Origin of the sequence: Cupriavidus sp. KB_39, assembly GCF_052114485.1 — a bacterium.
Classification (GTDB): domain Bacteria; phylum Pseudomonadota; class Gammaproteobacteria; order Burkholderiales; family Burkholderiaceae; genus Cupriavidus.
The window spans coordinates 1-57,671 of sequence record NZ_JBFREV010000035.1 but is presented as its reverse complement, the minus strand read 5'-3'; the positions used below and the strand labels follow the sequence as shown (position 1 = coordinate 57,671).

The window sequence follows — 57,671 nt, the reverse complement described above, 5'->3', positions numbered from 1 at the left end:
GACGGCCCTCGCTCGAGTCGCTGTACACGGACCAGGCCGGCTATGTGGCCGCGGTGACGGCGGCAGCCAACGACCTCGTGACGCAGCGGTTCCTGTTGCAACGCGATGCGGACGCGATCATCGCGCGGGCGGTGGCCCAGCCAGTGCTGCCCTGACGTCCACAAAAGAAAAGGCGCCGTGCGAGAGGCACGGCGCCTTTTTCTCCAACAATCGGGCATCAACCATCAGCCGCGGGCGCCATCCAGGAACGGATCGAAGCTGCGGGCGCCATCGGTGAAGGTGTCGTGCGTGCGGAAGCCATATCCATATTGGTCTGCCGGCACGCCGGTGCGGAACTGGTAGCCATACTGATCGGCGGGCACGGTGCCAGCCTGGGCGGCGCCGACGGTGGCCAGCGAAACGATCAGGGAAGCGGCGATCTTGAGGGCGGTGGTCTTGGTCATGATTTCTCTCCGGTATGTCATTAAGTGAATTTGAATGTCTTTTGGGCGGTGACTTCGTTTGCTTTGGCTCGTGTTCGCCGTCCATGGGTTGAATATTAGACCTTCGATGTGACCGATACGGGGATGAAGTTCCAATCAGTCATTCAGTTTTTTTGAATTTCCGTCGATCCCGTCCGGCCGGCCCGATAGCGCATCGGCGCGGGCGATGCGCTACAGTGGCGCGATCCTGTCTTTTCGCCCCCCATGCGGCCGAAGGCTCTTGCCGCTGCGCCCCTTTCATGCCCCGTATCCCGCATCGTCCTGACTGGCTGGCCTGGCTTTGCTTCGTGCTTGTTGCGTGCATGCTGCCGCTGGCTGCCCATGCCGTCGGCGGCCCGCTGGCCGCGCTCGCGCTGAGTCAGAAGAAGGCGGCCCCGCCGCCGGCCTCGGCACCCGCAGCCGCGCCCGCCAGCGCGGCGCTCGCCCAGTCGCTGGATCAAGTCATTTCCACGCTGCAGAACGACGTCGAGCGCCAGAATCTGGTTAGCCAGTTGCAGGCACTGCGGCGCGGCGTGGCGGCGGGCGGCGCCTCGGCCCCCGCTGCGGCCTCGGACGTGGCGGCAACGGCCGCATCCGCGCCTTCGCCCTCGCCCGGGCTGATCGGCGCCGTTGCCAAGGCCCTCGAGGAAATCGACAAGGCCCCGCGCAAGGACCACGGCGCGTGGCACTACTGGGGCTGGCGCATCCAGTTCGCCGGGGAGGAATGGCGCGAGGCGCTGACGGTCCGCGACACCCGCCCGGCGTTCATGTCCGTGCGCGAGTTCGCCACCATCCTCGCCGGCTGGGCGCTGACCGGCTGGCTGCTTTGGGAGCTGTCGCGGCGCATCCACCGGAAYCGCCTGCGGCCCGCGCAGCCGGCCCACCTGCCCTCCGTGCCGTCGTGGATGGATGTCGGCATCTATTTTCTGCGCCGGATCGGGCCGTGGGTCGTGGCATTCGCGATGACCGTGCTGCTCGCGTACAAGGTCTACGGCCGTACGCCGGCCAGCATGGGCGGCGTGATGGTGGCGTATGCGATCGTGGCCGGCGCGATCATGTCTGCCACGTGCCAGGTGATCTTCGCGCTGTTCCACTCCGCGCACCGATCAAACGCCATACGAGACCTGCTCAAGCACTCGCCATGGTTGCTCTTCGTGACCGGCGCGCTCGCCGCGCTGGGCGAGGCCAGTACCGACCCCCGCATCGTGACCGCGCTGGGCGTCAATCTCGCCGCGCTCGTCGGCACCCTCGCCAACATCCTCGCCGCCATCCTGATTGCCGTCTTTGCGGTGCGTTTCCGCCGCCCCGTCGGCCAGTTGATCTCGCTGCGCCCGCTGGCATTCCGGCAGGCCCACCCGGCCATCGTGGACCTGCTGCGCCTGGCCGGGCATGCCTGGTATCTGCCGATGCTGGCCGTGGTGCTGTCCTCCGTGGTCGGCACCATCATGGCTACCGGGCATGCCGACGAGTTCCTGCGCCGCGCCGTGGTCACGGTGGCGCTGTTCGTGGCGGCGCTGCTGCTGACGCTCGTGGCGGGCCGCTCGCCCAAGGCCACGGTCCGCGCGCCGCGCCTGCGGGACCGCCGGCGCTCGGCCTATATCCAGCGTTTTGCCCGCTTCGGCATCGCGCTGGTGCGCGTCATCATCTGGATGGCGTTCGTCGAACTGGTGGCGCGCGTCTGGAATTCGTCGATCATCCGCCTGGCCGACTCGACCACGCTGGGCCGGCACATCACCGAATCGATCCTCAGCGTGGTCGGCGTGGTGCTGCTGGCGTGGCTGGTCTGGCTGCTGATCGACACCGCCATTACCCAGACGCTGACGCCGGGCCACGGGCGCGGCCAGCAGCCGAGCCTGCGCGCCAAGACCATCCTGCCGCTGGTGCGCAACGCGTCGTTCGTGGGGCTGCTGGTCATTGCGATGATCGCGGTGCTGGCCAATCTCGGCGTCAATGTCACGCCGCTGCTGGCGGGCGCGGGGGTGGTCGGCCTGGCCATCGGCTTCGGCGCCCAGAGCCTGGTGCAGGACCTGATTACCGGCCTGTTCATCGTGATCGAGGATTCGATTGCCATTGGCGATTCGATCGAACTACCCGACCACGCCGGCGTGGTGGAAGGCATGACCATCCGCACGGTGAAGCTGCGCGACGGCAAGGGCGCCCTGCACACGCTGCCGTACAGCCAGATCAAGGCGGTGAAGAACCTGTCGCGCGGCTATGCGTTCGCCGTGTTCAGCATCGCGGTGGGCTATGAGAGCGACATCGACCGCGCCACCGAGGTGATCCGGGCGACCGGCGCCGAACTGGCCCGCGACCACCGCTACAGCCGCAACCTGCTCTCGGGGCTGGATATCCTGGGGCTCGACCGCTTCGACCCCAACGGCATCGTCGTGCTGGCGCAGTTCAAGACCAGGCCGCTGATGCAGGCCGAGATCACGCGGGGCTTCAACATGCGGCTGAAGCGAAATTTCGACGAAGCCGGCATCCGCATGGCCGCGCCACAACTGACCGTGCGCGTGGATGGCGGGGGGATCAGCCTGGACAGCGCCGGCGGCAAGCCTGGCGCGGAGGCCACCCCGCCGGGCGTCGGACTCGTCACGCGGACTGCCGGGAAATCGGCCTAATGCCCCCCGGTTGTGCAGCATTGTCCCCAGCCGTCACAAAGTTGTCGCTTTTGTGCAATGCAAAGCCGGAACATTCGCCAGGAATGCTTCAAATAACAGGGGCCGCGCATTACTATCACGCGAGCCCGCGCCAGATTGGCCGGGACCGCGCCCTTGCCGGCTCCCTCCCAAGGCGGGATGGCCCGATACAAGGCTTGTGCGGGATCATCGTCGTGACGGCCGGCCAACCCCCGGCCGGCAGTATCCAAACATAAAACAGGGGACCACGCCTCGCCGCAGTGGTCCTGAGGAAAAGGCGTTTGCCACCGGGGGAAATGAAAATGGGCGAACACCCGTCTGCCGACGATGTCTTCCATCGTCTGGTCGATAGCATCTATGAATCCGCCATGGACGTGGCGGCCATGCCAGAGGCGCTCGACCTCTTTTCCCGCTACACCTGCACCGGCAGCCCGCGCTACCTGATCTGGGACAAGCTCGCAGGCCAGGCACGCCTGGGCGTGACGCCGAACGGCTGCTACACCAGCGTCGGCACCATGCCGGACAGCATGCGCGCCCTCCCGGGACACTTCGCCAGCGCAGACGCCGTACCGGCATCGGTCGCCATGGCATCCGGTGCCGACACCCARCTGCTGACAAAACCCGTGGCGGCCGGCGGCGGCTATGACTGCATGGGCCTCGCCCGGGGCGTGCGGCTCTTCGACACCTCCGAAGTCTGCGTGCTGATGAGCGCCACACCCGGCGGCTGCGATGACTTCATGCCCGCCGACCACCGCGAGCGCCGCCTGGCGCAGGTAATGCCCCACTGGGCTCGCGCCGCCCGCATGCAGCACCGCAATTTCGAGCTGAGCGGCCTGGCTTCGCTGGGACTGGCCGGCCTCGATACCCTCGACTTCGGCGTGATGGTGCTCCAGGCGGACATGCGCGTGCGCTACGCCAACAGCTGGGCCGAATCGCTGGTACAGGCCGACGCCAACCTGGCGCTCGACAACGGCCTGCTGCGCGCGCGGCCGGAATCCCTGCAAGGCGTGCTGCGCGACCTGCTCCAGGCCGCCGTCCATGGCGGCCGCAACGGCGGCGCCGCGGCGGGATCCTGGATGCACATCACGTCGGGCGGCCAGCCCGTGCCGATCATCGTCATGCCGCTGGTCTCGCGCCAGCCGGTCGAAGGCCCGTGGCAACTGCCGGCGGCCATGATGCTGCTGGGCAATTCCGAGTCCCGCTCGGTGCTGGACGCCGCCGTGCTGACGTCGCTGTTCGGCCTGTCGAAGAAGGAAAGCATCATCGCCATCCGCCTCGCCGCCGGCGAGACGCTGAACGAGATCGCCGAGCGCGAGTTCCTGTCGCCCCACACCGTGCGCGTGCATATCCGCGACACGCTGCGCAAGACCGGCACGCACCGCCAGTCGGAACTGGTGCGGCTGCTGCACCTGCTGCCGGGCGTGGATCTGGACCGGGCCGGGGCGTCGTCGACAGCCCGGCCGAGGGCGGCCAAGCTGCGATAACCCCCTCGCACATCAGACCTCGGCGGTGTCTTCCCGCAGCCGTGGCGCAAGCCACGGCGTCAGCACCAGCAGCGCCACCGATGCGGCAACCAGCACGCCGTAGGATGCCTGGAAAGCCCCCGTCACGTCGCGCAGGAAGCCAAAGACAAACGGTCCAAGCGCGGCAACAAGGTAGCCCACGAACAGCATGAAGGCGGTCCATTGGCTCGCTTCATGATGGGACGTGGTGTTGTCCAGGGGCAGCGTCATGGCCAAGGCGAAGCAGACGCCCTGGCCCAGGGCGAGCGCCACCACCGGCATCACCCCGAACATGCCCGGCGACCACCAAAGCACGCCGGCGCCCCCTATCGAGAGCAGAGCCGCCCAGGCCAGCCAGCCGCGACGGTCCAATGACTTGCCGGTGACATAGCCCGACAGGAAGCTGCTGATCGCGATCATTGCGGCGAACAAGCCCAGATTGACACCCGCGCTCAGCGCGTTGATCTGCAATTCCCGGCTGCTCTCCCCTACCCAGGCGAAGCAGGCGTAGCAGATGAACTGACCGATCCCGAAATACATGGCAATCAGCCAGGCCCGCCCCGAGCGCCATGGCGCACGGCTGACCGCRGCTTCCACACGGGCAGCGTGCGACTTYGACGGAAATGCCGATGTCAGGCGGCGCCAGCTCACAATGGCGAGGACGCAGACCACGGCCCAGATGCCGGCGCCCAGCCGCCAGCCGCCACCGGCGTGGGCGATGACCTCGCTACCCACCGCCGCCAACGTTGCCCCGATACCGAGCCCGGCGGCATAGATGCCCATGAAGAACGCGGCCTCGCCGGAGAAATGGCTCTTGATCCAGCCGCCGAGGAGCGGCCCGGAAATCGCGACCCCAATCCCAACCAGCAGCGTGGCGAACAACAGGCTGCCGGGCGATCCGGCGAATGCCCGCAGGGCCAACGCCACGCCCAACAACGCAAGCGAGAACAGCACCACCCGGTCGCCGCCGAAGCGGCGGCCGATTGCCGGCACGAAGATCGCGCAGATACCCATGCACAGGTCAGGAATGGCGGTCAGCAGCGCCGCCTCCGCGTGTTTCATGCCGAATTCCGACTGAATGGCATGCACCAGCGGCCCCATCGACACAATGCCCGGTCTCAGCGACAGCGCCATGATGAACAGGCCAAGTCCAGCAAACAGCCTGAGCGATCGGTCTTCCTGCGTGGTAGCAACCAACACTGGCTTCTCCTGGTTCTAAAAGGGGGGATCCGGCGTCAGGCGCCGTCGGTGAACGGGCTGCGCTGGTCTTGCACCGAGCGGGCGCCGTCGAGATACGGGTCCGCCGAGCGGGCGCCTTCGGTGTACGGGTCGCGGGCCGCCGTCGCCGAGCGGGCACCTTCGCTGAACACATCCCGCGCGCTCTGCACGGCGCGGGCGCCATCGCTGTACGGGTCGCGGGCGCCAAGGACGGAAGCTTGTGCGCCGACAGCGGCGGCAGCGAGGGCAACGGCGAGAACGAGGCGGGAGGTGAAGGTCTTGGACATGATCGATTTCCTTGGTGGATGCGTGAGCGGGTTGCAGTCGTGTGTGATGCCAAGGCAGCGATCCGCTGTGTCGTTGTCGCGTTGCGCTGCCATGGATGCTATTTAAGCCCGCTCACGTATCGCGCTCGTGGCGTATTTGCCCCCTTAGTGTCGCGTCCCGTATCGCGCGTGCGGCCAGATACAAAGGCGTACAAAAGGACGGGGCGACGTGCCGGATCGGCAGTTCGCCCCGTACGGCCTACGCCGACAGCCGCGCCGCSACAGYCACYTCCAGCATGTGCAGCCGGTCCTGGCCCCAGAACAACTCCCCGTCGAAGACATACGACGGCGAACCGAATACCCCGGCGGCCACGGCTTCGTCGGTATTGCGCCGGTATRTCTCCTGGGTGTCTGCCGAGCGCGCCCGCACAAGCGTCGCGTCCGCGTTGAACCCCTGCGCGGCGAGGATCTCGCGCAGCGTGGCCTCCGACGAGATATCGCGCTCCTCGCACCATTGCGCGCGGAGGATGGCCTTGTACAGCTCCAGCACCGGCAGCCCCTGCGCATCCACGGCGATGACGATGCCCGACGCGAGGTCCGCGTTCGGGCACATGGTTTTCGGCAGCGGATTGACCTGGATGTTCAGGTGGCGGCACCACCGCGCCAGTTCCGTGATGCGGTATTGCTGCCGCTCGGGCGAGCGCTGCCCCAGCAGTACGCCCCCTGTTCGCGCATACACCTCGGGCAGGTTCACGGGCTTGTGCCGGATCTCGACGCCCTGGCGCCGCGCCAGCGCATCGAGCCGATCCGCGCCCAGATACGCCCAGTCCGAATTCAGCCAGAAGTAATAGTCGATGACAGGTCGGTTCGCGCGGGTCATACGTGTCGGCTCCCGTTGACCGCCGCTACCGGCAAGCCGACCAGTGCTGTTTCCCGCATGCAGGCCGCGCTCACGAATGCGATGACACTCAGCGCACCGAGGTACCAGACGATATAGGTCGGGCTGCCGCCGCCGTACTTCAGCAGCGACGTGGCGACGATCGGCGCCAGCCCGCCTCCGATGGCGCCCGAGACCTGCACGGCAATCGAGATGCCGCTGTAGCGCACCTCGGCGGGGAACTGCGCGGCAAAGAGGCTGCCTTCCGGTGCATAGAGACAGGCGTAGACCAGCCCGATGGCAATGGAGAGCGCGATGGTGATGTTGCGTGGATCCAGCGACTGCAACAGGTCGAAGAACTGCGACGAGAACAACAGGATGCCGACCGTACCGGCCATGAACACCCACTTGAAGCCGATGCGATCCGCCAGCATGCCGCACAGGGGCATGGTGAACAGCGCGATGGCAGCGCCCCAAACCGTGGCGTCGAGCATCACTGTCTTGGGGATGCCCAACGTGCCGGTGGCATAGGCCAGCGCGAACGTGACCACCGTGTAGAACCAAGTCACCTCGGCCAGCCGGCCGCCCACCACGGTCAGGACCTGGCGCGGATACTGGCGCAGCACGACCATTGCCGGCATTTCCACCTTCTCGCCCTGCTTCTTCATCTGCTCGAAGTCCGGCGACTCGGCCACCTTGGCGCGAATGAACCAGCCTACCGCCAGCAGGACGACGCTCGCCAGGAACGGCACGCGCCAGCCCCAMGTCAGCATGTCCTGCTCCGGCAGCGTCGCCACCATCCCCATCGCCAGCGACGACAGCACCAGCCCCGGCGCGACCCCAGCCTGCGGCAGGCTGCCGAAGAAGCCCTTCTTGCCTTCGGGCGCATGCTCCACGGCCATCAGCACCGCGCCGCCCCACTCGCCGCCGACCGCAATCCCTTGTAGCAACCGCAGCAGCACCAGCGCCACGGCAGCCCAGTAGCCGATGCTGTCGTACGACGGAATCAGGCCAATCAGGATCGTGGGAATACCCATCATGAACAGCGTGATCAGCAGCATCGACTTGCGGCCCATCCGATCGCCAAAATGGCCGAAGACGATGCCGCCGAGCGGCCGGGCGAAGAACCCYACCGAGTAGGTGGCGAAGGCCGCCAGCGTACCCGTCAGGGGATCGAATGACGGAAAGAAGATCTTGTTGAAGATCAGCGCGGCGGCCGTGCCGTACAGGAAGAAGTCATACCATTCGATCGTCGTGCCCATCATGCTCGCCAGGCCCGCGGTGATATACGCGCGGCGTGAGCGCGCGGCAGGAATCTTGTTCATCGTAACGCTCCTTGGATTCGGATAAGCCGTCGGCCATGCGCCGGCGGCAGGCACTCAGGCGGGTGGCAGCGGCGCGATGCCGTGCGTCTGGCGCGCCCAGTACGCGAAGGTGGCGTTGACGATGGAAGGCTTGAGCAGGTAGTCGTGGGCCTCGCGGGCGAGCGCATCGTCCACGGGCGTCAGCGGGCCGAAAGCCTGCGCACGGATCTGCATCCGCGCGGCGCGTTCGAGGTAGACCGAGAGATAGGTGGCTTCCTCGCAGGTCTTGCCTGCGGTCAGGTAGCCGTGGTGCGCCAGGATGATCGACCGTTTGTCGCCCAGCGCTGCGGAGATGATCACGCCCTCCTGGTCCGCGATCGGCACGCCGGGCCATTCGCCCAGGAATGCACAATCGTCGTGCAACGGCGTCATGTCCATCTGCGCGATGACCAGTGGCTGGCGCGCGGCGGCCAGTGCCGAGGCCCAGGGCGAATGCGTATGGATGATCGAATTGACGTCCGGGCGCGCGTCGTACACCCACAGATGGAAACGCGTGGCGGGGTTGGGCATGCCATCGCCCGTCAGCGTGTTGAGGTCACGATCCACCTCGATGAAGTCGTCCGGCGTCGCCTCGTCGAAACCGAGGCCGAAGCGCAGCGTCCAGTAGGCGCCGGGGCGCTCCGACCGCACGCTGATCTGGCCGGCCAGACCGGCTTCCTGCTCGGTCATCGCCAGGATGCGGCAGGCGTAGGCCATGGTCTCCTGCATGGTGCGCGGCCTGTTGCGCAGGTGCCTCGCCATCTCGTTGGTGGCGCGCGTGTCGAAGTACGACTTGTCTCTGAGGGGGGCGTTCATGTCTTCTCTTCTCCGTGGAATGCCATCCGGCAACCGGTGCGGGGCATGAAGGGAAGTATGAAAACCAGGCGCCTGCCGTGCTATGTAGCCACGCGCATAGCTGCTATCTCACTGCGTCACGGCTTGAGGGTGCGGGCCACCTGCAAGGCCGAGGCGAGCAGGACGTCCGCCAGCGGCAGCGCGTGGCGGGCGGCGTGAGTGACGGCCACCATACGGCGGCGCAGCAACGGGCTGCGGATCTTGAGCTTGTGCAGGCCGTACTCGCGGAGCAGCTTGTCGGGTAGCCGGCACGGCAGGATGCAATCGCCCACGCCAGCAGAGACCAGCTTCAGGATGGCATCGACAGTCTCGGCCTCGGCCACATACGTGGGCTGCAAGCCGGCGCTCTCCACCATCCGGCGTAGCGCGTAGCCGTGCGGAAAGCCGACCAGGCGCAGCGGCTGGCCGCGCAAGTCGAGCCCGTCCTGGGACGCGGACTGCAGCCCATCTGAACGCTGCAGCGTGACCAGGCACATCTCGTCCTCGAACAGCGGATGCGTGGTCAGGGTGGCCGTATCGACCGCGGTGTCGTAGACCACGCCAAGATCGGCCTTGCCGCTTTCCACCAGCGCCACCACATCGGCCGAACTGCGTCCCATCAGCGAAAGATTGACGTTGGGATGGGCGCTGACAAAGCTGGCCACCACGTCGGCGATGAAGTAATAGCTGACCGTGTGGACGATTGCCAGCCGGACGGTTCCCTGCGTGGTGCCGTGGGCATCGCGGATCGCATCCACAGCCTGGTCGATCGCGCGGTACGGCCCTTCGAGGGCCTCCTGCAGCTTCTGCCCGGCCTCGGTCAAGGCCACGCCACGGCCAGTTCGCACGAACAGGGGCTTGCCGAACTGCGCCTCCAGCGTGGCGAGTTGCCGGCTGACGCCCGACTGGGTCTGATCGAGATCCTCCGCCGCCCTGGACAGCGACTTGAGTTCGGCAATACGAAGGAAAATGCGGAGAAGACGGTCAGGCGTATCCATGGGGGAGCGGCTGGCTTCCCTGGAAGGGCCAGTTTAGTGATGTGTCGACACGGTACAGCAGCCGCGTGCGGCCGCAATGCGCAGATACCCGGCCCAGCCATGGGGCATGGCCGAGTGCGGGTATCTGTACAGCAACGTTCGTGCCAGTTTTTTAAGCCGCCTTCCGATGCTGGTGCTTCCGCTCCGGCTTGCACTCGTACTTGAGTTCGCGACGGCCGTCCTCGTAGGCCACCTCGAGCCGCACGGTGAAGCCCCAGAGTCGCGTCACGTGGCGCACCACTTCGTCGAAGCTGTGTGCCAGCGGGCGGCGGTCGCTCTGCAGGTGGCGCAGCGTCAGGGAGCGGTCTCCGCCCACATCCACGTTCGTCACCTGGATATTGGGCTCCATGTTGGAGAGGTCGTACTGGTTCGCCAGCAGCTGGCGAATCGCGCGATAGCCTTCGTCGTCATGGATGGCCGTCACGCGCAGCTTGCCTTCGCGATCGTCGTCGAGGACCGAAAACAGCTTCAGCTCGCGGATCACGCGCGGCGACAGGAACTGGAGCAGGAAGCTTTCGTCCTTGAAGTTGCGCATCGCGAAGTCCAGCGTCTGGCGCCAGTCGCTGCCCGCGATCTCGGGCGCCCAGCGGCGGTCCTCCTCGGTCGGGTTCTCGCACATGCGGCGCAGGTCCTGGAACATCAGGAAACCCAGCGTGTAGGGGTTCAGGCCGCTGTAGTAGGGGCTGTGGTACGGCGGCTGGTAGATGACGTTGGTGTGGGCCTGCAGCAGTTCGAGCATGAAGGCGTCGTTGACCAGCTTCTCCTCGTAGAGCTGGTGCAGGATCGTGTAGTGCCAGAACGTGGCCCAGCCTTCGTTCATCACCTTGGTCTGGCGCTGCGGATAGAAGTACTGCGCGATCTTGCGCACGATGCGCACGATCTCCCGCTGCCACGGCTGCAGCTTGGGCGCGTTCTTCTCGATGAAATACAGCAGGTTCTCCTGCGGCTCCGGCGGGAAGGCGATTTCCGGTTCCATCGCCTCCTCTTCCTCCTTGAGCAGATGCGACCGGTGCTTGGGCAAGGTGCGCCAGAGATCGTTCACCTGCATCTGGAGGTAGCTCTCGCGCTCGGTCTGGCGTGCCTGCTCCTCGGTGATCGACAGCTTCTTGGGCCGCTTGTAGCGGTCCACGCCGTAGTTCTGCAAGGCATGGCACGAGTCCAGCAGCAACTCCACTTCCTGCTCGCCATAGCGCTGCTCGCACTCGGCCACGTAGTTCTTGGCGAAGAGCAGGTAGTCGATGATCGCGTCGGCGTTGGTCCAGGTGCGGAACAGGTAGTTGCCCTTGAAGAACGAGTTGTGCCCGTAGCAGGCGTGCGCGATGGTCAGCGCCTGCATCGGCATCGTGTTCTCCTCCATCAGGTACGCGATGCACGGATTGGAGTTGATCACGATCTCGTAGGCCAGCCCCATGTGGCCGCGCTGGTAGCTGCGCTCCGAGGAGAGGAAATGCTTGCCGTACGACCAATGGTTGTATCCCACCGGCAGCCCGGCCGATGCATACGCGTCGAGCATCTGCTCGGCGGTGATGATCTCGATCTGGTTCGGATACGAGTCGAGCCCGAACTCGCCGGCAATGCGGGCGATCTCGCGGTCATAGCGCTGGATCAGCTCGAAGGTCCACTCCGAGCCTGTGGATAGGTAAGCCATGAACTTCCTCCCTTATCCCATGAACGTACGCGGATGCGCCGCCGTGCCGGCGCGCCGCTACCTGCCGGGCCAGGCGGCCCGCTTCTGGAAGAGATCGTGCAGCACCGGGTAGATCTCGTCGGCACCGATGATGCGCTGCATCGCGAAGTGCTCGAACTGGTTCTTCACCGTGAGATATTCCTCCCACAGGTTCTGCGGCTCCTCGGATGCCACTTCCACATAGGCGTAGTACTGCACCAGCGGCAGGATCGACTCGCGCAGCAGCCGGCCGCACAGTTCGGAGTCCCCCGCCCAGTTGTCGCCATCGGACGCCTGCGCGCAGTAGATGTTCCACTGGCTCGCCGGATAGCGGTCGTGAATCACCTCCACCATCAGCTTCAGCGCGCTGGACACTACCGTGCCGCCCGATTCGCGCGAGTGGAAGAAGTCTTCCTCCTCCACTTCCTTGGCCACCGTGTGGTGACGGATGAACACCACGTCGATCCGCTCGTAGTTGCGCTTCAGGAACAGGTACAGCAGCATGAAGAAGCGCTTGGCCAGGTCCTTGCGGCTCTCGTCCATCGAGCCGGACACGTCCATCAGGCAGAACATCACCGCCTGGGCCTGCGGGCGCTTCTTGAGCACGCGGTTGTTGTAGCGCAGGTCGAGCTTTTCGATGAAGGGCACGCGGTCCACGCAGGCGCGCAGGTGCCGCATCTTCTCCATCATCTCCACCGCCGTGTCCGTATAGGGGCCGTGCGCCTCGATTTCCTCGCTGTAGGCAGCTTCGAGTTCGCGCAGACGCTTCTGGTACGGGCTCGACAGCGCGATCCGGCGGCCGAGCGAGCTACGCATCGTGCGCAGGATGGAGAGATTCGATGGGGTGCCGTCGATCGAGAACCCGGCGCGCACCTTGCGCACCTCGGCGATCTTGGCGAGGTGGCGCTTGGCCAGGTCCGGTAGCGCCATGTCCTCGAAGAAGAAATTCAGGAAGTCCTCGCGCGACAGGGTGAAGACGAAATCATCCTCGCCCTCCCCGCTGTCGCTGGCCCGCGAGCCSCCGCCACCACTGCCCTGCTGCTGGCGGTCGAAGCTGTCACCCCGGACGAACTTCTTGTTGCCGGGGTGAATCCACTCGCGCTTGCCGCCCTGGCCGTGATGAAACACCGGCTCGGTGATGTCCTTGACCGGAATGGACACCTGGCCACTTTGCTCGATGTCCATGATCTTCCGGCCGGACACCGCCTTCGCCACCGCTTGCCGGATCTGCTCGCGGTATCGCTTGATGAAGCGTTGCTGGTTGACGGCACTCTTGTTGCCGCCGTTTTCGCGCCGATCGATGACCGTAGCCATAAGCCGTCCGCCCGCCTTGATAAGCCGCAACCGCCAGGTCGCGTGGATGAAGGAGACCGCGTCCGGTTGCTGTTACGACGATTTCCTGACGCGCAGATACCACTCCACCAGTAGTCGAACCTGCTTCGGCGTGTACCCTTTCTCCACCATCCGGTTGACGAAGTTCTCGTGCTTGTCCTGGTCCTCCCGCGTCGATTTCGCGTTGAACGAGATCACCGGCAGCAGGTCCTCCGTGGTGGAGAACATGCGCTTCTCGATCACCATCCGCAGCTTCTCGTAGCTGGTCCAGACCGGGTTCTTGCCACCGTTGTTGGCGCGCGCCCGCAGCACGAAGTTGACGATCTCGTTGCGGAAGTCCTTCGGGTTCGAGATCCCCGCGGGCTTCTCCACCTTCTCGAGTTCATCGTTCAACGCGTTGCGATCGAGGATTTCGCCGGTGTTCGGATCGCGGTACTCCTGGTCCTGGATCCACAGGTCGGCGAACACCACGTAACGGTCGAAGATGTTCTGGCCATACTCGGAATACGAYTCCAGGTAAGCGGTCTGGATCTCCTTGCCGATGAACTCCACGAACGGCGTGGTCAGGTACTCCTTGATGTACGAGAGCAGCTTGGCTTCCTGCTCCGGCGGGAACTGCTCGCGCTCGATCTGCTGCTCGAGCACATAGAGCAGGTGCACCGGGTTGGCCGCGACCTCGGTATTGTCGAAGTTGAACACCTTGGACAACACCTTGAACGCGAAGCGCGTGGACAGCCCGTTCATGCCTTCGTCGATGCCGGCGTAGTCGCGRTACTCCTGGTAMGACTTCGCCTTCGGGTCCACGTCCTTGAGGCTTTCGCCGTCATAGACGCGCATCTTCGAGAACACGTTCGAGTTCTCCGGCTCCTTGATCCGCGTGAGCACCGCGAACTGCGCCATCATCTTGAGCGTGTTCGGGGCGTTGGGCGCCGCCGAGAGCGAACTGCTGCGCAGCAGCTTGTCGTAGATCTTGACCTCATCCGACACGCGCAGGCAGTACGGCACCTTCACGATATAGATCCGGTCGAGGAATGCCTCGTTGTTCTTGTCAGCCTTGAAGGTCTGCCATTCCGCYTCGTTCGAGTGGGCGAGGATCACGCCATCGAACGGAATCGCGCCGAAGCCTTCCGTACCCTTGTAGTTGCCTTCCTGCGTAGCGGTCAGCAACGGGTGCAGGACTTTGATGGGCGCCTTGAACATTTCCACGAACTCAAGCAGGCCACGGTTGGCCAGGCAAAGTCCGCCGGAATAGGAATAGGCATCCGGATCGTCCTGCGGGAAATCCTCCAGTTTGCGAATGTCGACCTTGCCGACCAGCGAGGAGATATCCTGGTTGTTTTCATCGCCAGGCTCCGTCTTGGAAATCGCGATCTGCGACAGCACCGATGGCCTGAGCTTGACCACGCGGAACTTGGTGATATCGCCATTGAACTCGTGCAGGCGCTTGACCGCCCACGGCGAGGGAATGGTATTCAGGTAGCGCACCGGAATGCCATAGTCCTCCTCCATGATCTTGCCGTCTTCGTCGGAAGAGAACAGCCCGAGCGGCGATTCATGGATGGGGGAACCCTTCAGCGCATAGATGGGAATCTCTTCCATCAGCGCCTTGAGCTTTTCCGCGAGAGACGACTTGCCGCCGCCMGGGGGCCCGAGCAGATACAGGATCTGCTTGCGTTCCTCAAGGCCCTGCGCCGCGTGCTTGAAGAAGGAGACGATCTGCTCGATCGTGTCTTCCATTCCATAGAAGTCGCGGAAGGCCGGGTAGACCCGGATGACCTTGTTGAAGAACAGTCGGGACAGTCGAGGATCGTGGTGGGTATCCACCAGTTCAGGCTGTCCGATTGCGGCGAGCATACGTTCGGCAGCAGTCGCGTAGGCAGTAGGATCCTTCTTGCAGATCTCCAGGTACTCCTGGATGCTGTATTCCTCTTCCTTGCGTGCTTCGAAGCGCGTGGCGTAGTGGCCAAAAATGTCCATACCTCACTCCCGTCAGAGTCCCACGTCCGAGGCGAAGGCAGTTTGACTCCCCTAAGACATTCGCGGCAATTTTGCGTTCCACCACCCCGGCCTGGCGGAGTTGCCATGTTGCGAAGTCTTTACTTCATCATAGTCAAATAACGGCGTTCATGAGGACAGAGTTGACGTGTGATGCACGTCCGTTCGTTCCTTGCGACACGCAACGCAACACAACTCGCTTCGCGTTTCGCACTGCACGAATCCCTCGCTGTTCTCATCCCGCTGCGACGGGCCATTGACCATGCTTGTGACACACCTTACACCTTTCCGGCGTGAAGTGCACAACGCCGTGTGTAACGATGCATCGAATCCAGTAACGTCTGACACGTCTGTCGGTCATGCACCGACATCGCTTCTGCAGAGCGCTTTCACTATGCCGCGACACGTGGCCATCCGCCATCGTGCAAACGAACGATCYGCGCATGACGTCATGCGCAATGCGTGCGCACAGCMGCATGACGGGCAAGCTTCGCGCCTGCCTTCATGACATAGCTTTCGACCACCGCGCGCATGGCGATGATGACCACGCGGACGTTGGTGTTTTCACTGCGGCAAGTTGCCGCGTGAAGATTCATGAGGGGCCGTCAGCAGTGTCGACCACCGAGTGCCAATCGGACTTCGCATGGCACGCCCCACTGCACGCCCGACCCGGCGCGCATGCACCGACATTGCGTTTGCTCCCGGTGGCAGCCTGCGCCACGCACCGCGCAAGTGCGCGCGGCGCTGGCCCGCCACCCTGCGGGACGGTACGAGCACTTTGCGTGCCACGGTCCGCGCGCGCGGCGTTTTGCGTCGCAGCAATTTCCGAAGCGGGCGCACACACGATCACACGTGTGGCGCCGCCAACGGCTTGGCGTGGATCAGATCGGATCCCAGTTGATCACGTCGGGCGAGCGATCGAGCGCGAAGAAGCTGCTGCGCATGGCCGGCATGGCGATCTCCGCCACGGTCTCCGGCGTCCAGCCCTCGCTGGTATGCACCGAGCGCACCGGGCGCGGCTGGCTCATCAGCATGATCTCGTTGGCGCGTACGGCGAAGATCTGGGCGTTGACCTCGTGCGCGGCGTCGCTGGCCAGGAACACGGCCACGGGCGAGATCTTGCCCGCCTCCATCTTCTGCAGCCGCGCCACGCGCGCCTTCTCCTCCGGCGTCTCGGACGGAATCGAGCTGGTCATGCGGCTCCAGGCGAATGGCGCGATGCAGTTCGAACGCACGTTGAAGCGCGCCATATCCAGCGCGATGGATTTCGAGAGCGCCGCGATGCCCAGCTTCGCCGCCGAATAGTTGGCCTGGCCGAGGTTGCCGATCAGGCCCGAGGTCGACGTCATATGAACGAACGCSCCGCTCTCCTGGTCCTTGAAGTAGTTGGCCGCCGCGCGGCTGACATAGAACGTGCCGTTCAGGTGCACGTCGATGACCGAGCGCCATTCCTCCTCGTTCATCTTGAAGAACATGCGATCGCGCAGGTTGCCGGCGTTGTTGACGACCGCGTCGATGCGGCCAAAGTGGTCCAGYGCGCATTGCACGATGGCATTGGCCGAACTCCAGCCCGACACGCTGTCGGTGTTGGCCACGGCCTCGCCGCCCGCCGCGCGGATCTCCGCCGCCACGCGCTCGGCCGGGCCGGCGTCGCCGCCCTCGCCGGTCATGCTCACGCCCAGGTCGTTCGCCACCACCTTGGCGCCGGCCGCCGCCATGCCGAGGGCAATCCCACGCCCGATGCCGCCACCCGCGCCCGTCACCACCACCACCTTGCCTGCCATCAAACCGCTCATCGTCTCGCTCCTGTTCTGCGCACTGGCGCGCCATTGCCGCCGCACCGGGGAACATCCCCGTTTTATTGCGGCGCAAGATACGATAGATTGTCGGCGCTGACTTTGGAATTCACAAATCACAAAAGTGGCCTTTGGCACGAACGAAACCATGCACTACGATTTGACCGACCTGCGCCTCTTCCTCAAYGTGGGGGAGACCGAGAACCTGACGCGGGCGGCCGAACGCAGCTTCCTGTCCCTGCCTGCCGCCAGCACGCGCATCAAGCAGCTGGAGGAGGCGTTCCAGACCCAGTTGCTGATCCGCCAGGTGAAAGGCGTGCGCCTGACACCGGCCGGCGACGCCCTGCTGCGCCACGCGCGGGAGGTGTTCCGCGAGCTGGAGTGCATGCATTCCGACTTGCGGCCCTATGCCAAGGGCGTGAAGGGGCGGGTCCGGCTGCTGGCCAACACCACGGCCACCAACTCCTTCCTGGCCACGGCGCTGTCGCGCTTCCTGTCCGAGAACCCCGATGTCGATGTCGAGCTGGAGGAGCACCTGTCCGCCGAAATCGTCTCGGCCATCGGCGCGGGCGCGGCCGACCTGGGCATCGTGGCCGGCGAGGTGGCCACSCAGGACCTGGACGCGATGCAGCTCTGCAGCGACGAACTGATCGTGATCGCCCCGGTCAACCATCCGCTGCCGGCGTTCAAGACGCTGCATTTCGCCGATCTGCTCGATAGCTGCCGCTTCGTCGGGCTGAACCAGTTCTCGGCGATCCAGTCCTTCCTGGACCGGATTGCCAATGGCATGGGCAAGCGCATCAGCCTGCGGATCCAGGTGGGCAGCTTCGACGCGGTGTGCCGGATGGTGGAAGCCGGCGCCGGCATCGCCATCGTGCCGAACAGTTGCGCGCGCCGCTACGCCAGYCGCAAGGTGCTGCGCTTTATCCGGCTGGAGGACGACTGGGCGCGCCGCGAGCTGCGGCTCGTGCGCCGGCCCGGGCGCGAACTGCCCCAGTTCGCCGAAACGCTGATCCAGTATCTGGTGGAGGCGGCGCGGGAGCCGGTCTAGCCGGTCTCCCGCCGCCCCGGGGTCAGCGGGCCGTCAGTCCGCCTTCACCCCGGCTTCCTTGATGATCGGCGACCATTTGTCGATCTCCGCCGCCAGCCAGGTGCGCAGCCCCTCAGGCGTCTGCTTGTCCGCCGGCACGATCACCGCGCCGAGTTCCTGGAGCCGCGCCGCCACCGCCGGGTCCTTCAGCGAGGCGCGCAGCGCGCCGTTGAGCTTGTCGATCACCGCCGGCGGCGTGCCCTTGGGCGCGTAGATGCCGTGCCAGACCTTGACTTCGAAGCCCTTCAGGCCGCCCTCGCGCAGCGTGGGGGTATTCGGCAGCGCGGGAATCCGCTCCGCCGTGGTCACGCCGTACAGCTTCACCTTCTCCGCCTTGATATGCGGCAGCGTCTGCGTGGTCTGGTCGCAGAGCACATCCACCTGACCGCCCAGCAGCGCGGTCAGCGCCGGCGCGGTGCCCTGGTACGGAATCGTCTGCAATTCCACGCCGATGGCCTTCTGGAACAGCATGCCGCATAGCTGCGACACGGCGCCCAGCCCGGCGTTCGCCAGGTTCACCTTGTTCTGGTTCTGCTTGATATAGGTAATCAGCTCCGGCAGCGTGTTGGCCGGCAGGTCGTGCCGGCCCAGCAGCGTCATCGGCACGTCCGCCACCTGGCCGACGAAGCTGAAGTCCGTCAGCGGCTTGTACGACAGCTTGGAGTACAGCGCCGGCGCCGTGGCCATGCCGTTGTGATGGATCAGGATCGTGTAGCCGTCCGGCGCGGCCTTGGCCACGTAGGCGGCGGACACCGTGCCGCCCGCCCCGAGGCGGTTTTCCACCACCACGGTCTGGCCCAGCGACTTGGACATCGCCGCCGCCACCGAGCGCGCCACCACGTCCGTGGGGCCGCCCGCCGCGAATGGCACGACCATGGTGATGGGCTTGGCCGGATACGGGTCTGCCGCGTGGCTGCGTCCCGGCAGGGTCAGGGCCACGGCGGCGGCCATGCCAAGTGCCGCCCACAGCACGTTTCGGCAATGATGGGCGATCACGGCGGTCTTCGGCCTGGATGATTTCATACAGCGTCTCCTGGGTGCGCGTGTTCCACGCGTCTGGTTTGAGAATCGATGGCCGCAGCGTGGAAGCAATCGCCGCGCGGCACAATTCCGATTTGCCGAAGGCGGAGCACGGCGCCCGTGAAGTGCAAGGGTTCCCCCTAATGGGTCCCTGCCCCCCCCGGACCGGCCGGGCCAGATTTCCCAAACCCCCTGGCCCCGCCCCAAAGCCTCGCTTCGGCAAATCCGAATGTCCCCGGCGTGGCCCCTCGGGAATAATGGCCACACTTCGACACGGACCGACATTGCCATGCTTCCCGAACAGGACCAAGACCAGATTTACCCGGAAATCCGCGAAGCCGTGCGCGACCTCTGCGCGGGTTTCGACTCCGCCTACTGGCAGCGGGTGGAGGAACAGAACGCGTTTCCGGAGACCTTCGTCCAGGCGCTGACGCAGGCCGGCTGGCTCTCCGCGCTGATTCCCGAAGCCTACGGCGGCTCCGGCCTGCCGCTGACGGCGGCGTCGGTGATCATGGAGGAGATCAACCGCAGCGGCGGCAACTCGGGCGCCTGCCACGGCCAGATGTACGTGATGGGCTGCCTGCTGCGCCATGGCTCCGAGGCCCAGAAGCAGCGCTGGCTGCCGGCCATCGCCTCCGGCGAGCTGCGCATGCAGTCGATGGCCGTGACCGAGCCGACCACCGGCACGGACACCACCAAGCTCAAGACCACCGCCGTGCGCCAGGGCGACAAATACATCGTCAACGGCCAGAAGGTGTGGATTTCGCGCGTGCAGCACTCGGACCTGATGCTGCTGCTGGCCCGCACCACGCCGCTGGATCAGGTGAAGAAGAAGTCGGAGGGCCTGTCCGTGTTCGTGGTGGACCTGCGCGAGGCCATCGGCAAGGGCCTGACCGTCCAGCCGATCCGCAACATGGTCAACCACGAGACCAACGAGCTGTTCTTCGACAACCTGGAGATCCCCGCCGAGAACCTGATCGGCGAGGAAGGCCGTGGGCTCAAGTACATCCTCGACGGCCTGAACGCCGAGCGCATCCTGATTGCCGCCGAGTGCATCGGCGACGGCTACTGGTTCGTCGAGCGCGCCAGCAGCTATGCGCGCGAGCGCATCGTGTTCGACCGCCCCATCGGCCAGAACCAGGGCGTGCAGTTCCCCATCGCCCGTTCGTTCGTCAACGTGGAGGCGGCCAGCCTGATGCGCTACAAGGCCGCCCAGCTGTTCGACGCCGGCAAGCCCTGCGGCAAGGAGGCCAATATCGCCAAGCTGCTGGCCGCCGATGCCTCGTGGGAGGCCGCCAACGTCTGCCTGCAGACCCACGGCGGTTTCGGCTTCGCCGCCGAGTACGACATCGAGCGCAAGTTCCGCGAGACGCGCCTGTACCAGGTGGCGCCGATCTCGACCAACCTGATCCTGTCCTACGTGGCCGAACACGTGCTGGACCTGCCCCGTTCCTACTGAGATTGCCGAGATTCCCATGTCCCACCAAGCCGCACCGCAATACCCGACGCGCCAGCTTTGCGMCTTCCTGGCCCGCCTGACGCTCGACGACGTCCCCGCGCCGGTCATCGAGCGCACCAAGGACCTGTTTCTCGACTGGATGGCATCGGCCATCGCCGGCAAGGACGCGCCCGCCGTGCGCCGCATCCAGGAATTCGCCGCCGCGATGGGGCCGCAGGGCGGCGACGCCGAGGTCTTTGTCGACCGGCGCCGCACCTCGCCCTACTTCGCCGCGCTGATCAACGGCGCCTCGTCCCACGTGGTGGAACAGGATGATGTGCATAACGGCTCGGTGCTGCATCCGGCCGCCGTGGTGTTCCCGGCCGTGGTGGCCGCCGCGCAGGCCGAGGGCAAGACCGGCGCCGAGGTGCTGCTGGCCAGCATCGCCGGCTACGAGGCCGGYATCCGCATCGGCGAATTCATGGGCCGCTCGCACTACCGGGTGTTCCACACCACCGGCACGGTCGGCACGCTGGCGGCTGCGGCGGCGGTGGCCAAGCTGTTTGGCCTGGATGCGGAAGGCATCAACCAGGCGCTCGGCACCGCCGGCACGCAGGCCGCCGGCCTGTGGGAATTCCTGCGCGACGCCGCCGACTCCAAGCAACTGCACACGGCCAAGGCCGCCGCCGATGGGCTCCAGTCGGCCTGGCTCGCCCGCGCGGGCTTTACCGGCGCCCGGCAGATCCTCGAAGGGGCGCAGGGCATGGCTGCCGGCATGTCGAGCGATGCCAACCCCGCCGCGCTGACCGATGGCCTGGGCACGCGCTGGGCCACGGCAGAGACCTCGTTCAAGTTCTTCGCCTCGTGCCGCCATACGCACCCCGCCGCCGACGCGCTCAAGGCGCTGATGCAGCGCGATGGCCTGCGCGCCAGCGACATCGCCGCCGTCACCGCCCATGTACATCAGGGCGCCATCGACGTGCTCGGCCCGGTGGTGGACCCGCGCACCATYCATCAGGCCAAGTTCTCGATGGGCACCGTRCTCGGGCTGGTAGCCTGGTATGCCCACGCCGGGCTGGGTGAATTCGAGGAGCACGCGCTGCGCGACGCCGAGGTGGCCGCGTTCCGCGACAAGGTCACCATGGAGCTGGACGACGAGATCAACGCCGCCTATCCGCGCCAGTGGATTGGCCGCGTGACCGTGCGCACCAACGATGGCCGCACGCTAGGCGCCCGCGTGGACGTACCCAAGGGTGATCCGGACAACACGCTGTCGCGCCCCGAACTGGAGRCCAAGGCRATCCAGCTCGGCGCGTTCCGGCACGGCGCCACGGAAGCCGAGATGCGCACGATCATCGCGCGCGTCTGGCAACTCGAACAGGCGGCCGACGTGCGCGACTGGCTGCCGTTCGCCCGCTGACAGGAAGGAATCCAATCCCATGACCCAGACCCCCACGCTCGAACAACTGCGCGAATGGATCGGCCGCTCTGAGACACGCACCGAGACCCTCGCGCCCGAACCAGTCCTCGCGCTGGCCGCCACGCTGGACCTCGATGGCGAAGCCGTCGCCAGCCAGCCCCTGCCGCCGCTATGGCACTGGCTCTACTTCCTGCCGCGCGCCCCGCAACGCGACCTCGGCGCCGATGGCCATCCCGCGCTGGGCGGCTTCCTGCCGCCCGTGCCGCTGCCGCGCCGCATGTGGGCCGGCGGCGARCTGACGTTCACGCGCGGCCTGCGCGTGGGCGACACGGTGACCAAGACCTCMACCATCACCGATGTGCAGCACAAGTCCGGCCGCACCGGCGAACTCTGGTTCGTGACGGTGGACCACGTGCTGACCGTGGACGGCGAGACCGCGCTGACCGAGCGGCACGACATCGTCTATCGCGCCATGCCCGAGCGCGGCACCCCCCAGCCGCCGCGCCCACGCCTGCCCCACACGGCGCAGTTCGGCCGCACGCTGCAGGCCGATCCGGTCATGCTGTTCCGCTTCTCGGCGCTCACGTTCAACGGGCACCGCATCCACTACGACCTGGACTACGTGCGTGACGTGGAAGGCTATCCCGGGCTGATCGTCCACGGCCCCCTGCAGGCCATGCTGATGCTGGAGCTGCTGCGGCACGCCCGGCCTGAGGCACGGGTGGCGCGCTTCGGCTTCCGTGGCGTGGCGCCGCTGTTCCATCAGGACACGGTGAGCGTAGGCGGGCAGGACGACCCGGAGCGCGATGGCCGGGTCATCCTGTGGACCGGCGACGATGCSGGCGGCCAGGCYATGCAGGCCTGGGCCGAGGTGGCGCGCTGAGCCAGSGCGCTCAGAGCGGATTCAACGCATAGAGGTACAGGATGGCGCCGTTCGCGCCYTCCTTGCTGTCGAACTTGAAGSCRTTGCCGGACGGGTTGCCACGGATGCAGAACGAAATGGTGTCGTGGCCGCCGGCAATGGCCGTCTTGACCAGATCCGTGACGTTGAAGTACCGGTACGCCTTGGCCGTATCCAGGTACAGCGTAGCGGATGGCCCGCCGCAGGTCGGCGCGTTATGGTTGTTGATATGGTCCTCGTGCCAGTTGGTCGCCGTGCTCTGCGCACTGATGATGGCCGTGGCATCCACGCCGCCGCCCCAGATCATCAGCCGGTACTCCGGCGTGAACTCGGGCGGGATCTCCACGGCGCCCTTCGGAATCGGCATCATGATGTAGATCTTCGATTCCGGCTCGCTGCCGACCGCACGCTGGGTAAGCAGCGATGCCTCCTGCCCGAAGTTATCGTTCGCGGTCTCGCCGCCACGGACGGTGGCGTCCGCGGTAGGCCGGGTGAACGCATAGGCCACGGTGCGGGAGCAGGAACGGCTGAGGTTCAGGCAGTATTCGACGATGTACCGCATCGCGTCTTCGGTCCAGCCATTGAAGAAATCGGCATGGGCCGTGTAGATCGAGCCCCAGTTCAGGCTCTCCACATTCCCGTTCTTGTCCAGCGTCGGGTCCATCGAGAGCTGCGCGTCCGTCAGATCCCTCACATCACCAATYTGGTAGGCGAGATTGAAGCTCAGGTGCGGCAGCGGCACGGGGTAGTCCGTCGGGCAGACCCCGTCGGCATTGGCATAGGCGATGTTGTTCCGGCCGCTTCGGAACGGATGCAGGTGCACCCCGTCCCAGCAGTTCGGAAACGCCAGCGCGATATTCAGCTGGACGTTGCCATTCGCGTCCGGCACGCAATCGTTCGGSGGCGTRCGGGTGTAGCCCTTCTTCGATCCCGTGCAGAGGAAGTTGACCGCCACGCTGGGCCCYGTGCCACGGTGATCGCCGGCCAGCATCTGCAGCCCGGGCGGAATCACCGTGACCCGCCGGTGCGTGTTCGCCGGGAAGGCCCGGTTCTGGTAGTAGGTCTTCTGGTACTGGGGCGCCACCACGCGCCCATCCGGCAGCTTCAGCGAAGGCGCCCAGTAGGACGTGTTGTCCGCCGCGTTCTCGCAGGTGGAACTGTGCTCCGTGTACAGGTCTTCCGCCGTGGTGTTACCAGTGGTGGTGGTATGGCCGAAGAAGTCATGCGACATCGCGATCCCCGGCTTGCCGGGGTAGATGATCGGATCGTCCGGTAGCCGGTGCGAGTACGTGCAGCTGACGTTGGCGGCCCCCTCGCCAATCGCCTCGCCGCGCGCACTTGGGGCGCCGAACCACACGGCGGCCAGCAACACGCCGCCGCAGAGCACCGCGATCGAGTAATACAGGCGACTTTTCATGATGGAATCTCCCTCGCTGTGTGGATGCGAAGGATGTTCCCGCCATGGTCCCGACGGGACAATGGACGATGATGGGTCATCCCTCACCGCGCGCCGGGAGTCCCCCGCGCGGGTGAGGGAGGCGGGTCAGAGCGGAATCAGAGCGCCGCCGCCGTGCCCAGCAGCGCGGTGGACTGGCTGGACAAGGTCCCGCCATTGCCGTGCACGAGCGCGATCTCCGCCCCCGCCACCTGCCGTTCGCCGCACTCGCCGCGCAGCTGCCGCACCGCCTCGATGGTGATGAACATGCCGTACATGCCCGGATGCACGCATGACAGGCCGCCACCGTTGGTGTTCACCGGCAGCCGCCCGCCCGGGGCGATGGCCCCGCCGCTGACGAACGCCCCGCCCTCGCCCTTGGCGCAGAAGCCCAGGTCCTCGAGGAACAGGATCGTGTTGATCGTGAAGGCGTCATAGAGTTCGAGCACGTCCACGTCGGACGGCTTGAGCCCCGCCATCGCGAAGGCCCGGGCGCCGCTTTCCTGCGCCGCCGTCACCGTCACGTCCGGCATCGACGAAATCTGCCGGTGCCAGGTGGCCGTGGCGTTGCCGAGCACGTACACCGGCGGCTTGGCCAGCGACTTCGCGCGGTCGGCCCGCACCATCACGTAAGCGCCGGCGCCATCGGTCACCAGGCAGCAGTCGCGCACCGAGAGCGGGTCGGACACCATGCGGGCGCCCAGCACGTCCTCGATGGAGAGCGGGTCGCGCATCATCGCCTCGGGGTTCATCCGCGCCCACTGGCGCGCCGCCACGGCCACCTCGGCCAGCTGCGTGCGCGTGGTGCCGTACTGGTGCATGTGCCGCGCGGCGGCCAGCGCGTAGGAGGTGATCGGCGCCAGCGGCTGGTAGGGGTTCTCGTACGGCTGCGGGTCCAGCACGGCGCGCACCTTGCCGATGCCTGCCCGGCCCACCGTGGAGGTGCGCTGGTTGCTGCCGTAGCAGACCAGCACGGCGTCGCAGAGGCCGGCTTCCAGCGCCATCATCGCGGGCAGCATGTGCGAGACGAAGCTCGAGCCGCCGATCATCGTGCTGTCGACGAACTTCGGCTGGATGCCGAGGTACTCCGCCACCGGCATGACCCACATGGTGGCGCCGACGCTGGCCGTGGCGATGCCGTCGATGTCGCGCATCGACAGGCCGGCATCCTTGACGGCCGCCTTGGCCGCCTCCACGAGGATTTCCATCTCGGTCTTGCCATGGGCCTCGCCGAGGCCGGCCTGGCCCACGCCGACAATGGCCACGCCGCCGCGCAGGTGCGATCCGTTGCTTGCCATGGTTCAGCCCTCCCCAACCAGATCGAACACGACCAGCGCCGGTTCGGTRTCGCTCWTTGCCGGCGCCACRCGCGCCTTGACGCGCATGCCGATGCGCACMTCGGCCGGGGCGATGCCCTCGACCCGGCTCATCATCCGCACGCCTTCGTCCAGGTCCACCAGCACCACGTTGTAGTCGCCGCCCGCGTCGGGCTTGCGGCGCACCACGCTGGTCGAGTAGACCGTGCCGGTGCCGGCGGGGGTGGTCCAGGCCAGCGCATCACCGCCGCAGTGCGGGCAGATATTGCGCGGATAGAAGACATGGCGATGGCAGCCCCCGCAAAGCTGGATGCGGAACTGGCCGGCGGCCAGCGCCTCGGCGTACTGCTTGTCCGGACCGGGATCGGTCACGGCAGGAATGGATTGCGGCATGGGGTCTCCGGAAGGCGGGTCAGATCACCAGTTCGATCAGGAACGGGCCCTTGCGCTGGTTGGCCATCGCGAAGAGATCGGCAAAGGTTTCCATGTTGTCCGCGCGCGCGGCCTCCACGCCCATGCCGTTGGCCATCTTGACCCAGTCCAGGTCCGGATTGCCGAGGTCGAGCATGTCGAGCGCGGTCTTGCCCGGGTTGGCGCCCACACCGGCCAGCTCACCCAGCAGGATCGCGTACTTGCGGTTGGCCAGCAGCACGATGGTGACGTCGAGCTTCTCGCGCGCCATGGTCCACAGCGATTGCAGCGTGTACATGCCCGAGCCATCGGCCTGCAGGGCCACCACGCGGCGGTCCGGTGCGGCGATGGCGGCGCCGGTGGCCAGCGGCAGGCCGGCGCCGATCGCACCGCCCGTCAGTTGCAGCCAGTCGTGCGGGGCGGCGTGCACGGTGCCCGGATAGAAGGCTCGGCCGAAGCTCACGCTCTCCTCCACCACCACGGCCTGCTCCGGCAGCAGCGCGGCCAGCGTCTGCGCCACGGCCTCGGAGGTCACGGCGCCCTTGGCGGTCTCGCGCGGCACCTGGGTGGCGGCAGCCGGCAGCGCGGCGTTGCGGGCGCCCAGTTCGTCGGCCAGCCGGGCCAGCGCCTCGGCCAGGTCTTCCTCGGCACGGGCCAGCACATGGATATTGGCGTCCTCGGGGTACGGGCGCGGCGACTGGCCCGGGTAGGCGAAGAACGTCACCGGCGCCGGCGCACCCACCAGGATCACGTTGCGGATGCCGGCGAGCTTGGCGCGCGCGACATCGCCCGAATACGGAATCCGGTCGACGGCCAGCCGGCCCCGGCCACGCGTGACGCGGGCGTTGGACATCGGCGTGATCAGGCGCGCGTCCGTGGCGGCGGCGATGCGGTGCGCATCGGCCAGCGCGGCTTCGCGCAGCGCGCTGCCGGCCAGCACGATCAGCGTGGGCTGGCCGCTGCGCAGCACGCGCGCGGCGTTCTGCACGGCGTCCGGGGAAACCTTGGGCACCGGCAGCGCCGGCAGCGGCGCGGCCACCTGGCCGCCGGCATCCCAGCACACGTCTGACGGCAGGATCAGGCTGGCGACACCACCCGGCGCGCCGCGCGCAGCCTGCACCGCCACGGCGGCGTCAGCCCCTACCGAGGCGGCACGGGTGGCCGTGCGCGTCCACACGGACACCGGGCGCGCCCAGCCTTCGGTATCGGCGGTCAGCGGCGCGTCGAGCGGCCGGTGGTAGGTCGCCTGATCGCCAATGATGTTGACGATGGGCGTCTGCGCGCGCCGTGCGTTATGGAGATTCGCCAGCCCATTGGCGAGGCCCGGGCCGCAGTGCAGCAGCGTGGCGGCCGGCTTGTCGGCCATGCGGGCGTAGCCGTCAGCGGCGCCGGTCACCACCCCCTCGAACAAACCCAGCACGCAGCGCATGCCGGGAATGCGGTCCAGCGCGGCCACGAAATGCATCTCGCTGGTGCCGGGGTTGGCGAAGCAGGTATCCACGCCGCAGGCCAGCAGCGTCTTGACCAGGCTTTCCGCGCCGTTCATCGGGGATTGGGTCGTCTCCATGTCTCGGGTTCCGTTCGGGTTATTTGTTGAGTGGGATCTGAATAATGTGCGGCATCAACCACGTGATGCCAGCAAGTCGAAATCTAGGCAGACGAATTCCGTCGGGAACTCGATGCGCGCGTAGTACACGATCACGTCGTCCACGCAGGCGAAGCGGCGCAACTCCGCCACCGGCGCGCCGACTGGCAGCTCCAGCGCCTTGGCGGCGTCGCCGCCGGCCGCCACGATGGACAGCCGCTGGCGCGCCGCCGAAACCTGGAGGCCGGGAAAGCGGTCCAGCACCGGCACCGAGGCGCCCTGGCGGAATGCCTCGGGCTCGCGCGCGAACACGGCTGCTTCTATATAGACCTCGCCCACGGCGAACGGCCGGCCGTCCAGCCGATGGGCGCGATGCAGGAAGTGATAGGCGGCGGCGCGGCGGGCGTCGCACGGCATGCCGAGGTCATCCGGCAGCGGCACGTCGGCGGTGGATTCGACGATGGCCTCGGTGGACAGGCGRTCGCCCACGGCCACGGCCTGATCCCAACTGGTCGGCAGCGCCAGCGGGCGACGGTCACGCCCTGCCGCCTTGACGAAGGTGCCCCGCCCGCGCGAGCGCGCGACCAGCCCTTCGGCATCCAACTGGGAGATGGCGTGGTGCATGGTCATGCGCGCGACGCCGTATTCGCGACACAGCGCYTCGAGTGACGGAATCTGCTCACCGGGCCGCCATGCGCCGCTCTCGATCTGCCGGCGGAAGATCGTGGCGAGCTGGAGATAGACCGGCTCGCGGCTGCGGGAGAGAAGTTGGGCGGCGGCGTCGGACATGCGCGGCGCGAGATGCGCACTAATAAGATAGGGCGACTTTATAAAAGTCTAGTTGGCTAGACTACTAGGGTTTACGGCAAACCCCTTCCTCTCTCCCTTATCTGGCGCCGCTCTCGCGTGTGTTTACCCCTCCACGTCCGCCCATGGCCGGTGACAAAGCCCCGCAGAATGCCTCCATGCCCCGCGCGACGCCGGGGCGGGCGTGGCTGCCGCTTTGCAGCCATCTAAAGGAGTCATTCCATGTTGATGCGAGACGTGATCCCGCAAGTGCTGAACCGCGGTACGGCCCTGCTTGGCCAGGACGTACTGGAGACCCCGCCTCAAAAGACCTTCCACCATGCGATCGACATCTATCTCAAGGATTCGAATGCGTTCATGAACACTTACTTCGCCCGGTACTTCGAATGGCAGGGCATCTGCCGCGAGCGCTGGTTCCACGAGTGCATCCACGGCAACCTGCTGGCCGCCGGCGGCGTGTTCGTGACCAAGCGCGCCCACCAGGAGTACGTGGAGGAAACCTTCCCGTTCCAGCGCGTGGACTGCTACCTGAACACCTTCCAGGTGCGCCAGTGCTCGGCCTACCTGCTGTTCCGCTTCTGCGTGGAGGGGCGGCCGGTGTCGCTGGGCTACCAGCAGATCGTGTTCGCGGACCGGGACAAGCGCATCACGCGCTTCCCGAAGGAAATCATCGACAAGGTGAAGGAATACGAGCTGGTGCTGCCGCCGCTGACTAACTGATGRGTCGCGCGCCGTCGGGCTGGTTCAGCCGGTGGCGCGCGTGGGGAAGGGGCTGTCCGGCTCCACCGTGGCGTGGAAGCGCGGCAGCCGCAGCGTGAAGGTGGTGTGCACGCCCGGCACGGACTCACAGTCGATGCGGCCGCCAAACGCATCGGCCACGCGACGGCAGAAGGCCAGCCCGAGGCCGTTGCCGCTCCCGTGCGCCTTGGTCGAGAAGAACGGGTCGAAGATACGCGGCAGCACATCGGCGGGAATGCCCGAACCCGTATCGCGGCAGCGCAGCAGGTAGAAGCCGCCCTCGGCCGCGCCCGAGATCTCGATCCCGCCCTCGCCCTGCGCACGCACGGCGTAGAGGCCGTTCTTCAGCAGATTGAACAGCACGTAGACCAGCAGCGTGTCCGAGCCGACGAAGCGCCAGCCGGCCGGCATCGGCGCCAGGTGCACGCGCTCGCGCTCGCCGGGCTGGAACGGGTAGCGCGCCAGCGCCGCCTCCACGCAGGCCGCCAGCCCGTGCGGGGCAAAGCTGCGTCGATCCACACGCTCCAGCGTGACSGAGGCCAGCGCCATGTCGATGACCGTGCTGGTGCCATCCACCTCGCGCGTGATGCCCTCCACCACCGTGCCCATGCGCTCRAGCTGCCCCGGCCGCAGGCGATCTTCGATCAGCCCGTGCGCCACGGCAAGCCGGTAGCCCTCGATGACCTGCGGGAAGGTCCGCGCCATCTCCTGCGCCTGCATGCGGATGGTGGCCAGCGGCGTGCGCACCTCGTGCGCCACGGTGGCCGCCAACGAGTACGGATGCATGAGGTTGTAGCGCACCACGGTCACGGCGAGGATGCCCAGGCTCAGCGCGATGCACACCACGCCCGGCGGATAGAACGCGTAGCCGTAGTTGACCGCGTAGTCGACCGCAGCCAGCGAATAGAGGCCCAGGCTTACCAGACAGAGATTGAAGCGGCGGCGGCGCTCCACGGTGGCATTGGCGCGCGCCACCCAGAGCAGCCATGCGCACCGGCACGCCAGCACCGCGGTCTGCGCCACATGCAGCGGATGCAGCGGCCCGGCCTTCGGATAATCGCCAAAAAACAGGGTGTAGTAGCCGGACACCACCTGGCTCGTGGTCAGCAGCAGCACGGCGAGGATCAGGCTCAGGCCGTATGAGGCCAGCACGGCGGGCCGCTCGCGGCGGCACTCGGTGACCTCGCAAATGAACTGGTAGAAGGTGGTCGGCAGGAACAGGATGAACAGGTAGCCGACCTTGGCGAGCACCACCGCCACGTCCGGGTGCGTGGCCTGGAACAGGAACGCCCAGGTGCCCTGCCACGCGAAAGTGGTCACGCACATCAGGAAGAACGCCGCCGACACGCGTGTCACGCCCTGGGTCACGAGCACATAGAGCCCATACCCAAGGAAGATCGCGGAAACGAAGGCGGGAAGGATCGCGTACATGCACAGCCGCGATGCGCGCGGCGCAGCAGGAGGGACCGCCATGGTACGGCGTGCGTGATCTGTCCGCACTAAAATTGGCTGTATTCAGACCTAAGCCGCGCTGAATTCGCAACGGTTACGGCCCTGCCCCACCGAAGGGGAATGGTGCTCCGTGGGGAAACAAAAACGGCGGGACTGATCGTCCCGCCGTGCGGAATGCCTGCCGGCATCGCTGCCGGCCCGTGCTGGATTACCAGCGCGTGTCGCGTTCCCAGGCCTTCAGTTCTTCCTCGGTGCGCTCCTTGGTGTAGCCATAACGCTCCTGGATGCGGCCTGCGAGCTGGTCCCGCTTACCGTTGATGACCGTGAGGTCGTCGTCGGTGAGCTGGCCCCACTTCTCCTTGACCTTGCCCTTGGCCTGTTCCCACTTGCCTTCGATCTGGTCCCAATTCATGTACCACTCCTGTTGGCTATCCGACGGATTGGATTACTTGGCGTACTTGGCCTTCACGTTGGCCTGGCACTTGTCCTTGGCATCGCCGGACATCGCATCGCACTTTTCCTTGTCAGCCTTGTAGGCGGCGTCCACGGTGTCCTTCTTGGCGTCGGCGCGGGCTTCGGCCACATCGGTGCTGGTGCCCGTGGCGGCGGCCTTCTCAGTCTTGGCCGGGGCCAGGTTACGTTCGTGCGTGGCCTTGGCTTCCTTCACGCACACGTCCTTGTCGTTACCCTTCTTGTCGTCGCACATTTCCTTGGCGACGTCATAGTCACGGTCGGCCTTGGTCTTCATGGCCTTGGCGTGGGCTTTCTCGGTGCCGTCGCGCTTGGCTTCGGCGTTGGCCTTGGCCACGTCACGGTCACGCTTGGCTTCGGCCTTGCAGACGTCCTTGGCGTTGGCCTTGAGGCCATCGCACTTGCTGCTGGCCGCCTTGTAGTCCGCATCCGCCTGCTTCGTGGCGGCGTCGTAGTCGGCTTTGGAGCCGGCCTGGGCGTAGGCGACGCCTGCCGGGGCGGCGAACATCATCGAACACATTGCTGCGGCAAGCCACTTTTTGGTCATCATGTCGTGCTCCTTTTCTTGGTGGATCCTTTGGACGGAACCCTGTTCTAGCCACACGCTGCATCACACTCGCTGCGTCATGGCCACGCTGTACTTGCAGGTTACGTTTCCCCACCAGATCGAAGCAGAAGACCGCTGCTGAAATGTACGTAAGACAATTCCGACACTTCACATTTTTATTCAGTGGCGATGGAATAAAGTCGGGCATGGCGGGAATAAGCGCCCATGCCGTTCGTCTTACGCTGCAAGCGGTACAAGAACTTTTCCGGACACTCGCCATGAGCCAGACCYTGACCGACGACGCCCTGCGCGAAGTCATTCCGCGCCTGCGTCGCTTCGCCCTCACGCTGACCCGGCAGGAGGCGAGCGCCGACGACCTGGTGCAGGCGTGCCTGGAGCGCGCGCTGTCGCGCGGCGCCGCCCGCCACCACGACGGCGACCTGCGCGCATGGTTGTTCACAATCCTGTACCGCCAGTTCCTCGACGGCCAGCGCCGCGCCAAGCGCTACGCCGGCGTGCTGGCGCTGTTCGGCGTGGGTGACGATGCCGACATGGCGCCCTCCACCGAGGACGTGGTGCTGGCCCGCTCCGCGCTGCAAGCCTTCAACCACCTGCCGGCCGAGCAGCGTGCGCTGCTCACGCTGATCACCGTGGAGGGCCTGACCTACCAGGAAGCCGCCGATACGCTGGGCGTGGCCATCGGCACCATCATGTCCAGGCTGTCGCGCGCCCGCAAAGCCATGCGCGACATGACCGAAGGCCAACCCGCCCGTCCCACCGTCCAGGTCCTGAAATGACCATCCACAAGACGACCCAACACTCCCTGATGCCCGCCGACGCCGAACTCCACGCCTATGTGGATGGCGAACTCGACACTGCGCGCCGCGCCCAGATCGACGCGCTGCTGCCCACGCACCCGGACCTCGCCCGCCAGATCGACGCSATCCGGGCCGCCGCCCAGCAACTGCGCGCGAGCCTGCCGGAGCCCTCCCCGGCGGACACCCCSGCGCGGCTCGACCCCTTCCRCATCCGCCGCACCCTGCGCGACCGCGCGCAGCGCCGCATGGCCGTGGCCGCCTCGCTGGTGATGGCGCTCGGCATCGGCGGCGTGGGCGGCTGGCAGACCCGCGAACTCGCCATGCGCCAGAACTATCTGCCGATGGCCGACGCCGTGCAGGCCTACCGCATGTTCGCGGCCAGCGAGGGGCCGCAGGTGGTGGATGTGAGCGCGACCGATCCGCGCGCGCTCCAGTCCTGGCTCGACCGTCACTTCGTCCAGCCCGCCCCGCTGCCCGATTTCACCCAGTACGGCTTCCGGCCCGCCGGCGGGCGGCTGATGCCGACCGAGCAGGGCACGGCGGCGATGGTCCTGTACCGCAACGACCAGGGCCAGACCATCGTCTATTACGTACGGCCGCCGGGCAACCTGCTGCGCTTCGGCAACGGCAACCGGCAGGACGGCAACCTGCTGGCGCAGTACTGGCGGCAGGGCCGCTACTCCTATGCGGTGGTCAGCCCCACCGATACGCCGGTGACGCGCACGCTTCAGCAGGCGATCGAACCGTCACGCCGCGATGCCACCTAAATAGATAGCTCGATTCCCCGCTTGACGGGGCGCGCCATGCTCAATATTCTTTTTATGAACTTGTCGTTCATATTTGAACATTTCATTGAGCAGTCGGCCGACGCGTAACGCATCGGCCACAAGACGGAGCGCCCCCATGGTTTCAGGAAAGATCGGCATCAACGGTGCCGGCATTGGCGGACTGGCCGCCGCCATYGCCCTGCGCAAGCTCGGCATGGATGTCGTGGTCTACGAGCAGGCGGCGCGGTTCGCACGTGTCGGCGCGGACATCAATCTCACGCCGAACGCGGTGCGCGCGCTGGACGGCCTGGGCGTGGGCGCCGCGCTGCGCGAAACGGCGGCCCGGCCCACGCACCGCATCAGCCGCACCTGGGACACCGGCGCGGAAACCTCCCGCCTCGCCATGTCGGACGAAGCCGAGCAGCGCTACGGYGCGCCGCAGCTCACCATGCACCGGGGCGACCTGATGGCCGCGCTGGAAGCCGCCGTGCCGGGCGCCTGCGTGCGGCTGGCGCATAAGGCCACCCACGTCGCGCCGAAGGACGGCGGGCGCGGCGCCACGCTGCGCTTCGCCAACGGCAATACCGAGGAGGTGGACGTGCTGATCGGCGCCGATGGCATCCACTCGATCGTCCGCACGGCCCTGCTGGGCGAGGAACACCCGATCTTCACCGGCGTGGTGGCCTACCGCGCCGTGGTGCCGGCGGAGAAGCTGGCCGGCGTGCCGAACCTCGGCGCCTTCACCAAGTGGTGGGGGCCCGAGCCGACCAGCCAGATCGTGACCTTCCCGCTCAATCGTGGCCGCGAGATCTTCGTGTTCGCCACCGTGGCGCAGGACAGCTGGCGCAACGAGTCCTGGACCACGCCGGGCCGGGTCGAGGACCTGCGCGCCGCCTACGCCGGCTTCCATCCCGATGCCCGCGCACTGCTCGACGCCTGCGACGACGTGCTGATCTCCGCGCTGTACGTGCGCGACCCGCTGCCGTCCTGGTCGACCGGCCATATCGCGCTGATGGGCGATGCCTGCCATCCGATGATGCCGTTCATGGCGCAGGGCGCCGGCATGGCGATCGAGGACGGCGTGGTGCTGGCGCGCTGCCTGTCCGATGCCAGCGACGACACCATCCCCGAGGCGCTGGCGCGCTACCAGGCGGCCCGCCACGACCGCACCAGCCGCATCCAGATCGGCTCGCGCGGCAACGAGTGGCTCAAGGCCGGCGGCAACGCGGACTGGGTGTACGATTACAACGCCTGGAACGTGGCGCTCGGCTGATCCTGCCTGCACCCGTTCCGTTTTTCTTTTCCACGTGCCGATGCCCAAGACCGCCGCGCCAGACGACTCCCTCGACAACCCCAATGCGTTCGATAGCGACGATGCCAGCGGCGGGTCGCAGGCGCTCGTGACCCCGGTCATGCGCGGCCTGCGGCTGCTGCGCTTCATTGCCGAAGGCGGCTCGACGGCCAATCTGAGCGAGGTGGGCCGGCGCATCGACGTGAACCGCGTGACGGTGATGCGCCTGCTGGCCACGCTGGAGCACGAGGGCATGGTCGAGCGGCTGCCGCAGGGCGGGCACACGGTGGGGTTCTCGTTCCTGAAGCTGGCGTCACGCGTGCTGGCGGCGAACGACCTCACCACCTTCGCGCGGCGCGTGCTGGCGCAGCTGAGCGGCTCACTGCAACTGTCGGCCTATCTGGCGGTACCGGACGGCGGCCACGTGCTCTACCTGCTGCGGGACATGCCCAACACCGGGCTGGTCAGCAACATCCAGGTCGGCAGCCGCGTGCCGGCGCACCTGACCACGCCGGGACGGATGCTGATTGCGCACCTGTCGCCCGAGGCGCTGCGCGAGCGGCTGGGCGATGACCCCCTGCCCACCGTGACCGGCCAGAGCCCCGCCACGCACGCCCGGCTGGCGGAGATCCTCGGCGCGGACCTGGAGCGCGGCTGCGCGTGGAGCTTCTCGGCCTTCGAGCCGGGCATCGACGCCTGCGCCGCGCCGGTGATGGATGCCACGGGCGACGTGATCGCCGCGATCAGCGTGGCCGGCCCGCAGCAGCGCTTCGAGGCGGACGGCACGCTGCGCGAACGGGTGGAAAAGGAAGTGAAAGCGGCAGCGAAGGACCTGTCGGCGCTGCTGGGGTATCGGGCGGGCAAGCGCTAAACGGCTTCGGGATACGCCGCCCCTCTCCCCCGGCCCCTCTCCCGCTAGCGGGCCACCGTCAAGCCTCCAGCTTCATCGGCATCGACCTGCGCCGGGCCTTGGTCGCCAAGTACAGCGCGTGCGCCACGGCGGGCGCCACCGGGCCGAGCGACACCTCGCCGCAGCCCTGCGGGGGCCGGTCGCTCGGCACGATCACCACGTCGAYCTTCGGCATCTCCGCCAGTTGCAGCAGCGGATAGTCGTGGAAGTTGCTCTGCTGCACCACGCCCGCCTTGAACGTGATCTCGCTCTTGAGCGTGTTGGTCAGCGCAAAGCCGATGCCGCCCTCGATATTGGCGCGGATCAGGTTCGGGTTGATCGCCCGTCCGCACTCCACCGCACAGACCACGCGCCGCACCCGGAACGCCTTGCCGCTGCGCTCCAGCTCCAGCGCCATCGCCACATAGGTCTGGAATGCCTCGCCCCGCCCCGTGTAGAGGTTGAACGTGAACCCGCGCGACACCCCGGGCGCCGGCTTGCGGTCCCAGTTCGCCGCCTTGGCCGCCGCGTCCAGCACCCGCAGCGCCAGCGGGTTGTGCGCCAGCAGCGCGCGGCGGTAGCGGTACGGGTCCATGCCGGCCGCGTCGGCCATCTCGTTGACGAAGCTCTCCAGCATGAAGATGCTCGACGTGGAGCCCACGCTGCGCATGAAGCTGACCGGAATTGGCTGCTTCACGTCGATCATGTCGACCTTCAGGTTGGGCACGCGGTAGACGCAGTCGTAGAGCGCTTCCAGCATGGTCTCGTCCCAGCCGCCGTTCTTCGCCATGCGCTCGGCCTTGATCACGCCGTAGAGCGACTGGCCGGTCAGCCGGGCATGCAGCGCGCGCGGCAGGCCCTTGTCGTCGAGCACGGCGCGGAAGCGCCCCGACACCCCGGGCCGGTAGAAGCCATGGCGGATGTCGTCCTCGCGCGAGCGGATGACCTTGACCGGCTTGCCCACCGCCGCCGAGGCCCGCGCCGCGTGCACCACGAAGTCCGGCAGGAACTTGCGCCCGAAGCTGCCGCCAAGGAAGGTGGTGTGGACGATGATCGTCTCGGGCTTGCGCTGGTAGAGCTTGCCGAGCGCGTTGCGCACGAAGTCCTGGCCCTGGATCGGCCCCCAGACCTCGATGGCGTCCTCGCGCACGTGCACGGTGGCGTTCACCGACTCCATCGTGGCGTGGACGATGTAGGGCGTGTGGTAATCGGCCTCGACGAGCTTGCCGCCGGCGGCCAGCACCGCGTCCGGGTCGCCCAGCTGCGTCGCCACCACGGCCTCGGGGGCGCCGAGCGCGGCCTGGCGCGCGGCCAGGATCTGGTCGCTGTCGAGCGACCTGGACGRGCCGGGATCGACCTCCAGCTCCAGCGCATCGGCGCCCTTCTTGGCGAGCCAGTAGCTCGTGGCGACCACGATGGCSGCGTCCGGCGCCTGCACCACGGCCTGCACGCCCGGCATGGCCTTGACGGCTTYGGCGTTGCGCAGGCCGGTGACCYTGCCCGTCACGGTGGGGGCGAACTTCAGCGCGCCGTACAGCATGCCCGGCACCTTCACGTCGATGCCGAATTCGGCGGACCCGTCGACCTTGGCCGGGGTGTCCAGCCGCTGCAGGTCCTTGCCGATCAACTGGTGCGCGGCTTCGTTCTTGAGGCGCGGCGTGGGGTTCAGCGGCAGCTTCGCCGCCTCTTCGGCCAGCTCGCCATAGCTGAACGAGCGGCCCGTGGCGCCGTGATAGACGCGACCCTTCTCCGTGTAGCACTGGCCCGGGCGCACCTGCAGGCGCTTGGCGGCGGTCATCACCAGTACCTCGCGCGCCTGSGCKCCGGCMAYGCGCAGCCGCTGGTAGAACAGCGTGGCGGACATCGACGCGCCAACGAACTGCTGCGGCTCCTCGTACGCGGCGCCGGTGCGGTAGGCGTCCCGGCCGGTSACGAAGGTCACGGCCACCTGCTGCCAGTCGGCGTCCAGTTCATCGGCCAGCACCTGCGGCATGCCGGTRTAGACGCCCTGCCCGCACTCGCACTGCGACAGCCCGAGCGTGATCTTGCCGTTCGGCTCGATCCAGATCCAGTCCGTGATCTCATGCGTGCCGTGCGGGCCGCTGTCCACGGTGCGGGAGGCCAGCGCCGGCAGCGGAATGCAAAGCGCGCCGGCCAGCGCCATGCCGCCCTTCAGGAAGCCGCGCCGCGCGGGGCTGGCGATGGGGTTACTTTGCGGCAGCATGAACGGCCTCCCGGATGCGGTGGTAGGTGGCGCAACGGCACAGGTTGCTGACCGAGGCGTCGATCTCCTTGTCGGTGGGGTGCGGATTCTGCTTGAGCAGCGCCGTCACCGCCATGACCATGCCGGACTGGCAGTAGCCGCACTGCGGCACGTCCTTGGCGATCCACGCCTGCTGCACCTTGGACGAGCGGTCCGGCGAGAGCCCTTCGATGGTGGTGACCTTGCGGCCCGCCACGCTGGAGACCGGCGTCACGCACGACCGCTGCGCGTTGCCATCCACATGCACGGTGCAGGCGCCGCATGCGCCGATGCCGCAGCCGTACTTGGTGCCGGTCAGGCCGGCGTCATCGCGAATCACCCACAGCAGCGGCGTATCGCCGTCGCCGTCGAAGCGGGTCGCTTTTCCGTTCAACACAAAATCCATGATTGCCCTCGCTCGTGCAAGAAGTCACGCTGAAATGACGGCCGCAGGCCACCCTGCACGGCGCAGGGTGCGGCCAGGTACGACTGGGTTGGAAACTCGGGGAGGGGCGTCTGAGGGACGCCCGGAGGCTATTCCGCCGTGATGTGGTACGTGCGGATCAGCGTGGCCCACGCCGCGGTGTCGTCGCGGATGCGCGCGGCCAGGGCGTCGGGGGTGCTGGCCACGGGCTCGAGGCCCTGGCGCTTCAGGTCATCGCGCACGCTCGCGGTGGCGAACAGCGTGCGCACATCGGCGGCCAGCGCATCGGCCAGCGGCTGGGGCGTGGCGGACGGCACCAGCAGGGCGTACCAGGAACTGACGTCGATGCCGGGCATGCCCTGCTCGGCCAGCGACGGCACGTCCGGCGCCGCCGGAGAGCGCTTCGACTGGGTGACGGCCAGCGCGCGCAGCGCGCCGGACTGGATGAACGGCGCCAGCGTGGGCCACGTGCCGAGCAGCACGGGCACCTGCCCGCCCACCACATCGGTCACGGCCTGGGTGGTGCCTTTGTAAGGGACATGAAGCATGGTCACGCTGGCCTTGTTGCGGAACAGCTCGCCGGCCAGATGCAGGCCGCTGCCGACGCCGGGACTGGCGTAGCCGAGCGGCGACTTCGCCTGATCCGCCTGCTTCGCCAGCGCGATCAGTTCCGGCACGGTGCGCGCCTTCACCGCCGGGTTCACGGCCAGCACGTTGGGCGAGCTGGCCAGCAGCGAGACGGGCCGGAAATCGCGCGTGACCTGATAGGACAGCGCGGGGAACAGCGTGGGGTTGATGGTCAGGTTGCCGGCCGGCACCACCAGCCAGGTGCAGCCATCGCCCGCCGCACGGCGCACCGCGTCGATGCCGATATTGCCGTTGGCGCCGGGCTTGTTGTCGACGACCATCGTGGCGGCCTTGCGGTGGGGTAGCTGCTGGAGCCCCTGCGACAGCGTGCGGGCAAGCTGGTCGGCCGGGCCGCCGGCCGGGAACGGCACCACGATCCGCACCGTGTGACAGGCCGGGGCGGCCTGTGCCATACCCGCTGCCCCCATCGCCACCATCGCCACCATCGCCACCATCGGCAGCACTGCCGCCATCCCCATCCACCGTGCTTTCCTCATGCCAGCCCCGTTCCTTCCGTGATTTCGCCATCCGCCGGGGCATCAGCCCGGCGTCATTCGTTGGCCACCCTGCCCTGCAGGGTCGGCCGGTAATCCAGCAGGCGCGACAGCTCCCCTGCCGCCTCGCGCACCTTCTCGACCATCGAATCGAGCAGCGCCGGATCGATCCGGGCTGCCGGGATGGTCGCCCCCAGCGCSGCCACCACGCGCGTGGTGCGGTCACGCACCGGCGCGGCGATGGTCGAGATGCTGGCCTCGAAGAAGCCTTCGTGCAGCACATAGCCGCGCTGGCGGTCACGCTGCACCATCTCGTACAGCTCTTCCACGGTGCGCGGCGTGCTGTCCGAGTACACCTCCAGCCGTGGCTCCGGATACAGCTCCCGCAGCGCCTCCAGCGAGAGGTCTTCCAGCAGCACGCGTCCCAGCACCGTGGCATGCGCCGGCAGGCGGGTGCCCACGTTCACCGTGCTGGTGAACGGCCGCGCCGCCACCGACTTGGCCACGTACACGATCGACCGGCCATCCCGCACCACCAGGTTGCACGGGTAGTGGATGTCGTCGCGCAGGCGGTCCAGCAACGGCCGGCCCAGTTCGGTCAGCTCCAGCGAGGCCAGGTAGTCGAAGCCCAGCCGCAGCACCGCCATGCCGAGGCGGAATTCGCGCCCGCCGTCGGTCCGTTCCACGAAGCCCATCATCTCCAGCGTGGCCAGCAGCCGGAACACCGTCGAGCGCGGCACCTTCAGCCGCCGCGCCAGTTCCGCCGCCGACAGCGTGCGGTCCTTGCTGCTGAACTCGCCCAACAGCCTGAGCCCGCGTTCGAGCCCCGGCACGATGTACTTATCTTGTGTGTCCTGTACTTCCTGCTGCGTTTCCTGCTGCGTTTCCTCTCTGGGAAGGTCCTGGTTCATGGTCTCTCTCTGCGTAGCGTTCGGTCCTGCCGCCGGCTTTTCGCACTTCAGCCGGCTGGCAACGGATCCGTATAACATGCGGCGTCGCGCACAGCACGAGCCCCCGCACGTCTCCACTCCGAACCCTAGCAGATATGTTTTATCTAWRAAACCCGGATTCACATCAGGAACGAATTCAGATTAGGGCGACTTTGTTGATGACTCAACTTAAGTTAATCCCGGATTGACATAGCCCCTTGTGATCTGTCGTGTTTTGCTGCGTGGCACAAAGTTGCGGGCCCCGCCAGCTGTGAGACAATCGCCGCCGGTTTCCGGCCGTCTTGCGGCATCCCGCGACATTCCGCGGCATCCTTTCCCGCCTTCCACTTCGCCATGTCCAGCCCCACCTCCGCACACGAACAAGCCACTCCGGCCGCAGATCCCTGGTCTCAACTCGACGAGGCGGGCACAGGACTGACCGTCAACGACTTCCTGACGACGATGTTGAGCCAGCTAGTGACGGCGCTGCGCAGCAGCGTGACCGAGCCGTACGCCACGCAGTTCGAACTGACCGTGCCGGAATGGCGCATGCTGGCGCTGCTGGCGCATGGCAAGGAGCTGTCCTTCGCGGAGATGGTCAAGCAGTCCACCTCGGACAAGGCGCTGGTCAGCCGCACCCTGCGGCTGCTGGAGGACCGGGGGCTCGTCACACTGGAGTCGGAAGGCAGCACGCCGCGCCGGCGCCTGATCTGCCGCATCACGCCCGCTGGCGAGGCGCTCCATGCGCAGGTGATTCCGCTGGCGCAGCGCGGGCAGGCATCGGTGATCCGCCTGCTGACGCCCGAGGAGCGCCACGGCCTGTACACGGGCCTGCGCAAGCTGCACGGCATCTGCACCGGCGCCGGCCGCGACTGACCCCCTTCAGCGTTGCCGAGGCTAGGCCTCCAGCGCCTCCAGCACCTGACCCTTGGTCTCGATGCCGAGGAAGAACACCGTCACGGCGGCCACTAGCGGCACCACAGCCAGCCCGTAGAACGCCAGGCTCAGGTTGCCGCTGCCGATGGTGCTGGCGATCAGCCCCGGGGCGAAGATCGCCGAGATCTTGAGCCACGCGCCGCCCAGCCCGCAGCCCATGGCGCGGATGCTGGTGGGGTACAGCTCCGGCGTGTAGACATAGGCCGTGATGAAGCCGCAGGCCAGGAAGCCCATCGCCAGCGCGCAGAACGTGGCCACCACGTAGACCGTGGAGGCGTGGAACACGCCCGCCAGCACCAGCGACACCGCGCACAGCACGAAGGACACRTTGATCACCGGCTTGCGGCCCACCTTGTCCACCACCATCGCGCAGATCAGCGACCCGACCACGCCCAGCACCGAGGCGCCCGCCGCGAGGTTCAGCGCCAGTTGCAGCGGCGCGTGGTAGACGGTCTTGTAGACCGTGGGCAGCCACGTCGACAGCCCGTACTGGATGAAACCGCAGGTCGCCCACAGCATCCACACAGCCAGCGTGCGGCCGATATAGACGCGGCCGACGAGGTCGCGCACGCGGCGGCGCGGGTGGCGGGCCGCCATGGCGTCGAASGCCGAGGTATCGCCCACTGGTGGTAGCGGCTGCTTGGCGCGGGCCTCGAAGGCGCTCAGCGCCGCGTCGGCCTCGCCCAGCCGGCCCTTCTCCGCCAGCCAGCGCGGCGACTCGGGAATCAGCTTGCGCAGCACGAAGAACAGCACGATCGGCACCCCGCCCAGGAAGTACATCACCTCCCAGCCGTAGCGCGGCACCAGGAAGGCGCCCATCGCGTTGGACACCATCAGCCCGATCGGGAACACCACCTCGTACAGCAGCACGAAGCGGCCCCGGCCATGCGCGCGGGTGACCTCGTTGATATAGGTGGCCGCCACCGGCAGTTCGCCGCCCAGCCCCAGCCCCTGGATGATGCGCAGCAGCGCGAAAATCTCGAACGACGGCGCGAAGCCGCAGGCAATGCTCATCAGGCCGATGATGCCCGCGCTCCAGCCCACCGAACGCAGCCGGCCAAAGCGCTCGGCCAGCGCCGGGAACAGCAGCGCGCCGACCAGCTGGCCCACCGAGGGCGCCGCGATCAGGAAGCCGATCTGGCCCGGCGTGAGCGACCAGTTGGCGATCAGCAGCGGCAGCGTGGCCGCGATGGCGATCACGTCGAAGCCGTCGAAGAARGTGGCGAGGCCGATCAGCAGCCGGGCGCGGATATGCATCGCGTTGCCGGGCATCCGCTCGATACGGGCGATGATCTGGCCGCGCGTAACGGCGCGGGGGTTGGCCTGGGGGTGTGCGGGGGCCGTGGCGCTGGCTGATGCCGCGCCGTCTACGCTATCGATATACATCGGTGGGGGTTTCCTCGGCGGCTCAGAGATCCAGCACGAGCCGCTGGCCCTTGCATCCGGATACGCACACCATCATGGTGTTGTTGGCGGCGCGCTCGCTGTTGCTGAGCACGCTGTCGCGGTGGTCWGGGCAGCCGTCGAGCACGGCGGTCTCGCACGAGCCGCACACGCCCTCCCGGCAGCTGTACTCCATTGCCACGCCGGCTTCCAGCAGGGCATCGAGCAGCGACTTGCCGGACGGCACGCGCACGTTGGCRCCCGTGCGTTGCAGCGTGACGCTGTACTCGCCCTCCTGCACCGCCTCGGTGGCCGGGTCGGCGGCAAAGCGCTCGATGTGGACGTTGGCGTAGCCGTGGGCCGCGCAGGCCGCCTCGAAGGCGTTGAGCATCGGGCCGGGGCCGCAGCAGTAGAAGTGCGTGCCGGCCTCCTGCCCGGCCAGCATCGCCTGGAGGTCCGGCGGCGCGCCCTGCTCGTCATCGAAATGGAAGCGCACGGCGTCGCCATAGGCCGACAGGGTGTCGACGAAGGCCGCCTCCTCCCGCGAACGGGCGCAGTACACCAGCGTGAACGCCCGGCCAAGCTCGGCCAGCCGGCGCGCCATGCAGACGATGGGCGTGACGCCAATGCCGCCGGCCACCAGCACCGTGTGCGCGGCGTCCTCGTCCAGCGCGAAGTGGTTGCGCGGCGTCGCCACGGTGAGCGTGCTGCCCACGCGCAGCTGCTCGTGCACGAAGCGCGAGCCGCCCCGGCTGTTGCGGTCCTGCAGCACGCCCACGGTGTAGCGGTCGCGCGCCTCGGGCGCACCGCACAGCGAATAGCTGCGCACCAGGCCGTTGGCCAGGTGGAGGTCGATATGCGCGCCCGGGCTGAAYTCGGGCAAGGTGGCGCCGCTGGGGTCGCGCAGCTCGATGCTGACCACACCGCGCGCCTCGAACCGCATGGCCTGCACGCGCATCGTCAGGGATTGACTGGCACTCATGACTGCTTCCTTCTCAATGCTTGCCTCGCCAGAGGCAACAGCRACTTCAACACCGATTCAACGCTTTTCCGTGAGGAACTTGCCCTGCGGGCCGCCGGCGTTCTTCTGCCGGCGCGTATTGCCGTCGATGCCACCCTCGATGGCCCATTCGGCGAACACGGTCGGGCCCGGCTCGAACGCGCGCGGCTCCCAGTGGGCGTCGAGCTGGTCCTCGTCGGCGTAGTACTCGATCAGGCCGCCGGCCGGATTCTTGAAGTACCAGAAGTAGGCGGACGAGATCGGGTGGCGGCCCGGGCCGAGCTGGGTGTCCCAGCCCGTGCGGGACATGTGCATGCCGCCGCCGAAGACCTCGTGGATGTCCCGCACCGTGAAGGCGACGTGGTTCAGGCCGCGCTTGGGCTGCGGCAGCTGCAGCAGGAACAGGTCGTGGTGGCCGCCCTCGGCCGCGCAGCGCAGGAAGGCGCCGCGCTCCGGATAGTTGTCCGACTGCACGAAGCCGAACTTCTCCACATAGAAGCGCTCGGTGGCCTTCACGTCCGTGACGAAGAACACCACGTGGCCCACCTCGATCGGCGCGGCGCGCTCGTAGACCGGGCTGCGCTGGTTCAGGCGCGGCTTTTCGTTCCACGTGTTCATCACCGCGCATTCCACCTCCACCTCGCGCTTGCGCGAGACCTGGAAGCGCACGGCCAGCCCGTTCGGGTCGGTGCAGCCCACGCGCGCGCCGTCCTGCTGGCGCACGAAGGTCGGCTCGGCGCCGATGGCGTCGGCAATCGCCTCCAGCGACGCCTGGTCCGCCACGCCCCACACCACCTCGCGCAGCGTGGGGCCGTCCTCGATGGCCGGCGCCAGCGCCGGATCGGCGATCTTGCGCACCAGCACGCGGCAGCCGTTCAGCGTTTCGAAGTCCAGCGCCTCGGCGTCGTCGCGCTTGACCGTGAGGCCCCAGTCGCTGAAGAAGCCTCGGCACGCGTCGAAGTCGTCGGCGCCGTAGGTGATTTCGTCGATTCCCAATACCTTCATCTTGCTTCTCCGTCCTGCCGGTTGATACCCGGGCTCAGTTGGCCCACGGCAGCGGTTGTTCGTTCAGGCCCCAGTACACGGCCTTCTGTTCCATGTATTGCAGGATGCCCAGTCGTCCCTTCTCGCGGCCCAGGCCGCTGTCCCGCCAGCCGCCGAACGGCGTCGAGATCGAGAACTGCTTGTAGGTGTTGATCCACACGTTCCCGGCTTGCACGGATCGTGCCACCCGCCAGGCGCGCTTGTAGTCGCGCGTCCAGATGCCGGCGGCCAGGGCGTAGATGCTGTCGTTGGCCTGGGCGATCAGGTCGTCCTCGTCGTCGAACGGCATCGCCACCAGCACCGGCCCGAAGATCTCCTCCTGGCAGATGCGCGCGTGGTTATCGAGCCCTTCGATGATGGTCGGCATGTAGAAGTAGCCGTTGGCCAGCCCCGCCACGTCCGGGCGCATGCCGCCCGTGCGCAGCTGGCCGCCGTCTTCCACGCCCATCGCCACGTAGGACTCGATACTGTCGCGGTGCCGGTCGGTGATCAGCGGGCCCATCTGGGTGCGTTCGTCGGCCGGATCGCCCACGCGCAGCCTGGCGGCGGCGGCGGCCAGACGGTCCATGAACGGCTCGTACTGCGCGCGTGCCACGAACAGGCGCGAGCCGGCGATGCACGATTCGCCCGACGAACTGAAGATGCCGTACAGCACGCCGTTCACCGCGTGGTCCAGGTCGGCGTCGTCGAAAATCATGGTCGGSGACTTGCCGCCCAGTTCCAGCGACACCGGCATCATCTTGTCCGCGGCGATGTGGGCGATGTGCTTGCCSGTGGTGGTGCCGCCCGTGAACGACACGCGGCGCACCAGCGGATGCTTGGTGATGGCGTCRCCGATCACCGAGCCCTTGCCCGGCAGCACGCTGATCAGGCCCCGGGGCACGCCAGCTTCCTCGCAGATCGCGGCCAGTTCCAGCGCCATCAGCGGCGTTACCTCGGCCGGCTTGACCACCACGGCGTTGCCGGCGGCCAGCGCGGGCGCCATCTTCTGTGCCTCGCTGGCAATCGGCGAATTCCACGGCGTGATGGCGGCCACCACGCCCATCGGCTCGTAGACGCTCATGGTCAGGCAGTCSCCCCGCTGCGGCGTGATGGATTCCTCCATGGTTTCGCAGGCGGCGGCGAAGAACTGGAACGTGCCGGCGGCGCTGGCGACGAGCGCACGCGTCTCGCTGATCGGCTTGCCATTGTCCAGGCGCTGGCGCTGGGCCAGCGGCTCGGCGCGCGCGCGGATCATCTCGGCCACGCGGTACAGCACGGCGGCGCGCTCATGCGGCTTGCGCTGCGCCCAGCCGCTGGTCAGGAAGGCGCGATGGGCGCCCTGCACGGCTTCTTCCACATCGGCCAGGCTGGCCGCGTTCAGTTCGGCCACGACTTCGCCGGTGGCGGGGTAGCGCGTGGCGTAGCGGTCGCCCGAACCCAGGCGCCAGGCGCCGGCGATGCAGATCGGGAGGACTTGTTGTGTGCTCATGTCAGATTCACTTCAGATCGACACCGCGTGGGCGCGGTTGCCGAGGGCGCGCACCACGCTGAACACGGTCAGCGCGGACGTCTTGGGATTGGCCGCGAGCGGCTTGCCGCGCATGGTCAGCTCGAAGCCGCCAAACGCGCCGCGTGCTTCCACGTGGTGGACGTTCTCCTCCGCGTGCGGGTCGGCCAGCAGCTTGACCGACGTGCGGTCCAGGCCGAGCCCGGCCAGCGAGACCGTGGCGGCCACGTTGGCGTTCTTCGGATAGAGCCGCGCGGCGTCGCGCGCGGTGCCTTCGAAGATCACCGTGGCTTCGGTCAGGGCGTCGAGGTCGAACAGGTCGGCCGCCGGCGTKCCGGCCCAGGCGCGGGCCGGCTTGCGGCCGGTGTAGATGACTTCGTCCAGACCGCCCACGCGGGCGGCAGCCAGCGCGTCGATGGCGCCGATGGCGCCCGACAGGAGCTGCACCTGCGTGTTGCCACGGCGGGCTGCCGCCTCCAGGCGCTCGGCCATGCCCGGCTCGGACAGCGCGCCGACTGACACCACCATGCACGGAATGCCACGCTCCAGCGCCGGCACGATATGCTCCTCCAGCGCGCGATGGCCCGCRCACTCCACGAGCAGGTCCGGGCGACGGTCGCCATCGGCCAGCCCGGTGGCCACGCGCACATTGGGCGCCAGCGCCGACAGCGCGCCGCGTGCCGCGTCCATCGTGCCCGCCGGCACGATCACGACGTCGAACACGACATCCGGRTCCGACTTCAGCAGTTCCAGCACGCCGCGGCCAATCGCCCCGCAACCCACCATGGACACATGCAGCATGGACGTTCTCCTGGTTGGCTTAAGCCGCCGCCGCAGCGGCTGCTGCCGCCGGGGTCGATACGGGGCTGGAAGTCGGGCTTGCAATCGGCTGCTGCTTGTTGACCGGCGGGCCGGCGAACACGGTCTTGAAGCTGCCGATGGACAGCATGTCGATTTCCAGCAGGAACGGGCCCGGCTCGACCGTGGCCTCTTCCAGCGCCGCGCCGATGTCGGCGAGGTTGCTCACACGGCGGTGACGCAGCGCGAGCGACTTCGAGAGCTGGGCGTAGTCCGGCGTGTGCAGGTCCACGTAGTGGCGGCGACCGCCGTACTGCGCGTCCTGGATGTTCTTGATCACGCCGTAGCCCTTGTCGTTCATCAGCACGATGACCATGTCGGCACGCTCCTGCACCGCCGTGGCGAGTTCGCCCAGGTTCAGGATGAACCCGCCATCCCCGGCCAGCGTGAAGGTCTTCTTGCCCGAAGCCGTGGCCGCCGCGCCGATGGCGGCGCCGATGCCCATGGCCAGGCCCTGGCCGATACCGCCGCCGAGCGCGTGCACGCCGGCGCGGGAATCGAAAATCTGCAGGTGACGGTTGCCCCAGGTGCTGTTGGACACCGTGACGTCGCGCACCCAGTTGAAGTTGCGGCCCACCGCCTGCTGGAGCGCCTGCACCAGCGCGCTGTACGGGCCGAGGCCGTCCACCAGCGCGCCCACGGCCACGTCGTGGGCACGGCGCAGGTCGGCGGCGAAACTGGCGTCCACTTTCAGGCGGCCTTCAAGCCGATCGGCGAGGCCATCCAGCGCCAGSGCGGCGTCGCCGCTGACGAAGTGGTCGCTCTGGTAGCAGCGACCTTCCGAGGCCGGATCGGCGTCGATACGCAGCAGCGGGCGCGGCAGCTTCAGCTCGTACTTCAGGGTTTCATTGCCGCGCAGGCGCGAGCCGACCACCAGCATCGCATCGCACGTCTGGTAGAAGGTTTCGATGGGCTTGTGGAGGTTGTAGGCGCCCAGCGAGCGCGGATCGTCCTCCGCCACGATGCCGCGACCCTGCGTGGAGGTGACCACGCCAAACCCCATGTCCAGCAGGCGCTTGACCTGCTGGCTGGCGTGGCGCGCGCCGCCGCCGAGCCACAGCATCGGCCGGCGGGCCTTGGCGAGTTGGTCGGCCAGCGCGTCGAGCGCATGGGCCGAGGGCTGGTGCTGCGGCACCGGCAGCGGTTGCAGGTCGGCCGGCATCGGGATCAGCGCGGCCTGGATGTCGATGGGGATTTCCACGCTGACCGGGCCGGTCGGCGCCGTCAGCGCGGTCTGCACGGCCAGCTTGATGGTCGAGAGCGCGGTGTCGGCGCTGCGGATGCGGAAGGCGGCCTTCGACACGGCCTTCAGCATGGTGAGCTGGTCCGGGGCCTCGTGGATATAGGCGAGGCTCTGGTCCAGGTACGGCGTTTCGATCTGGCCGGTGATGTGGAGCATCGGCGTGCCGGCCGTCAGGGCCTCGACCATCGCGCCGGCGGCATTGCCCGCCGCCGTGCCCGTGCTGGTCAGGCACACGCCCAGGCCACCCGTGGTGCGGGCGTAGGCATCGGCCATATTGGTGCCGCCCGCTTCGCCGCGCGCCGGCACGAAGCGGATCTTGCCGCGCTCGCCCATCGCGTCGAGGATGGGCATGTTGTGGATCGAAATCACGCCGAAGGCAGCCTTGACGCCGCACTGTTCGAGGAAGGCCGCGATGGCGCAGCCCACGGTGACTTGTTGTTGTTCGTTACGCATGACGGGAGAGTCCTCCGGAAATATCGATGTGGCTGCCCGTGGTGTACGAAGACAACGGCGAGGCAAGGAACAGGATGGCGCGCGCGGCTTCCTGCGGCAGGCCGAGACGGCCCAGTTGGATGTTCTTCTGGCGGGCCAGACGCGCGGTCCACGCGGTCCAGTCCAGGTGGCGGTCTTCCTCCGGGCGCGCGTCGAAGCGGCGGCGCCACTGGCCGGACTCGACGAGCCCGATCAGGATGCCGTTCACGCGCACGCCGCGCGGCGCGAATTCGGTGGCCAGCGAGCGCACGAGGTTGTGCACACCGGCGCGCGCCGCCGAGGTGGCGACCATATGCGGCTCCGGCTGGGTGGCGAGCAGCGAGTTCACGCAGACCACGGCGCCCTGCCCCGACTGCTCGAGTTGCGGCAGGAAGGCRCGGGTCGGGTGGATCACGGAGAAGAACTTCAGTTGCAGCTCCTCCATCCAGGCGGCGTCCTCGGTGCTGGCGAAGGTCGACACGCGGCCCTGGCCGGCGTTGTTGACCAGCATGTCCACCGGGCCGAGTTCGCGCGCCACGTCGGCGGCGAAGGCGTTGACCTGCGCAGCCTGCAGCACGTCGCACTGGGCCGCGTAGAGGCGGCAGCCGGTGAAACGCGCGCGCAGCGAGGCCTCGGCCTGGCGCAGGCGCCGTTCGTCACGGCCGCACATGGCCACGGCGGCGCCGGCTTCCAGCAACAGTTCGACGGTCGCCAGCCCGATGCCGGAGGACCCGCCGGTCACGACGGCCACTTTGCCGTCGAGTTGAATCATGGACATCGTCCTCACTCCCCTCTTTTGCTCATTCCCGATGTAAAGACACGACCTTGCCGTGCCCGTTGGCGCGATGCGGCCGGTAGTCCAGCAGCCGCGACAGCTCGCGCGCGGACGCCCTCACCCGTTCCACCATCAGCCCGAGCTGCTCCGGGTCGATGCGCGACGCCGGGATCGTGGCGCCCAGCGCGGCGGTGACCTTGCCGGTGCGGTCGCGCACCGGCGCGGCGATGGTGGAGATGCTGGCTTCGAAGAAGCCTTCGTGCAGCACGTAGCCGCGCGAGCGGTCTTGCTGCACCATCTCGAACAGCGCGTCCACGGTGCGTGGCGTGCTGTCCGAGTAGATCTGCAACTGCGGCTCCGGATAGATCTCGCGTAGCTGCGCCAGCGAGAGGTCTTCCAGCAGCACGCGCCCCAGCACGGTCGCATGCACCGGCAGGCGCGTGCCCACGTTGACATTGCTGGCGAACGGGCGCGACGCCGCCGACTTGGCGACGTAGACCACCGAGCGGCCATCGCGCACCACGAGGTTGCACGGGTACTCGATTTCATCGCGCAGCTTGTTCAGCAGCGGCGCGCCCAGTTCGGTCAGCTCCAGCGAGGCCAGGTAGTCGAAGCCGAGCCGGAGCACGGCCAGGCCCAGCCGGTATTCGCGGCCGCCGTCGGCACGCTCCACGTAGCCCGTGGCTTCCAGCGTCGCCAGCAGGCGGAACACCGTGGAGCGGGGCACGTCGAGCCGGCGCGCGAGGTCGGCCGCCGACAGCACGCGGTCACGCGCGCTGAACTCGGCCAGCAGGCGCAGGCCACGCTCCAGGCCGGGCACGATGTACCGGTCCTGGATCTCGGCGGGCAGTGGTTGGGTGCTCATGGCGGATGGCTGGATGGATCGACGATCGGCGCGGTTCAGCGCTTGACCTGGGTGAGCGGATGCTCGGGCGGGTACGTCGGCGTGATCGGCTTCTTGGCGCCGAGCATCACGCACATCAGCGCGTCTTCGTCGCCGATGTTGATTTCCTCGCGGTACACGCCCGGCGGCACCGACACGAGGTCGCGGTCGGTCAGGATGGTCTCGAAGCGCTCGCCGTCCTTCTCCAGGACCAGCTTGATCTTGCCGCGCAGGATGAAGAAGACCTCTTCCACATCGGTGTGCAGGTGCGACGGGCCTTCGTGGCCGGCCGGGATGATCATCGTGGAGAACGTGAAATGCTCCGACGGCACCGTGTTGGTGTCCGCGGCCACGCCGGTGCCGCCCGTACCGAGGTAGCGCATCTGGGCGCGGCGGTACTTCGGGTCGTAGTCGGCCTGGAACTTCAGGGCATCCCAGTCGTACCGGCGGGTGGAGAAGCGCGCCACGCGGCTTTCCATCCACTGGTCGAACGAGGCGTCGGCAGGTTGCTCCCAGCTACGCTTGATGTTTTCCTGTTGGGACATATCGCTCATTGGATCGGGTTCCTTGGTTTCAGTGCATGACAAAGCCGCCGTTCACGGCCAGGGTCTGGCCGGTGACGAAGCGGGAGAGGTCGGACAGCGCGAACAGCACGGCGCCGCAGACATCGTCGGGGACTTGCTCGCGCTGGAGCGCGCGCTGGTTGCGGTACAGGTCGTGGCGGTGCTGCGGCACGTATTCGGTGGCTTCCACCAGCGTGAGGCCCGGCGCCACGGCGTTGACCGTGACCTGCGCATCGCCCAGTTCACGGGCCAGCGAGCGGGTCATGCCGATGATGGCGCTCTTGCTGGCCACGTAGGCCAGCAGGTTGGGCGCGCCCCACAGCGGGGTGTCCGAGGCCAGGTTGACCACGGCGCCCCGGCCGCTGGCGCGCAGCGCGGGCGTGCAGGCGGCGGTCATCAGCCAGGTGCCGCGCACGTTCACGCTCATCACGCGGTCCCAGGTGGCCACGTCCAGCGCGGTCAGGTCCCGGCCGCCGGAATCGGTGACCGCGCCGTTGTTGACCAGGCCGTCGAGGCCGCCGAGGGCCTCTGCGGCGGCGGCGGCGCAGGCCTGCACCGAGGCCGGGTCGTTCAGGTCCAGCGTCAGCGGCACCACGTTGAAGCCGCTCGCCTGCAAGGCGGCGGCCGATTCCTGCACGCGGTCCGCGAGGATGTCGGCCATCGCCACGGCGCCGCCGGCTTCGGCAATCGCGGTGGCGAAGGCCAGCCCGAGGCCGCGCGCGGCGCCGGTGACCAGCACCTTGCGCCCTGCCAGCAGGTTGGCGGTTGCGGCGTCACGCATGGCTGGGGACTCCGCCTGCCGGTTGCAGCATCGCCACCGGTTCGTTGGCCACTTCGGCATCGGCGCGGCGCTTCAGCAGGCGGCGCACGCGGGTGATGCCGGCGTCGTGCTGGTACAGCATCTCGTGGTCGCGCGCGTTCGGCGCCATCGACTCCAGCACCACGCGGTCTTGCTCGAGGACGTCCCAGTGCAGCCCTTCCAGGCGGTTGCGATACAGGAAGCGCCACACGTCGCGCTCCCAGCCCTGCACGTGGCGGGTGCGCCAGAAGAACACCAGGCAGTGATCCTCGTCCACCGGCGTGGCCATGCCGACGATGCCGAACGGGCCGCCGGGGCCSACCTTGTCGCGGTAGGGGATGGACAGGCGCAGCCACAGCGTGCCGGTCTCGCCGAATTCCACCCAGTCGAAGTTCACGCCGCGCTGGCCGGTCTTCTCGAAGATCAGGCCGCTCTCGGTCTCGCGGATCTGCATGACGGCCGACTTCTCGCCGCTGGCCATCGAGTGCGAGACGGCGTGCAGGTAGGCGCCGTGCATCGGGTCCATGACGTTGTCGATCGCGTAGCGGTAGTTGCAGTCCCAGTGGGCCACGCAGAGGAAGTTGGTGTGKTCGTCGCTGACCAGTTCCTCGGGCAGGCGCAGGGCATCGGCTTCGGCCGGGGCGCTGTCGCCGAACCACAGGAAGATCGCGCCGGCCTGCTCCTGCACCGGGTAGCTGCGCACGCAGGTGCGGCCTTCCAGCGGGCAGCTCTCCACGGCCGGCACGCTCTTGACCTGGCCGTCGCCGCCCACTTCCACGCCGTGGTACCAGCAGGCCACGCGGTCGCCGAGGTTCCAGCCCATCGACAGACGCGCGCCACGGTGCGGGCAGCGGTCTTCCAACGCGTGCAGCGCGCCGGCGTTGTCACGCCACACGACGATGTTCTGGCCCAGGCGGGTGATGCCGATGGGCGCGTGGGTGACCTGCCACGACGCCGCCACCGGATACCAGTAGTTGCGCAGGCCGCTGTTCAGACGCGCCTCGGCACGTGCTTGCTTGTTCGATTCCATGTCTTGTCTCGCTGGGGTTCCGGCGTCAGGCGCCCAGGCGGCGCATTTCGGCGAGGAAGGCTTCCTCGGTCCACGGCTGGCCATCGGCGGCCAGGAAATTCGTGCGGTTGAGCGCGCGGACGATGTCGCCGGGGTTCTTGGCGCCGCCCTCGAAGGCCGCCTCCAGCGCATCGGCTAGCGCGTTCTCGTACGCGGTGGGGGCCGCCGCACGGGTCTGCCAGACGATGTTGGCCACCTTGCCCGGCTGCTCGATATGGCCCTTGCCCGCTACGTTGTTCGGCGCGGGGCGCTCCCACGGCACCAGGTTCGGGTTGTACGAGAGGCTTTCCATTGCGCTTTGCTCCATGGCTGGCTTTGTTGGGGACGGCGGGTTCAACCGCGCTCGCGTTCTCAGGCTCGCTTTGTTTTACCTGTGAAACACGAGTTTAAATATTGAACACAGGTACGACTATAGACAACGACGCTTCAAAAATTGACTGGGGTTAACCCCGTGAAGCGCCGGTTCGTGGCGGAGAAGTGCTGAAACCCTCGCCTTAATCGTGCAGCGTGGCGCGAATCCGTTGGGCGACGGCCCGGGGCTGCTCGATGTAGCAGGCGTGGCCGGCGTCGGCGATCAGGTGGAACGGGAACTGGCATCGCCCGGCCAGCGCGGACGAGGCGGCGGGCGTGGTCACCACGTCCTGCGCGCCGCAGCCGACATCCACGGGGCGGGAGGCATCGGCAAGGTATTCATCGATGTCATCGCCACAGAGCAATGCGACCGCCTGGCGATAGCCGTCCGGATGCAGGCGGCGCATATTCCAGCGCACCCAGGCTTGGGCATCGGGCGTGGCAGCCGGGCTGAGCAGGCGGGTGGGGCCGCGCTGGGCGAGACCATCGACGCCGAGGGTGTCGAGCGCTTCGAGGCGCTGGGCCGAGACCTCGCGCGACTTGGCCTCATTACCCGGCGCGCCATAGCCGAGTGCGGGACTCAATAGAAGGAAGCTGGCCGGTTGCATGTCCGGCGCGGCCTGGGCGGCGTAGCCGGCGGCCATCAGCGCGCCGAGCGAATGGCCGACGATCAGGTCCGGGCGGACCTGGAGAGCGGCCAGCAGTTGCTCGAGCCGCGCGGCGTAGTCGCGGGCCGTGGGGGCGGGCATCGGCAATGGGGTGGAATCGCCGTAACCTGGCGCATCCCAGGCAATCACCCGCGCGCCGGCGGCGAGCAGGCTCGCGCAGGGCAGCCAGGATGCCGCGCCGGAGCTGATGCCGTGCAGCAACACGATCACCGGACCATGCGCGCCACCGACGCGGCAGGACACGCGTGTGCCTTGCGCATCGACCATCACGGTACGCGCGGCGAAATGGTTGTCCAACGCCGCCAGCAGGTCGGCGCCCGGTTCAAGTGCTCGATGGGGCGCGTTTTGTTCCATATGTGAAACCTGTATTTATAAATAAAACTCCTCGACTATAGGCCGGGTTCCGGGAGGGGTGGGATCAGGGTAAACAAGTAGAAAAAATCCACGTCTGAAGCGCCGCCGCCACGCGCAGTCCGGACGGCCTCGGCATGCCCCGCAACGGGGCATCGTCAGATTTCACCCGAAAGCGGCTTGCTGCCTCGGTTTGCCGAGCGAGGACTGACTTCGCCCGCCCGGCCACTTTCGCAAAGGCGGTGCGCTGCCCTGGAAGCCGCGCACCACAACGATTCCAGGCCTTTGTGGTATCCGCGCCATGCCACGGCGTCGCCATGTCGCCTCACTAGGGTTCCCCCTGATCTACGCCGCAGGCTCTCCTGTCTATATTTCGCTGAACGTTTCCTATGTAGTTCATTGTTTTACTAATGAAACGCAAAGACGGATCGGTCCCCCAACATGCCCCGGCCGGACGGAAACGCAGACGAGCCCACGAAAACTAGAGAAGGAAACGGTAGATGAAGATCGGAAAGTACGCGGCAGGCCTGCTGGCCGCAGCGCCCCTGCTGGCCTCGGCGCAATCGTCCGTCACACTGTATGGCGTGGTGGACACCGGCGTCGAGTTCGTCAACAACGTCGGCGCGGCCGGCAACAGCGTGGCCCGCATGAATACGCTGACCGGCACCGTGCCGTCCCGCTGGGGCCTGCGCGGCACCGAGGATCTCGGCGGCGGCCTGAAGAGCGTCTTCGTGCTGGAGTCCGGCTTCGCGCCGGATTCCGGCACCGCCAACCAGGGCGGGCGCCTGTTCGGGCGCCAGGCGCTGGTCGGCCTGAGCGGCAAGTGGGGCCAGGTCTCGTTCGGCCGCCAGTACACCATGCTGTTCTGGGCCGTGCTCGATCCGGACATCCTCGGGCCGAACGCGTTCGGCTCCGGTTCGCTGGACAGCTACATCCCGAACACCCGCGCCGACAACGCCATCGCGTACAAGGGCACCTTCGGCGGCCTGACCGTGGGCGGCACGTACAGCTTCGGCCGCGACGTSGCCAACGCCGGTCCGAGCCCGGCCGGCACGAACTGCGCCGGCGAGAATCCGGCCGACAAGTCGCAGTGCCGCGAGTGGTCCGCCATGATCGGCTGGGACCAGAAGACCTGGGGCATTACCGCCGCGTATGACTCGCAGCGCGGTGGCCCGGGCGCCTTCGCCGGCCTGACCAGCAGCAGCCTCCGTGACGACCGCGCCTCGCTGGCTGGCTACGTGTTGCTCGATCGCACCAAGATCGGCGCCGGCGTGATCCGCCGCGAGAACCAGGGCAGCGCCACGCCGATCTCGGCGCTGTACTACATCGGCGCCGCATACGACATCACGCCCGCGTTCACGCTGGCCGGCCAGGTCTACTATCTGAACTACAACAGCAGTGATAACAAGTCGATGCTGTACGCCATCCGCGGCATGTACAACTTCAGCAAGCGCACGGCCGTGTATGCGACCGCCGGCTTTATCAACAACGACGGCAACCTGACGTTGTCCGTCAGCGGCGCGCAGGCCGGCGCCAACACGAAGCCGGGCGGCCAGCAGTTTGGCGCCATGCTCGGCATCAAGCACATCTTCTAAGAACGGCGGACGCACGCGGCGCCGGGCAGCGTGTCCTCTGCCTTGCGCGCCGCTCGCCACAAGCCCGATGGGAAATCCGGCACAGCACCGTTTCCCCGACTCCTTCGCGCCGCCATGCCCCCGCATCGGGCGCGAACCCTGACAAGAGGTGTTTCGACCATGAAGACTGTCCGCCGCAACGTTCTCGCCGCCATGGGTGCGGCCTTCGGCGCCGCTGCCCTGCTCGCCGCCCTGCCCGCGATGGCCCAGGGCGGCTACCCCAACAAGCCGATCACCATCGTGGTGGCCTACCCCGCCGGCGGCGACGTGGACGTGCTCGCCCGCCTGATGGCCGACAAGCTCGGCGCGCGGCTGAAGCAATCGGTAGTGGTGGAGAACCGCACCGGCGCCGCCGGCACCATCGGCAGCGCCTACGTGGCGCGCGCCGCCGCCGACGGCTACACGCTGCTGATGGCGCCCAACACGTTGTCGATCGCCCCGCTGGTGTTGAAGTCCGGCACCGGCGCCACCTACGACGTGCAGAACGACTTCACGCCGATTGCGCAGCTCGGCACGCAATCGCTGTTCGTGGTGGTGGCCAAGACCACCGGCATCACCAAGATGAGCGACCTCGTGGCGCGCGCCAAGGCCGGCAAGCTGGAGACGTACGCCACGCCGGGCAATGGCTCGCCGATGCACATCATGGGCGAGATGTTCAACAAGTCGGCCAGCGTGAAGATCGCGCAGGTGCCGTACCGGGGCACGGCGCCGGCCATCGTCGACGTGCTGGGCGGGCAGGTGCCGATGACCTACGTGACCTACGGCGCCGTGGCGCAGTACGTCGGCAATGGCAGCCTGGTGCCGCTGGCCGTGGCCGACACCAAGCGCTCCCCCTTCGCGCCGAACGTGCCGACGCTGGGCGAGCTGGGCTACAAGGACGTGGAGATTGGCGCGTGGCAGGCGATGCTCGGCCCGAAGAATCTGCCGCCGGAAATCGTCCGCACGCTGAACGGCCATGTGAACGAGATCCTCAAGCAGCCCGACGTCATCGCCAGGATGGCGACCATCGCCGTCACACCAGTCGGCGGCGAGCCCGCCGTGCTCCAGAAGCTGATTGCGGCGGACACCGCGCGCTACACCAAACTCGTGAAGGAATTCAATATCCAGGCCGATTAGACGTCTGAATCTTGAAGGTGCCGGCGCCGAAAACACCGGTAGTACTGGCCACCCCGGCATTGCTGCCGGGGTTTTTTTGTTTCTGGTGGAGTTGGTGATGGATCCATACCCTGGACACCGCAAACGCCAGCATGACGCAAACGATGCCAATTGCGAACGCCCGGAGCATCGCCCATTTGTGCGGGCGACGCCGGACGAGCGCGATGAAGAAGACAAGCAGACCCACGATAAGCAATGCGGCGACTGCCAGCGCGGCCATCGCAAGGTAGGCCGCAGCCGGACCGGTATAGCGGTCCCCGGGCTTGAAAGGGGTCAGCACCAGCGCCACGACGTAGGCCACGCCCACGATGGCAAGAAGCCACGCGATGACGTTCATGGTGCGCAGCAACCTTGATCCCGGCGTCATCGTAGGCCTTCCGATGCGAGACGCTTCGCAAGGCCTTCCCACCGACGTGGACTGTCTTTCACGGCGTGCGCGTAATAGAAGTGTCCCTCTCCCTTTCCATCCAGCATCTGTTTGCCAAGAATGGGCGCCATGGCAACAAGTTCGACCCAGGACATTCCGGCATAGATCGGATCCCCAAACTCCCGCAGATCAATCGTCACAACCTTGCCTATGCGGGGGTGCGTCTGTAGATCGGATAGGAAATCCTCGTCGATCGGGGATCCGATCAGGACAAGATGGTCGATCACGTGGCCTGCGCGTGCATAGGACCAGGCAGTTTGCGCGGCTAGCAAGGAGCCGTAGCTATATCCGATCAAGTTGAACTGCGGGGCCTCCGGTGACATGCCTTTCGTGATCGTCCACTCACTGTCATCACGATAGCGCACGACGAGACCAGCCCGGAGGGCATCCAGGATTTGTCCAGCCTCCTTGTAGTCCTCGTTCAGCCCGTGGTTTGCCGAGTTCGTCAGTCCCATGAAACAGTGCTCGATCCCCGCCTTCCGGAACGCCTCCAG

Annotated in this window: 54 protein-coding genes (1 of these 54 running past the window's edge); 15 read left to right on the top strand and 39 right to left on the bottom strand. The window is 67.3% G+C overall.

All coding sequences use genetic code 11. The annotated features are described in order from the left end of the window. Positions 1-155, top strand: partial view of an alpha/beta hydrolase domain-containing protein gene (locus tag AB4Z27_RS22620; protein WP_441645307.1) — the final stretch only. Its footprint begins 2,017 nt before the window's first position; only the last 155 of its 2,172 coding nucleotides appear in the window; the start codon falls outside the window, past its left edge; it ends in the stop codon at positions 153-155. A 69-nt stretch (positions 156-224) separates the two neighbouring features. Here AB4Z27_RS22620 and AB4Z27_RS22615 read toward each other — a convergent pair whose 3' ends face one another. Beyond that, positions 225-443: a hypothetical protein gene (locus AB4Z27_RS22615; RefSeq protein WP_092293365.1), complete on the bottom strand. Its 219-nt coding sequence runs from the start codon at positions 441-443 to the stop codon at positions 225-227. A gap of 278 nt (positions 444-721) precedes the next feature. Here AB4Z27_RS22615 and AB4Z27_RS22610 point away from each other — a divergent pair, with 278 nt between their 5' ends. Then, positions 722-3,082 carry a mechanosensitive ion channel family protein gene (locus tag AB4Z27_RS22610; RefSeq protein ID WP_092293367.1) on the top strand — a complete coding sequence of 787 codons (2,361 nt, stop codon included), beginning with the start codon at positions 722-724 and terminating at the stop codon, positions 3,080-3,082. 320 nt (positions 3,083-3,402) lie between these two features. After that, positions 3,403-4,584: a helix-turn-helix transcriptional regulator gene (locus tag AB4Z27_RS22605; RefSeq protein ID WP_092294323.1), complete on the top strand. Its 1,182-nt coding sequence runs from the start codon at positions 3,403-3,405 to the stop codon at positions 4,582-4,584. Between the two features lie 12 nt (positions 4,585-4,596). On the opposite strand, the gene AB4Z27_RS22600 is transcribed toward AB4Z27_RS22605, so the two are convergent. From AB4Z27_RS22600 to AB4Z27_RS22555, 10 genes are all read right to left on the bottom strand, one after another. Then, complete coding sequence (locus tag AB4Z27_RS22600) at positions 4,597-5,802, bottom strand: MFS transporter (RefSeq protein ID WP_441593674.1); 1,206 nt, start codon at positions 5,800-5,802, stop codon at positions 4,597-4,599. A 35-nt stretch (positions 5,803-5,837) separates the two neighbouring features. Next, entirely contained in the window at positions 5,838-6,107 is a 270-nt protein-coding gene (locus AB4Z27_RS22595) for a hydroxyquinol 1,2-dioxygenase (protein WP_177219892.1), read from the bottom strand. A 238-nt stretch (positions 6,108-6,345) separates the two neighbouring features. Continuing rightward, positions 6,346-6,966 (bottom strand): 2-hydroxychromene-2-carboxylate isomerase, encoded by a 621-nt coding sequence (locus AB4Z27_RS22590; RefSeq protein ID WP_441645306.1) that lies wholly within the window; start codon positions 6,964-6,966, stop codon positions 6,346-6,348. Beyond that, entirely contained in the window at positions 6,963-8,288 is a 1,326-nt protein-coding gene (locus tag AB4Z27_RS22585) for an MFS transporter (RefSeq protein ID WP_441645305.1), read from the bottom strand. The genes AB4Z27_RS22590 and AB4Z27_RS22585 overlap by 4 nt, the downstream gene beginning before the upstream one ends. 54 nt (positions 8,289-8,342) lie before the next feature. Next, positions 8,343-9,122: an aldolase gene (locus tag AB4Z27_RS22580; protein ID WP_092293374.1), complete on the bottom strand. Its 780-nt coding sequence runs from the start codon at positions 9,120-9,122 to the stop codon at positions 8,343-8,345. A 116-nt stretch (positions 9,123-9,238) separates the two neighbouring features. Further along, the gene (locus AB4Z27_RS22575; protein WP_092293376.1) at positions 9,239-10,138 is read right to left on the bottom strand and encodes a LysR family transcriptional regulator; all 900 of its coding nucleotides are present in this window, start codon (positions 10,136-10,138) and stop codon (positions 9,239-9,241) included. Between the two features lie 151 nt (positions 10,139-10,289). After that, on the bottom strand, positions 10,290-11,825 hold the full coding sequence (locus tag AB4Z27_RS22570) for a SpoVR family protein (protein WP_092293378.1): 1,536 nt from the start codon (positions 11,823-11,825) through the stop codon (positions 10,290-10,292). A gap of 57 nt (positions 11,826-11,882) precedes the next feature. After that, the gene (locus AB4Z27_RS22565; protein ID WP_092293380.1) at positions 11,883-13,157 is read right to left on the bottom strand and encodes a YeaH/YhbH family protein; all 1,275 of its coding nucleotides are present in this window, start codon (positions 13,155-13,157) and stop codon (positions 11,883-11,885) included. 72 nt (positions 13,158-13,229) lie between these two features. Continuing rightward, complete coding sequence (locus AB4Z27_RS22560) at positions 13,230-15,152, bottom strand: PrkA family serine protein kinase (RefSeq protein WP_441593671.1); 1,923 nt, start codon at positions 15,150-15,152, stop codon at positions 13,230-13,232. A gap of 899 nt (positions 15,153-16,051) precedes the next feature. Further along, positions 16,052-16,966: an SDR family NAD(P)-dependent oxidoreductase gene (locus AB4Z27_RS22555; RefSeq protein ID WP_092293384.1), complete on the bottom strand. Its 915-nt coding sequence runs from the start codon at positions 16,964-16,966 to the stop codon at positions 16,052-16,054. Positions 16,967-17,114: 148 nt separating this feature from the next. Here AB4Z27_RS22555 and AB4Z27_RS22550 point away from each other — a divergent pair, with 148 nt between their 5' ends. Continuing rightward, positions 17,115-18,017: a LysR substrate-binding domain-containing protein gene (locus AB4Z27_RS22550; protein ID WP_144197788.1), complete on the top strand. Its 903-nt coding sequence runs from the start codon at positions 17,115-17,117 to the stop codon at positions 18,015-18,017. Positions 18,018-18,050: 33 nt separating this feature from the next. Here the strand turns inward: AB4Z27_RS22550 and AB4Z27_RS22545 are convergent, their stop codons facing one another. Next, positions 18,051-19,079, bottom strand: coding sequence for a tripartite tricarboxylate transporter substrate-binding protein (locus AB4Z27_RS22545; RefSeq protein WP_092293386.1), 1,029 nt, complete (start codon positions 19,077-19,079; stop codon positions 18,051-18,053). Between the two features lie 286 nt (positions 19,080-19,365). Here AB4Z27_RS22545 and AB4Z27_RS22540 point away from each other — a divergent pair, with 286 nt between their 5' ends. Genes AB4Z27_RS22540 through AB4Z27_RS22530 form a run of 3 tightly spaced genes read left to right on the top strand, consistent with a single transcriptional unit; the run spans position 19,366 to position 22,817 of the window. Beyond that, the gene (locus AB4Z27_RS22540) at positions 19,366-20,535 is read left to right on the top strand and encodes an acyl-CoA dehydrogenase family protein (RefSeq protein WP_092293388.1); all 1,170 of its coding nucleotides are present in this window, start codon (positions 19,366-19,368) and stop codon (positions 20,533-20,535) included. Positions 20,536-20,551: 16 nt separating this feature from the next. Then, the gene (locus tag AB4Z27_RS22535; protein ID WP_441645304.1) at positions 20,552-21,934 is read left to right on the top strand and encodes an MmgE/PrpD family protein; all 1,383 of its coding nucleotides are present in this window, start codon (positions 20,552-20,554) and stop codon (positions 21,932-21,934) included. Between the two features lie 19 nt (positions 21,935-21,953). After that, a complete protein-coding gene (locus AB4Z27_RS22530; RefSeq protein ID WP_092293392.1) occupies positions 21,954-22,817 on the top strand; it encodes an FAS1-like dehydratase domain-containing protein in 864 nt (287 codons plus the stop codon). A 10-nt stretch (positions 22,818-22,827) separates the two neighbouring features. Here AB4Z27_RS22530 and AB4Z27_RS22525 read toward each other — a convergent pair whose 3' ends face one another. The 5 genes from AB4Z27_RS22525 to AB4Z27_RS22505 form a co-directional block, all read right to left on the bottom strand. After that, entirely contained in the window at positions 22,828-24,252 is a 1,425-nt protein-coding gene (locus tag AB4Z27_RS22525; RefSeq protein WP_441645303.1) for a DUF1996 domain-containing protein, read from the bottom strand. Positions 24,253-24,389: 137 nt separating this feature from the next. After that, positions 24,390-25,568, bottom strand: coding sequence for a thiolase (locus AB4Z27_RS22520; RefSeq protein ID WP_092293396.1), 1,179 nt, complete (start codon positions 25,566-25,568; stop codon positions 24,390-24,392). A 3-nt stretch (positions 25,569-25,571) separates the two neighbouring features. Next, complete coding sequence (locus tag AB4Z27_RS22515) at positions 25,572-25,979, bottom strand: Zn-ribbon domain-containing OB-fold protein (protein WP_441645302.1); 408 nt, start codon at positions 25,977-25,979, stop codon at positions 25,572-25,574. Between the two features lie 19 nt (positions 25,980-25,998). Further along, the gene (locus tag AB4Z27_RS22510) at positions 25,999-27,543 is read right to left on the bottom strand and encodes an acetolactate synthase large subunit (RefSeq protein WP_092293400.1); all 1,545 of its coding nucleotides are present in this window, start codon (positions 27,541-27,543) and stop codon (positions 25,999-26,001) included. Positions 27,544-27,618: 75 nt separating this feature from the next. Then, on the bottom strand, positions 27,619-28,371 hold the full coding sequence (locus tag AB4Z27_RS22505) for a GntR family transcriptional regulator (protein ID WP_092293402.1): 753 nt from the start codon (positions 28,369-28,371) through the stop codon (positions 27,619-27,621). Positions 28,372-28,611: 240 nt separating this feature from the next. Here AB4Z27_RS22505 and AB4Z27_RS22500 point away from each other — a divergent pair, with 240 nt between their 5' ends. Continuing rightward, on the top strand, positions 28,612-29,109 hold the full coding sequence (locus AB4Z27_RS22500; protein ID WP_092293404.1) for an acyl-CoA thioesterase: 498 nt from the start codon (positions 28,612-28,614) through the stop codon (positions 29,107-29,109). 24 nt (positions 29,110-29,133) lie between these two features. Here AB4Z27_RS22500 and AB4Z27_RS22495 read toward each other — a convergent pair whose 3' ends face one another. The 3 genes from AB4Z27_RS22495 to AB4Z27_RS22485 all read right to left on the bottom strand — a co-directional run bounded on the left by AB4Z27_RS22495 (position 29,134) and on the right by AB4Z27_RS22485 (position 31,597). Beyond that, entirely contained in the window at positions 29,134-30,558 is a 1,425-nt protein-coding gene (locus AB4Z27_RS22495; RefSeq protein WP_441645301.1) for an ATP-binding protein, read from the bottom strand. Between the two features lie 229 nt (positions 30,559-30,787). After that, entirely contained in the window at positions 30,788-30,991 is a 204-nt protein-coding gene (locus tag AB4Z27_RS22490) for a CsbD family protein (RefSeq protein ID WP_092293408.1), read from the bottom strand. Positions 30,992-31,024: 33 nt separating this feature from the next. Continuing rightward, a complete protein-coding gene (locus AB4Z27_RS22485) occupies positions 31,025-31,597 on the bottom strand; it encodes a hypothetical protein (RefSeq protein WP_092294329.1) in 573 nt (190 codons plus the stop codon). 278 nt (positions 31,598-31,875) lie between these two features. Here AB4Z27_RS22485 and AB4Z27_RS22480 point away from each other — a divergent pair, with 278 nt between their 5' ends. The 4 genes from AB4Z27_RS22480 (at position 31,876) to AB4Z27_RS22465 (ending at position 35,344) form a co-directional block, all read left to right on the top strand. Further along, a complete protein-coding gene (locus tag AB4Z27_RS22480) occupies positions 31,876-32,394 on the top strand; it encodes a sigma-70 family RNA polymerase sigma factor (RefSeq protein WP_441593667.1) in 519 nt (172 codons plus the stop codon). Next, positions 32,391-33,182 carry an anti-sigma factor family protein gene (locus tag AB4Z27_RS22475; RefSeq protein WP_441645300.1) on the top strand — a complete coding sequence of 264 codons (792 nt, stop codon included), beginning with the start codon at positions 32,391-32,393 and terminating at the stop codon, positions 33,180-33,182. Before AB4Z27_RS22480 ends, AB4Z27_RS22475 begins: the two co-directional genes overlap by 4 nt. 136 nt (positions 33,183-33,318) lie before the next feature. Then, positions 33,319-34,455 (top strand): FAD-dependent monooxygenase, encoded by a 1,137-nt coding sequence (locus AB4Z27_RS22470; protein WP_441645299.1) that lies wholly within the window; start codon positions 33,319-33,321, stop codon positions 34,453-34,455. A 40-nt stretch (positions 34,456-34,495) separates the two neighbouring features. After that, a complete protein-coding gene (locus AB4Z27_RS22465) occupies positions 34,496-35,344 on the top strand; it encodes an IclR family transcriptional regulator (protein ID WP_441645298.1) in 849 nt (282 codons plus the stop codon). A 58-nt stretch (positions 35,345-35,402) separates the two neighbouring features. Here the strand turns inward: AB4Z27_RS22465 and AB4Z27_RS22460 are convergent, their stop codons facing one another. From AB4Z27_RS22460 to AB4Z27_RS22445, 4 genes are all read right to left on the bottom strand, one after another. Next, positions 35,403-37,586 (bottom strand): molybdopterin cofactor-binding domain-containing protein, encoded by a 2,184-nt coding sequence (locus AB4Z27_RS22460; RefSeq protein ID WP_441645297.1) that lies wholly within the window; start codon positions 37,584-37,586, stop codon positions 35,403-35,405. After that, positions 37,570-38,010: a (2Fe-2S)-binding protein gene (locus tag AB4Z27_RS22455; RefSeq protein ID WP_092293420.1), complete on the bottom strand. Its 441-nt coding sequence runs from the start codon at positions 38,008-38,010 to the stop codon at positions 37,570-37,572. The genes AB4Z27_RS22460 and AB4Z27_RS22455 overlap by 17 nt, the downstream gene beginning before the upstream one ends. A 128-nt stretch (positions 38,011-38,138) precedes the next feature. Beyond that, positions 38,139-39,152: a tripartite tricarboxylate transporter substrate binding protein gene (locus AB4Z27_RS22450; RefSeq protein ID WP_441645296.1), complete on the bottom strand. Its 1,014-nt coding sequence runs from the start codon at positions 39,150-39,152 to the stop codon at positions 38,139-38,141. 53 nt (positions 39,153-39,205) lie between these two features. After that, positions 39,206-40,060, bottom strand: coding sequence for an IclR family transcriptional regulator (locus AB4Z27_RS22445; RefSeq protein ID WP_092293424.1), 855 nt, complete (start codon positions 40,058-40,060; stop codon positions 39,206-39,208). 372 nt (positions 40,061-40,432) lie between these two features. Between AB4Z27_RS22445 and AB4Z27_RS22440 the strand changes: the two genes are divergently transcribed. Beyond that, complete coding sequence (locus AB4Z27_RS22440) at positions 40,433-40,954, top strand: MarR family winged helix-turn-helix transcriptional regulator (RefSeq protein ID WP_092293426.1); 522 nt, start codon at positions 40,433-40,435, stop codon at positions 40,952-40,954. A 21-nt stretch (positions 40,955-40,975) separates the two neighbouring features. On the opposite strand, the gene AB4Z27_RS22435 is transcribed toward AB4Z27_RS22440, so the two are convergent. The 13 genes from AB4Z27_RS22435 to AB4Z27_RS22375 form a co-directional block, all read right to left on the bottom strand. Continuing rightward, complete coding sequence (locus tag AB4Z27_RS22435) at positions 40,976-42,400, bottom strand: MFS transporter (protein WP_177219894.1); 1,425 nt, start codon at positions 42,398-42,400, stop codon at positions 40,976-40,978. Between the two features lie 22 nt (positions 42,401-42,422). Continuing rightward, positions 42,423-43,379: a PDR/VanB family oxidoreductase gene (locus tag AB4Z27_RS22430; RefSeq protein WP_441645295.1), complete on the bottom strand. Its 957-nt coding sequence runs from the start codon at positions 43,377-43,379 to the stop codon at positions 42,423-42,425. Between the two features lie 57 nt (positions 43,380-43,436). Then, entirely contained in the window at positions 43,437-44,402 is a 966-nt protein-coding gene (locus tag AB4Z27_RS22425; RefSeq protein WP_092293431.1) for a VOC family protein, read from the bottom strand. 34 nt (positions 44,403-44,436) lie between these two features. After that, positions 44,437-45,912, bottom strand: a complete 1,476-nt coding sequence (locus AB4Z27_RS22420) for an aldehyde dehydrogenase (RefSeq protein ID WP_441645294.1) — start codon at positions 45,910-45,912, stop codon at positions 44,437-44,439. 12 nt (positions 45,913-45,924) lie between these two features. Next, on the bottom strand, positions 45,925-46,731 hold the full coding sequence (locus AB4Z27_RS22415) for an aspartate dehydrogenase (protein WP_092293435.1): 807 nt from the start codon (positions 46,729-46,731) through the stop codon (positions 45,925-45,927). Between the two features lie 19 nt (positions 46,732-46,750). After that, a complete protein-coding gene (locus tag AB4Z27_RS22410) occupies positions 46,751-48,484 on the bottom strand; it encodes a thiamine pyrophosphate-binding protein (protein ID WP_441593658.1) in 1,734 nt (577 codons plus the stop codon). Continuing rightward, positions 48,477-49,280, bottom strand: a complete 804-nt coding sequence (locus AB4Z27_RS22405) for an SDR family oxidoreductase (protein WP_092293439.1) — start codon at positions 49,278-49,280, stop codon at positions 48,477-48,479. Before AB4Z27_RS22405 ends, AB4Z27_RS22410 begins: the two co-directional genes overlap by 8 nt. Positions 49,281-49,302: 22 nt before the next feature. Continuing rightward, the gene (locus AB4Z27_RS22400) at positions 49,303-50,142 is read right to left on the bottom strand and encodes an IclR family transcriptional regulator (RefSeq protein ID WP_092293441.1); all 840 of its coding nucleotides are present in this window, start codon (positions 50,140-50,142) and stop codon (positions 49,303-49,305) included. Positions 50,143-50,177: 35 nt separating this feature from the next. After that, complete coding sequence (locus AB4Z27_RS22395) at positions 50,178-50,714, bottom strand: cupin domain-containing protein (RefSeq protein WP_092293443.1); 537 nt, start codon at positions 50,712-50,714, stop codon at positions 50,178-50,180. Positions 50,715-50,733: 19 nt separating this feature from the next. After that, complete coding sequence (locus AB4Z27_RS22390; RefSeq protein ID WP_441645293.1) at positions 50,734-51,504, bottom strand: SDR family oxidoreductase; 771 nt, start codon at positions 51,502-51,504, stop codon at positions 50,734-50,736. Next, the gene (locus tag AB4Z27_RS22385; protein WP_441645292.1) at positions 51,497-52,552 is read right to left on the bottom strand and encodes an aromatic ring-hydroxylating dioxygenase subunit alpha; all 1,056 of its coding nucleotides are present in this window, start codon (positions 52,550-52,552) and stop codon (positions 51,497-51,499) included. The genes AB4Z27_RS22390 and AB4Z27_RS22385 overlap by 8 nt, the downstream gene beginning before the upstream one ends. A 25-nt stretch (positions 52,553-52,577) precedes the next feature. Next, a complete protein-coding gene (locus tag AB4Z27_RS22380; protein ID WP_441645291.1) occupies positions 52,578-52,883 on the bottom strand; it encodes a recombinase-like helix-turn-helix domain-containing protein in 306 nt (101 codons plus the stop codon). 202 nt (positions 52,884-53,085) lie between these two features. Then, the gene (locus tag AB4Z27_RS22375; RefSeq protein ID WP_441645290.1) at positions 53,086-53,964 is read right to left on the bottom strand and encodes an alpha/beta fold hydrolase; all 879 of its coding nucleotides are present in this window, start codon (positions 53,962-53,964) and stop codon (positions 53,086-53,088) included. A gap of 497 nt (positions 53,965-54,461) precedes the next feature. Between AB4Z27_RS22375 and AB4Z27_RS22370 the strand changes: the two genes are divergently transcribed. Both AB4Z27_RS22370 and AB4Z27_RS22365 read left to right on the top strand, forming a co-directional pair. Then, positions 54,462-55,556: a porin gene (locus AB4Z27_RS22370; RefSeq protein WP_092293453.1), complete on the top strand. Its 1,095-nt coding sequence runs from the start codon at positions 54,462-54,464 to the stop codon at positions 55,554-55,556. A 159-nt stretch (positions 55,557-55,715) separates the two neighbouring features. Beyond that, positions 55,716-56,711 carry a Bug family tripartite tricarboxylate transporter substrate binding protein gene (locus AB4Z27_RS22365; RefSeq protein WP_092293455.1) on the top strand — a complete coding sequence of 332 codons (996 nt, stop codon included), beginning with the start codon at positions 55,716-55,718 and terminating at the stop codon, positions 56,709-56,711. On the opposite strand, the gene AB4Z27_RS22360 is transcribed toward AB4Z27_RS22365, so the two are convergent. Continuing rightward, on the bottom strand, positions 56,692-57,087 hold the full coding sequence (locus tag AB4Z27_RS22360; protein ID WP_441593653.1) for a hypothetical protein: 396 nt from the start codon (positions 57,085-57,087) through the stop codon (positions 56,692-56,694). The two genes, AB4Z27_RS22365 and AB4Z27_RS22360, sit on opposite strands and share 20 nt — an antisense overlap. A gap of 26 nt (positions 57,088-57,113) precedes the next feature. Continuing rightward, on the bottom strand, positions 57,114-57,671 hold a 558-nt coding region (locus AB4Z27_RS22355), incomplete at its 5' end, for a hypothetical protein (RefSeq protein WP_441645289.1).

Coding starts and splice junctions, on each gene's coding strand:
- AB4Z27_RS22615 (WP_092293365.1), bottom strand. CDS start 443: ATGACCAAGACCACCGCCCTCAAGATCGCCGCTTCCCTGATCGTTTCG.
- AB4Z27_RS22365 (WP_092293455.1), top strand. CDS start 55,716: ATGAAGACTGTCCGCCGCAACGTTCTCGCCGCCATGGGTGCGGCCTTC.
- AB4Z27_RS22390 (WP_441645293.1), bottom strand. CDS start 51,504: ATGCGTGACGCCGCAACCGCCAACCTGCTGGCAGGGCGCAAGGTGCTG.
- AB4Z27_RS22440 (WP_092293426.1), top strand. CDS start 40,433: ATGTCCAGCCCCACCTCCGCACACGAACAAGCCACTCCGGCCGCAGAT.
- AB4Z27_RS22465 (WP_441645298.1), top strand. CDS start 34,496: ATGCCCAAGACCGCCGCGCCAGACGACTCCCTCGACAACCCCAATGCG.
- AB4Z27_RS22485 (WP_092294329.1), bottom strand. CDS start 31,597: ATGACCAAAAAGTGGCTTGCCGCAGCAATGTGTTCGATGATGTTCGCC.
- AB4Z27_RS22395 (WP_092293443.1), bottom strand. CDS start 50,714: ATGAGCGATATGTCCCAACAGGAAAACATCAAGCGTAGCTGGGAGCAA.
- AB4Z27_RS22580 (WP_092293374.1), bottom strand. CDS start 9,122: ATGAACGCCCCCCTCAGAGACAAGTCGTACTTCGACACGCGCGCCACC.
- AB4Z27_RS22545 (WP_092293386.1), bottom strand. CDS start 19,079: ATGAAATCATCCAGGCCGAAGACCGCCGTGATCGCCCATCATTGCCGA.
- AB4Z27_RS22425 (WP_092293431.1), bottom strand. CDS start 44,402: ATGAAGGTATTGGGAATCGACGAAATCACCTACGGCGCCGACGACTTC.
- AB4Z27_RS22450 (WP_441645296.1), bottom strand. CDS start 39,152: ATGAGGAAAGCACGGTGGATGGGGATGGCGGCAGTGCTGCCGATGGTG.
- AB4Z27_RS22455 (WP_092293420.1), bottom strand. CDS start 38,010: ATGGATTTTGTGTTGAACGGAAAAGCGACCCGCTTCGACGGCGACGGC.
- AB4Z27_RS22595 (WP_177219892.1), bottom strand. CDS start 6,107: ATGTCCAAGACCTTCACCTCCCGCCTCGTTCTCGCCGTTGCCCTCGCT.
- AB4Z27_RS22400 (WP_092293441.1), bottom strand. CDS start 50,142: ATGAGCACCCAACCACTGCCCGCCGAGATCCAGGACCGGTACATCGTG.
- AB4Z27_RS22360 (WP_441593653.1), bottom strand. CDS start 57,087: ATGAACGTCATCGCGTGGCTTCTTGCCATCGTGGGCGTGGCCTACGTC.
- AB4Z27_RS22510 (WP_092293400.1), bottom strand. CDS start 27,543: ATGAACGGCGCGGAAAGCCTGGTCAAGACGCTGCTGGCCTGCGGCGTG.
- AB4Z27_RS22490 (WP_092293408.1), bottom strand. CDS start 30,991: ATGAATTGGGACCAGATCGAAGGCAAGTGGGAACAGGCCAAGGGCAAG.
- AB4Z27_RS22380 (WP_441645291.1), bottom strand. CDS start 52,883: ATGGAAAGCCTCTCGTACAACCCGAACCTGGTGCCGTGGGAGCGCCCC.
- AB4Z27_RS22375 (WP_441645290.1), bottom strand. CDS start 53,964: ATGGAACAAAACGCGCCCCATCGAGCACTTGAACCGGGCGCCGACCTG.
- AB4Z27_RS22575 (WP_092293376.1), bottom strand. CDS start 10,138: ATGGATACGCCTGACCGTCTTCTCCGCATTTTCCTTCGTATTGCCGAA.
- AB4Z27_RS22500 (WP_092293404.1), top strand. CDS start 28,612: ATGTTGATGCGAGACGTGATCCCGCAAGTGCTGAACCGCGGTACGGCC.
- AB4Z27_RS22540 (WP_092293388.1), top strand. CDS start 19,366: ATGCTTCCCGAACAGGACCAAGACCAGATTTACCCGGAAATCCGCGAA.
- AB4Z27_RS22570 (WP_092293378.1), bottom strand. CDS start 11,825: ATGGCTTACCTATCCACAGGCTCGGAGTGGACCTTCGAGCTGATCCAG.
- AB4Z27_RS22520 (WP_092293396.1), bottom strand. CDS start 25,568: ATGGCAAGCAACGGATCGCACCTGCGCGGCGGCGTGGCCATTGTCGGC.